This is a genomic window from Streptomyces sp. LS-MS-L19, from assembly GCF_058382285.1.
In genome coordinates, this window is sequence record NZ_JBYCLL010000001.1 from 6,079,612 (window position 1) to 6,137,282 (window position 57,671).

Here is a 57,671-nt window from a genome sequence, read left to right on the forward strand (position 1 = left end):
TGAGTAGAAGGCCGCCGCCGACTCCGTGCACGCGGGCGTGAGGCCGCCGATCACCTTGGGGGTGTTGGCGGGGGTGAAGTCGCGGTTGCCGGGATCCACGCGGGTGGGCGAGTAGGCGAGGTGGAAGTCGCGGCCCGCGCGCAGACGTGAGCCCTCTTCGAGGAGCGGGCGCAGGAATTCCTCCGTGGTGCCGGGGGGCACCGGGGACTCCAGGATCACCGTGGTGTGCGGGCGCAGGTGCGCGGCCAGGGTGCGGGCGGCCGTCTCGACCTGGCTCAGGTCCAGGCCGCCGTCCGGGCCCGCCGGGGTCGGGGCGCAGATGACCGCCGTACGGACACGGCCGAGTTCGGCCGGCCCCGCGGCCGTCCGGAAGCCCCCCGAGAGCATCCGGCGCAGTTCGGCGGGGCTGAGGGAGCCGGGTTCGGGGCCCGTGCGGTAGCCGACCGTGGCGATGCCGGCGGCGACGGCGGCCTGGGCCAGGGGCAGTCCGTAGGGACCGAGTCCGATCACGGCGAGATCTGCGGGCATGGCGTGGGCCGTCCTTCCCAGTAACCGAAGCGGGACAGGTGCGCAAGCCCTGTGGACTGGACGAGCGAGCGCAATGTCAGACTAGGAGTAAATATGACCGAAATACGGGATTGGTTCCGTGTGTCTTCGGGCGGCGCTGTGAGCTCACGTGGCCTACGGGGTACGCGCCAGTGAAAGTTGTCCACAGGCTGGGGGCGACTGGTGGCTGAAGTCGGGCAGGCCGGTCAGACTTTGGGCAGGGGTGGGACACGTGTGGGACCGGCGTGACCGACAGCGGGAGGCAGTGGTGAGGACAGCGACACTGGGACCGGCGCAGCGCGCCGAGTCACTCGCGGCGATGGCCGAGCGCGAACTGGATGTGCTGGTGGTGGGTGGCGGAGTGGTCGGAGCGGGCACCGCGCTCGACGCGGTGACCCGGGGCCTGTCCGTGGGCCTGGTCGAGGCGCGTGACTGGGCGTCGGGGACCTCCAGCCGCTCCAGCAAGCTGATCCACGGTGGCCTGCGCTATCTGGAGATGCTCGACTTCGCCCTCGTACGCGAGGCGTTGAAGGAGCGCGGGCTGCTGCTCGAACGGCTCGCCCCGCACCTCGTGAAGCCCGTGGCCTTCCTGTACCCCTTGCAGCACAAGGCCTGGGAGCGGTGGTACGCCGGATCGGGCGTCGCGCTCTACGACGCGATGTCGATGGCGCGCGGGCACGGCCGGGGGCTCCCCCGGCACCGGCATCTGAGCCACCGTCACGCCCTGCGTGTCGCACCCGCCTTGAGGAAGGACGCACTGGTCGGGGCGCTCCAGTACTACGACGCCCAGATGGACGACGCCCGCTTCGTGGCCACCCTCGTGCGCACCGCGACCGCCTACGGCGCCAAGACCGCCAACCGCGCGCGCGTGACCGGGTTCCTGCGCGAGGGCGAGCGGGTGGTCGGGGCCCGGGTGGAGGACGTCGAGGCGGGCGGGGAGTACGAGATCCGCGCCAAGCAGGTCGTCAACGCCACCGGGGTGTGGACCGACGACACCCAGGGGATGGTCGGCGAGCGGGGGCAGTTCCACGTCCGCGCCTCCAAGGGCATCCACCTCGTCGTGCCCAAGGACCGCATCCACTCCTCGACCGGGCTGATCCTGCGCACCGAGAAGTCGGTGCTGTTCGTCATCCCCTGGGGCCGGCACTGGATCATCGGCACCACCGACACCGACTGGGACCTCGACAAGGCCCATCCGGCGGCCTCCAGCGCGGACATCGACTACCTGCTGGAACACGTGAACTCCGTGCTCGCGGTCCCGCTGACCCGCGACGACGTCCAGGGCGTGTACGCGGGCCTGCGTCCGCTGCTCGCCGGGGAGTCGGACGCCACCAGCAAGCTCTCGCGCGAGCACACCGTGGCGCACCCGGTGCCGGGGCTCGTCGTCGTGGCGGGCGGCAAGTACACGACGTACCGGGTCATGGCCAAGGACGCCGTCGACGAAGCGGTGCACGGGCTCGACACCCGGGTCGCCGAGTGCGTCACGGAGGACGTGCCGCTGCTGGGCGCGGAGGGGTACCGGGCGCTGTGGAACGCGCGGGCGCGGATCGCCGCGCGCACCGGACTCCATGTCGTGCGGGTGGAGCACCTGCTGAACCGGTACGGCTCCCTCGCGGAGGAGGTCCTCGACCTCATCGCCGCGGACGCGTCGCTGGGCGAACCGCTGCACGCGGCCGACGACTACCTGCGCGCCGAGATCGTGTACGCGGCCTCGCACGAGGGGGCCCGGCACCTGGACGACGTGCTGACCCGGCGCACCCGCATCTCCATCGAGACCTTCGACCGGGGCGTGCGGTCCGCCCGCGAGGCCGCCGAGCTGATGGCGCCGGTGCTGGGCTGGAACAAGGACCAGATCGAGCGCGAGGTCGAGCACTACGAGAAGCGGGTGGAGGCGGAGCGGGAGTCGCAGCGGCAGCCGGACGACCTGACGGCGGACGCGGCGCGGTTGGGCGCCCCGGACATCGTGCCGCTCTAGTCCGGCGGGAGCGGGTTCGATCCGCATCACTCGAACGAGTGTCGTGGGGCGGGATCTTCGTTCGGAACCCGGTCGTTCTACGAGGTGCGGGGGCAGAACTCGGCGGCGAGCAGGGCCGGTTCGAGGTCGGGGTCTGCGACCGTCGTCGTGTTCACGCGGAAGGTGAGGACACGACGGCCGTCGACGGTGGCCGCGGTGCGCACGTAGCTGCCGGTGATACGGCCGTTGTGCCCCCACACCGTCGTGCCGCACGACAGCTTCACCGGGAACAGCCCCATGCCGTACCGGCCTTGTGCGGTGCGGGTGTCGGTCATCTCGTGCAGCCAGTACGGGGACAGCAGCCGGCCGCCGAACAGCGCCGCGTAGAAGCGGTCCAGGTCGGCGAGCGTGGTCACCAGCTCGCCCGCGGCCCCGGCCACCCGCGGGTCGAGCGCGGTGACGTCGGTTCCGTCGGTGGTGTAGGCGCGGCCGTGCGGGGAGGGGAGAGAGGTGCGTGAGCCGGGGAAGGAGGTGCCCGTCAGACGCAGCGGAGCGATGATGCGCCGCTCGGCCTCGGTGGCGTAGGAGGCGCCGGTGACCTGCTGGATCACCATGCCGAGCAGGACGTAGTCGGTGTTGGAGTAGGCGTAGCGGCCGAGGGCGGTCGGGGAGTGGGTGAGCGCGATCCGGACGGCTTGCACGGGAGTGACGGGGACCAGGCCCCCGGTGTCCGCGGCGAAGTCGCTCAGGCCGCTGGTGTGGGTGAGCAGGGAGCGCAGGGTCAGCGCGCGGCCGTCGTTGCCCGCGCCGCGCACCAGGCCGGGCAGATGCTGCTCCACGGTGTCGGACAGCTTCAGCCGTTGCTCCGCGGCGAGTTGGAGGACGACCGTGGCGATGAGGGTCTTGGTGACGCTGCCGGCGCGGAAGTGGTCGGCGCGGGCGATGCCGGTACCGGCGGACGCGTAGCGGGTACGGGTGCCGTCCTGGGCGAGCAGGGCCGCGGCCGGGGCGCCGCCCCGCGAGACCAGCAGCGGGAGCACGGTCTCCGCGGCCGTGCCCCGCTGCGCCGACAGCGCGGCCGGCGCGAGGGCGAGCAGCACCAGGCACACGAGGGCCGCCGCCGTCGCCCGCACCGATGCCATCGTGACTCCTCCCTTGTCGGGGTCCATCATGCAGGTCGGGGTCGGGGTCGGGGTCGGGGTCGGGGGCGGGGTCGGGGTGGGGGTGGGGTCGGGGTGGGGGTGGGGGCCACACCGGACGACGCACCTTGCGCAGTCACCCCGGACCACCGGGACAACACGCGTGCATCCGGCATATGCGTCGAGGTGAGGAAGGTGTCATCGGGGCGCCGGTTGACGGGGGGACCGGCCTGTGCGGCGCAGCTACCCCCTGGGCGTCGGGCACTTGTCGGGTGAGGGACAATGGAGGCTCTGTCAGGGCGGGTTCATGAGGGGACGCATGTCGGACGCGGAGCGGGCGGGAGCATCCCGGCAGAACGAGAGCGAGCGTCTCCTCGCCGGGCGGTACCGGCTGGGAGGAGTGCTCGGCCGCGGAGGCATGGGCACGGTGTGGCGCGCCGAGGACGAGACCCTGGGCAGGACGGTGGCCGTCAAGGAACTGCGGTTCCCGAACAGCATCGACGAGGACGAGAAGCGCCGGCTGATCACCCGCACGCTGCGGGAGGCCAAGGCGATCGCGCGGATCCGCAACACCAGCGCGGTGACCGTGTACGACGTGGTCGACGAGGACGACCGGCCGTGGATCGTGATGGAGCTCGTCGAGGGGAAGTCGCTCGCCGAGGTCATCCGGGAGGACGGCCTGCTGGAGCCCAAGCGCGCGGCGGAGGTGGGCCTCGCGATCCTCGACGTGCTCAGGTCCGCGCACCGTGAGGGCATCCTGCACCGGGACGTGAAGCCGTCCAACGTGCTGATCTCCGAGGACGGCCGGGTCGTGCTCACCGACTTCGGCATCGCCCAGGTCGAGGGCGACCCGTCCATCACCTCCACCGGCATGCTCGTCGGCGCCCCCTCCTACATCTCCCCGGAGCGGGCGCGCGGGCACAAGCCGGGCCCCGCGGCCGACCTGTGGTCGCTCGGCGGGCTGCTGTACGCGGCGGTCGAGGGCGCCCCGCCGTACGACAAGGGCTCCGCGATCGCGACGCTCACCGCGGTGATGACCGAGCCGCTGGAGGAGCCGAAGAACGCGGGACCCCTCAAGGACGTCATCTACGGCCTGCTCACCAAGGACCCCGCCCAGCGGCTCGACGACAGCCGCGCGCGGGCCATGCTCACCGCGGTGATCCACGCGCCCGAGCCGAAGCACACGGAGCCGGAGCCGCCGGCGGACGCGACCCGGGTGGTGCCGTTGCCGGCCCAGCCGGAGGAGCGGGCGGGCGCGGAGCGGTTGCGCGGGGCGCTGCGTTCCATGCGCAAGGCCGCCGGGGCGGCGGCGACGTCCGCGGCCGCGTCCCGGACCAAGTCCGGGGGCGGTACGGCGGGTTCGGGTACGGCGGGTTCTCGAACCGAGGGGTCCGGCACTCCGGGTTCGGGTGCGTCGACTCCGGGTGCGTCGACTTCGGGGGGCGGGAAGGTGCCCGCCCAGGCTTCCGAGGCCGCCGCTGCGGCTCCGGCGGCCGCCTCGGCGTCCGCGCCGGCCAAGCCCGCTCCGCCGTCTCAGCCGGCCCCGCCCAAGGCCGCTCCGGCGTCCTCGGCCCCGCCCGCGTCCTCGGTGTCGCAGGGCAAGGGCGCGGCGAGTGCGTCGTCCGCGGCCCCGGCATCCGCGGCGGGGGGCGCGGCCGGGGTGCGGGACGGGAAGACCCAGCAGGCCAACGCGGTGTCGGACGGGCGTAGTTCGGGGTGGCCCGTGATGACGCCGCCGCCGGACCTGGCGCCGAGGCCGGTGCCCCGGGCGCCGCTGACCGACGTGGTGCCGCGGCGCACCCTGGTGATCATCGCGGTGGTCGTGGCACTCGCGGTCATCGGCACCGTGCTGGCCCTCACGCTGGGCGGCGGGGACGACAGCAGCGACGGCGCCAAGGGCGGCGGCACCAAGGCGACGGCGAGCGCGGGCAGCAGTGCCGACACCAAGGAGGACGAGAGCGGGGGCACCAAGACCGACGGGGCCACCACCGGCTCCCCCTCCTCGGACACCGGTGCCGGCGCCGCGAACACCCCGAGCACCGAGGAGAGCTCCCGGAGTTCGGAAGGGTCCTCGGGCTCGGGCGGCTCCTCCGGCGGCAGTGCGGTCGCCTCGACGTACCGGGGGAGCCAGGGGTACTCGATAGGGCTGCCCGACGGGTGGAGCTTCCAGACCTCCAGCTCGGCGGGCGACCGGTTCACCGGGCCCGACGGGCAGAAGCTGCTCGTCGCCTGGACCAGCACGCCGAAGGGCGACCCGGTGGCGGACTGGGAGAACCAGGAGCGGGGCATGACCCGCTCGCAGTACACGAAGATCCGAATAGAGCAGGTGAGCTACCGCGGCTGGAACACGGCCGACTGGGAGTTCACCTATGTGGAGAGCGGGACGAAGTACCGGACGATCGACCGTGGATTCGTCGTCAACGGCCATCTCGGATATGCCTTGATGTACACGGCGAAAGCCGCGAACTGGGGCACTGAGCTGCGCAAGGACACATGGCAGACGCTCGCTCGCACCTTCGAACCGAAGTCGTGAGGGGCTGTGCGCCGAGCGGTCCCGTGTTTGGGCCGTGAGATGTTGAATCCCCTCTTTGCGGGTTGCCTCCGGCACGTATCGTGAGTGTTTGCGAACCGTCCGCATCCAGGTATGGGTACGGAACGGGCCGTATGGCGAACGGAATTGACCAACCGGGCGGCCGGGGGAGGCAACGTGGACGACTATGCGGGTCGGGTGCTCGCCGACCGCTACCGCCTGCCGCTGCCCCCCTCTGACGAGTACGAACTCACCGAGACGCGCGCCTTCGACACCTACAGCGGGCAGGAAGTCCTGGTCAGGCAGGTCCCGTTGCCCGAGGTCGTCGAGGCGGAGGTGCTCGACGCGGAGGGGCTGCCCGACGGGTTCACGGCCCGCGACCCGCAGGGTGGGCGACGGAGTCCGGGGCGGGGTGGTACGCGCCGGCCCACGGAACCCGCGGTGCGCAGGGCCGTCGAGGCGGCGCAGGCCGCCGCGCGGATACCCGACCATCCGCGGCTCGACCAGGTCTTCGACGTGTTCGCCGAGGGCGGTTCGCTGTGGATCGTGAGCGAGTGGGTGGCCGCGCGGCCGCTGGCGGCGCTGCTCGCCGAGAAGCCGCTGACGCCGTACCGGGCGGCCGAGGTCGCCTCCGACGTGCTGATGGCCCTGCGGGTGCTGCACGCGCACGGCTGGGTGCACCGCAACATCACCGCCCGCACGGTACTGGTCTGCGACGACGGCCGGGTGATGCTGACCGGCCTCGCCGTGGGCGCGGCCGAGGAGGCGCTGTGCGGGTATGACCCGGTGCCGGTCGAGGCGGGTGAATGGGGCTCCGGGGACGCGGAGTTCGGGGCCGGAACCGAGGACGGCGGGGCCGGTGGGCCAGGGGGCTTCCCTGGAACCGCGGGTGCGGGCGCGGGCGTTGCGCGGGCCGACGGCAGGGGGGTGACCGACGGGCGGGGTGTTCCGGTGGTCGCTCCGCCCGGTGGGCGTGGGGCAGCGGGGGTTTACCGGGTTCCCGGGCAGGGTGCGGGTGCCGCGGGCGAGGGTGCGGGCGGCGGGCGTACGGCGCTCGGCGGGGCCGGTGGGGCCGCGGCGGCCTTCGGGCTCGGTGCTGGTGCTGGTGCTGGTGCGCAGGGCGTGGGGCCGGGCGCGGGACTGGGGCCGGTCGGCGCGGGCGGTTTCGGCGGGGGTGACACCGACCCCGAGGCGGCTCGGCGGGCGGCGATCGAGGCGCGGGAGTCGCGGGGGCTGCCGAGCGCCGGGGTGGAGTCGTCCAACGGCGCCGGTTCCGCCGGGGCCTTGGTCCGACGGGATCCCGACGGTGGTACGGACATCAGGGCGGCGCGGGCGGGTGCGATCGCCGCGTATCGTGCGGGCGCGCGAGCAGCGGCCCGGGTCCAGGAGGCCCAGAACAGCCGAGCGGCCCTTCCGGGAGCCCGCCCGGCACCGGACACCGACCTTCCGGCGGCCGAGAGCAACGGGCCGGGACCGACTCAGCCTTCGTACCCGTCGGCGGGCGGTGCCGCCCAGGTGCCGTATCCCTATCCGAACGGTGGCGCGCAACCGCCCCAGGACACCGCGAACGGCATCGAGCACGTGCCCGGGAGTGTGTCGGCGGGGCAGATAGCCGACCCCTACGGTGTGCGGCCGGCCGCCTGGCACGGAGCCGCGCCGCGCGACGGCGTCGGTGGAATGACCAGGGGCGGCGCGGGCGGCGCCGTAGAGGGGCACGCGCCCGGTCTCGGTGCCGTACCCGCCGGTGGGCCCGGACCCGGGGATGTCGTGGATGCCGCTCCCACGCGGTGGGACGAGCTCACGCCCGCCGCCCCTGCCGCTCGCCGTGGCCCCGCCACCGCGCTCGCCGCGGAGCGGGCACGGCAGGCGCGGATGGCTGTGGTGGGGCCCGTCACCGAGCGGTGGGCGCCCGAGCAGGCCGGGCCGGTGCACGAGAACTGGCAGCTCGCCGCGCCCATCGGGCCCGCGACCGACCTGTGGGCCCTCGGAGCCCTGCTCTTCCGGGCCGTACAGGGGCACGCGCCCTATCCCGAGGAGTCGACGGCCGAGCTGGTGCAGCTGGTGTGCGCCGAGCCGCCCGCCTTCGCGGAGGAGTGCGGGCCGCTGCGGCCGGTCGTGGAGTCGTTGCTGCGGCAGGACCCCACCGAGCGCCTGGACTTCGAGGAACTGCGCGGCTGGCTGCGGTCGCTGGTGCGGTCCGCGCCCGAGCCGGAGGCCGGTGTCCATGTCGTGGCCGCGCCGCCCGTGGACACGAGTCGGTTGCCGATCGTGCGGCGCCGGGGCGAGTTGGTGCGCAGGCGGCGGGCCGGGCTGCCCGCGACCAGTGCGCACGGCCGGCACAAGCGGGCCCGGGAGGACGCCGGTGCCTCGCCGCGCCGCCTCGGCCGCAATCTGCTGCTGCTGATCCTGCTGGTGATGGCCGCGGCGATCGCGTACGCCATGTACTTCATGCCCAAGGCGGACCCCGACGACCAGGGCGCCGAGAAGACCGGTTCCACCAGCCAGGCCGGGCCCGCCCAGTCCCCGGACGCGAGCAGTGAGCCCCGGCCCGAGCAGACCACGCCCGAGCCGACCGCTCCCGAGCCGTCGCGGTCCAGCGCCGCCGCCGAGACGCAGACCGCCGGGCCCGAGGTCGCCGACGGCTTCACCGTGCGCACGGACCCCGAGGGCTTCAAGGTCGCCGTGGCCAACGGCTGGGACCGCACCCCGAGGAACGGCCGCGGTCAGGTGGTGTACTCCCAGGGCGACTTCGAGCTGATCGTCGTACCCGGGCGGGACACCGCGGCGGCGAACGGTGACGACCCGATGGCCTACCAGCGCGAGAAGGAACCCGAGCTCCAGCCGTACCGCGACTCCAGCTGGGCCACCGCCACCGGGCTGAAGTCGATCCAGGTGGGGACCAGGAGCATGGCCGAGGGGCAGTTCACCTGGACCGACGACGGGCGTGAACTGTACGTGCGCAACCTCGCGATCCTGAGCGGCGGCAAGTACCACGTGGTGCAGGTGCGCGGTCCGGAGGCGGAGCGGGACGAGGTGACCCGGCTGTACGAGCAGGCGTCGGCCACGTACCAGGTGACCGGCTGACGGACGCCCCACCGGCGCCCCGGGTTCACTGCGGCTTCGCGGAAGCGACAACCGTCACAGTGAGGTCTCCTTGACGCCCCCCTGGTTCCCCTCGGCTCGGGCCGGTCCTTAGTCTGACTGCGTCAAGAGCATTGCGGGGCAACGTGAATCAGATGCAGGGCCAGCTCCTCGCGGGGCGCTACCGGCTCGCCGACCCGATAGGCAAGGGCGGCATGGGCCGCGTCTGGCGTGCCCACGATGAGGTGCTGCACCGGGCCGTGGCGATCAAGGAGTTGACCGCCGCGCTCTACGTTTCCGAGAGCGACCAGGCCGTGCTGCTCGCCCGCACCCGCGCCGAGGCCCGCGCGGCCGCCCGGATCAACCACTCCGCCGTCGTCACCGTGCACGACGTGCTGGACCACGACGGCCGGCCCTGGATCGTGATGGAGCTGGTCGAGGGCCGCTCGCTGGCCGACGCCGTCAAGGAGGACGGCCGGGTGGAGCCGCGCGAGGCCGCCCGGATCGGGCTGTGGGTGCTGCGAGCCCTGCGCGCCGCGCACTCCGCCGGCGTCCTGCACAGGGATGTGAAACCCGGCAACGTCCTGCTCGCCCGGGACGGCCGCGTCCTGCTCACCGACTTCGGCATCGCCCAGATCGACGGCGACACCACCATCACCCGCACCGGAGAGGTCGTCGGCTCGGTCGACTACCTCGCCCCCGAGCGGGTCCGCGGCGCCGACCCCGGGCCCTCCGCCGACCTGTGGGCCCTGGGTGCGACGCTGTACACGGCGGTCGAGGGCCGCTCACCGTTCCGCCGCACGACCCCGCTGACGACCATGCAGGCCGTCGTCGAGGAGGATCCCGCCGCGCCGGTCAACGCCGGTGCGCTGGGGCCCGTGCTCGCCGCGCTGCTGCGCAAGGATCCGGCCGACCGGCCGAGCACGGCGCAGGCCGAGCAGCTGCTCGCCGAGGCGGCGGAGGGGCAGCGACCGGCGGCTGCGCAGGCGTATGTGCCGACGGGGGCGGTGCGGTACGAGCCGGAGAGCGCGACCCGCGGTGCCGGCACCGGCACCCACACCCGGGCGGTGCAGACGGCCGCTGCCACGCCCTACCCGCCGGTCACGGCCGCGCCCGTGCGGCGGAAGCGACACCGCCTGCGCACGTTCGCCCTGGTCGTCGCCCTCGCGGTGATCGTCGGGGCGGGTGCGGTGGTCGCGTTGCAGCAGTTCGGTACGGACAGCGCCACCGGGTCCGGCCCCTCGACGCAGACCCCGAGCGCCACCGCGACCGAGTCGGACGGACAGCCCGGGGTTCCCGCCGGCTGGCAGCGCCACAACGATCCGGCGGGTTTCACCATCTACCTGCCCCCGGGATGGCAGCGGTCCATCTCCATCGACGAGGACGGCCTCACGCAGGTCGACTACTCGCCCGACAAGGGCAAGCACCTCGTGCGGGTCGCCGTCGACACCGCCCCGGACTTCACCAGCTCGTACGAGCACATGAGCAACCTGGACGCGCAGATCTCGGACCTGAAGAACTACACGCGGCTGAGCCTCAAGAAGGTGCTCTTCCGCGACCTGCCGGGCGCGCGCTGGGAGTACACGTGGGATGCGCTGGCAAAGGACCCGCCGCATTACTTCGCGGCCCCCTACCGTGCCATCGACGTCGGGTTCATGGAACGCGACGGCACCGAATACGCCATCTACGCGTCGTCACCGACCGCCGACTGGGCCACCACCCGCAAGGACTTCGACTGGATCCTGCGGAGCTGGCAGGAGGCCGAAGCGAAGGGGTGAGAACATCACGCCTTCGACGGAGCGAACCGTCGGTGGCGTTCGTTTCACTTGGCCGGTCGCCGTCCCGGAGGGGGTTCGTCCGCTGGGGCATGATGGGGCGCATGGGGACCGAGGGGGACACCTTCCGTGTGATCGCGAGCCGTTATCGCCTGGAGGCGAGGATCGGGCGCGGCGGGATGGGCGTGGTGTGGCGGGCGACGGACCAACTGCTCGGCCGGCAGGTCGCCGTCAAGGAGATCCCCCTCGACGAGACCCTCTCCGCCGAGGACGCGAGGCTCCAGCGCGACCGCACGCTGCGTGAGGCCGGTGCGGTCGCCCGGCTGCGCCACCCGCACATCATCGTCGTGCACGACGTCGTCGAGCAGGACGAACGGCCCTACATCGTCATGGAGTTGATCGACGGCGGCTCCCTCGCCGAGCGGATCTCCGCCGACGGGCCCGTCGACGCCCGCGAGGCCGCCCGGATCGGCGCCGACCTGCTGAGCGCGCTGCGCGCCGCGCACCAGGCCGGGGTGCTGCACCGGGACATCAAGCCCGCCAACGTCCTCGTCGAGTCCGGCACCGGCCGGGTCGTCCTCACCGACTTCGGCATCGCCCAGGTCGCGGGCGCCACCACGCTCACCGAGACCGGCTCCTTCGTCGGCTCGCCCGAGTACACGGCGCCGGAGCGGATGTCCGGGACCAGGACCGGTCCGGAGGCCGACCTGTGGTCGCTGGGCGCGCTGCTCTGCACGGCCCTCAGCGGCGAATCCCCGTTCCGCCGCGACTCGTTGGGCGGCATCCTGCACGCCGTCGTCATCGACGAGATCCGGCCGCCCGCGCAGGCCGCGCCGCTCCTTCCCGTCATACGGGGGCTGCTGGAGCGCGATCCCGAGCGCCGCCTGGACGCGGTGGAGGCGGAGCGGATGCTGCGGGCGTTCCTGGAGACGGGCCGCACCCCGCCGCGCCGGACGCCCGAACGCCCGTACCCACCGACCGAACGCGACCTTCCGCTACGGCGGTCCCCGGCACAGCGCGCTGCTTCGGCACGGCGGTCCCAGGAACGGCGGGATTCCTCGTCACAGCGGTCCCAGGAGCAGCGGGATGCCTCGCCACGGCGGTCCCAGGAGCAGCAGGATGCCTCGCTACGGCGGTCCCCGGCGTCGTCGGCGAGCGGCGGGGCCGGAGTCCCGGCGCGGTCGAGGCGGGGCGTGCTCATGGCGGCGCTGCTGGTCGCCGCGCTGGCGGGGGCGGGGGTGTCGGCGGCGGTACTGCTGACGCACCGGGGCGGGGAGGGCCGTACGACGACGAGCAGTTCGGCGCCCGGGACACCGGTCGGCACCACCCCGCGCACGTCGGCGGGCACCTCGCCGACAGCGCCCACGAGCCCTTCCGCCAGGCCGCCCGCGGTGACGCTCCCCTCCGCCCCCTCCGGCTACCGGGTCGCCGAGGACCCCGCCGGGTTCGCGCTCGCCGTGCCGGACGGGTTCACCCGTGAGCCGCAGGGCGAGCGCGTCTTCTACCTGTCGCCGGGGGAGACCTTCCGGCTCGGCGTCAAGGTCACCGAGCCCCAACCCGGCGGCCCGCTGGGCGTGATGCGCCGCGCGGCCGCCAAGGGGCCGGACAGCAACCCCGGTTACCGGGCCGGCCGGGTCACCTCGGTCACGCACCGCGGACACCCCGCCGCTCTCTGGGAGTTCACCTGGGACGGCTTCAGCGCGACCGAGGGCGCCCGGCACACCTACGACGTGTGCTGGGAGGAGAACGGGCGGCTGTACGACGTGTGGGTCTCCGCGCCGGTCGGCAAGGTGCGGGAGGCGAAGGAGTACTTCGACGTGGCCGTCGACACCTTCACGGTGACGTAGGGATACGTCACGGGTGTGTGACCGGAATGCGTCCCCTCTGGATGCGCGCGTGCCTGGCGCGATATGGATGAACCCATGAGCAGCAGCGGGGGAGTCGGCCACGAGTCCGACGAGACGACGAGTTACGTTCTGCAACCGCCCAGACCTCCTCAGCCGGAGTCGGGTGCGGGGCGCCTCATAGCCGGCCGGTACCGGCTGCTCGCCAAGCTCGGGCACGGCGGGATGGGCACGGTGTGGCGGGCCCAGGACGAGACCGTGGACCGTGAGGTGGCCGTCAAGGAACCCCGCGTCCCGGACCATCTTCCCGAACGCGAACGAGGGAACGCCTTCGAGCGGATGCGGCGCGAGGCCCGCGCGGCGGCCCGGCTGGACCACCCCTCCGTCGTGAACGTGCACGACGTGGCGGTCGTGGACGGCCGGCCGTGGATCGTGATGGAGCTGGTGCGGGGGCGCTCGCTGGGCGACGCCTTGCAGGAAGGCACCCTCGGGGCCCGCGAAGCGGCGAGAATCGGCCTGGAGGTGCTCGGCGCCCTGGAGGCCGCGCATGCGGCGGGCATCCTGCACAGGGATGTGAAACCGGACAACATCCTGCTCGGCCGCCACGACCGGGTCGTCCTCACCGACTTCGGCATCGCCCAGATCGAGGGCGAGACCAACCTGACCGACACCGGCGGCTTCGTCGGCTCGCCCGAGTACATCGCCCCGGAGCGGGTGCTGGGCCAGCGCCCCGGACCCGCCTGCGACCTCTGGTCGCTCGGCGTGGTCCTGTACGCGGCGACCGAGGGCGTCTCGCCGTTCCGCCGCAGCAACACCCCGGCCACCCTCCAGTCCGTCCTCAACGCCATCCCCGCACCGCCCGCCGCCGCGCCCGGCCCGCTCGCCGACGCCATCAACGGCCTCCTCCAGAAGGACCCGGCGCGCCGCCCGACCGCCGCGCAGGTCAGGGCGCTCCTGGAGGCCACCGCCAACCCGCCGGCCCCGGAGCCCACGGAGATCGTGCGGACCGTGGAGGTCCCGGCGGGCGGCGGCCTGCGGCTGGGCCGCAAGACGCTGCTCGGCCTCGGGGCGGCGGTCGTCGCGGCCGCGGTGGCGGCGTATCTGGTGATCGCGGACCCCTTCGCGGGACCGCTCCCGGACGGCTGGACGAAGAAGCACACCAAGGACGTGGCCGCGACGCTGGCGGTACCGGCCGGCTACCAGCCCACCACGCCCGACCGGAAGACGGACAAGACCCACTGGATCACGTACTCCGACTACAGCGGCGCCATCTGGATCGGCCTGAGCCTGGACCGGAAGGCCGAGGACACCGCGCACGACATCGCGGGGTCCGCGGCGGCCGAGATGTACGACGACGACAGCCGGTTCAAGGAGAGCGGCGACTACGACCTCAGCATGCCGGACACCGCGAGGACCCGGCCCGAGGAGAAGACCTACCAGGGCGCCAAGGCCGCCGGGAACACCGTCACCTACACCACCACCGACAGCCAGAACCCCCGCCCTCGCGAACTCCAGATCTTCTACTACCGCACCACCGGCGGCGACATGTACAAACTCACCGTCAGCTACCCGGGCAAGGGCGACTTCACCGCCCGGGGGCGTGAGGTGGCGCGGACGGCCATCGCGAATCTGGGGGTGGACCGGCTCTGAGCGGATCCGGGCCGACGGCCGACGGCGACGGGGCCGGGCGCCCGGTCGGTGGCATGGGCGAGGCGGGCAGGGCGGCGCAGGCCGTCGTCGCGCAGTACGTGCGGGACGGGTTCCTCACGCCGGAGAGCGTGGCGCGTGCCGAGTTCGACGTGTGGGACCGGACGACGCCGGGCCGGGTGCTGCTCGTCGCCGTGCAGGTGGTCCTCGCACTGCGGCAGGAGGACGGCCGGACCGACCTCGGCCGTCCGGTGCCCGGACTGGACGCGGAGGACGCGGAGCTGATGATCAGGACCCTGCTGCGGGACCCGGCGGCGGCTCCGGAGACCTCTCGCCGCGACCTCATCACCCTTGACCGGCTGCTGGAGCTGCTGGCCTCCTTGATCGCCGAGGAATCGCTGTCCGAGGAAGAGGTCGAGGCCCTGCTGGAGGCCGCGGAGGAGGGCTGTCTTGCCGTCGGACCGTGGGACGAGAGCGACGACCGTCGGCCCCGTGATGTCGAACTGACCGATCTCGGTGGCCTGTTGGTGCCGACGGAGCCCGGTCTGAAGATCGAGCTGATGCGGTCGCGCGAAGACGGCTCCCTCGCCGGTGTCACCCTCGTCCGTGGCCGGACCGCGATCCAGCTCCAGGCGTTCCGTGCGCTCGGGGACACCTCCTGGGCGACCGTCCGTGCCGATCTGGCCCGTACGATGCGCGGCCGGGGCGGTTCCGCGGAGGAGCGCGTCGGCCCCGCGGGGCCCGAACTCCAGGCCGTCGTACGGATCCAGGGACCTCCCGGCAAGGACCGTCAGACCGTGCGGGTGCTGGGCGACGACGGCCCGGGGTGGATCCTGCGCGGCTTCGTGACAGGCCTCGGCGCGGAGCCCGACAGCACGGAGGAGTGGCCCTACGACACCTTTCAGGGGACCGTCGTCCGGATGCCCGCCGATCCTCTGTCCACCGACCCCCTGATCCGGCTGCGGTTGCCGGATGCGGGTCGCTGAGCCCGCCGCTTAGACAAGGGCATGACCCGCACGGTACTCATGTGCCATGAGTGAAGACGGCGAACTCCCGTCCGGCGGACGTCTGATCGGTGGGCGGTACCGGCTCGTCGAGCGGGTCGGGGCCGGGCCGAGCGGCACGGTGTGGCGGGCTCACGACGAGCAGGACGACCGGTACGTCGCCGTCAAGGAGCCGCGTCTGACCGGTGATCCGGAGGACGAGGAGCGGCGGCGGGCCGTGCAGCGGCTGCCGCACGAGGCGCGCGCCGCGGCGTGGGTCGACCATCCGTCGGCCGTCGCCATTCACGACGTACTCCTCGAGGACGAACTGCCCTGGATCGTCATGGAGTTGGTGGCGGGCGAGTCGCTGGACGCCGCTCTCGCGGCCCGCGGGCCGCTGTCCGACGCGGAGGCGGCCCGGGTCGGGCTCGCCGTCCTGGGGGCGCTCCACGCCGCCCACGGGGTCGGCATCGTCCACCGGGACCTCAAGCCGGCCAACGTCCTCCTCGAAGCGGGCAGTGGACGCGTCGTCGTCACCGACTTCGGGATCGGCGGCGCCGGGCACGCCGGTGCCCGGGAGACCTCCGCCGGGTTCGTCGCCCCGGAGTGCGCGTCCGGGCCCGGCGCCGGGCCCGCTTCCGACCTGTGGTCGTTGGGGGCCGTGCTCCGGGTGGCCGTGGCGGACGTCCGGCCCGGTCCGCTGGGGACCCTGCTGGAGCGCCTCCTCGTGCCCGAGCCGGAGCAGCGGCCCCTGGCGGAGGAGGTCGCCCGGACACTGGCCGAGGTCGCCGGGGCACGTGTGCCGGGGTGGGCCGTGGCAGCGCAGCGGGCGGGCTCCGAGGCGCCGGCCGCGGTGGCGGACGCCGTACCGGATGCCGGTGCGCACGCCGCGACGCCGGATCCCGCGCTCGTGGGCTCCGGCGCGCAAGCCGCCCCGGCGGATCCCGCGCTCCTCGGCTCCGGCGCGCACGCCGCGACGGCGGACTCCGCATCCGCCGCTCCGCCGACCGCCCCCCGTCCCGGACCCGACCCCCAGCCCGAGCCCCAGCCCCGCCGTCTCACCGCCCTCTCCGCCTTCGGCCTGCTCCTCCAGAAAAAACCGGAGCGCGGCTGAGCGGTGCTGATCGCCGCCCCCCAATGCCCTGATCAGCACATTCCCTGCCAGTCATCACTGGCGAAGTGTGCGTACTCCGTGAACGCCCGTTACTGACGGGTACCCAAAGCCCCCCGTCCCGAATACCCTGCGGCTCATGACGGACGCGCAGGCCCCGGCCAAGACCGGCACCAACCCCCTCGCCCCCGCCCCTGAGGGCGCCCGCACCGCGGCCGACGTGGTCACCCCGGAGCTGGTCGCCCAGCTCACCAAGGGTGTCGTCGGCTCCGGTCGTACCGCGAACCACACGCCGTTCACCGGCGAGAAGCTGGCCGACCTGCCCGAGTCCACCCCCGAGGACGTGGCGAAGGCCTACGAGGCGGCCCGCGCGGCGCAGGCGGTGTGGGAGCGCACGCCGGTGCGGCAGCGCGCGGCCGTCCTGCTGCGCTTCCACGACCTGGTCCTGGAGCGCCAGGCCGAGGTCCTCGACCTCATCCAACTGGAGACCGGCAAGGCCCGCCTGCACGCCCACGAGGAGGTGCAGGCCGTCGCGGTCGCGGCCCGGCACTACGGCCGCAAGGCCCCCGCCTACCTCAGGCCCAAGCGGCACACCGGTGCCGTGCCCACCCTCACCAAGGTCACCGAACTGCGCCACCCGCGCGGGGTCGTCGGCCAGATAGCCCCCTGGAACTACCCGCTCGAACTGTCCGTCGGCGACGCGCTCCCCGCCTTCGTCGCGGGCAACGCGGTCGTGATGAAGCCCGACACCGAGACCTGCCTGACCGCCCTGTGGGCCCGTGACCTGCTGATCGAGGCCGGACTCCCCGCCGAGGTCTTCCAGGTCGTCCTCGGCGACGGCCCGGTCGTCGGCCCCGAGGTCGTCAAGCACGCCGACTACGTCTCCTTCACCGGCTCCACCCGCACCGGCCGCGAGGTCGCCCAGGGCGCCGCCGCCCGCCTGGTCGGGGTCTCCCTCGAACTCGGCGGCAAGAACGCCATGCTGGTCCTCGAGGACGCCGACATCGAGAAGGCCGCCGCCGGAGCCGTCCGCGCCTGCTTCTCCTCCGCCGGCCAACTCTGCATCTCCATCGAGCGGTTGTACGTCCACGAGTCGATCGCCGACGCCTTCGTCGAGCGCTTCGCCGCCCGCACCAAGGCCATGCGCCTGGGCACCTCCCTCGCCTACGGCGCCGACATGGGCTCCCTGGTCGGCGAACGCCAGCTGGAGACGGTCACCCGGCACGTCGAGGAGGCCGTCGAGAAGGGCGCCGAGCTCGTCGTCGGCGGCGTCGCCCGCCCCGACATCGGCCCGTACTTCTTCGAGCCGACCATCCTCGACGGCGTCACCGAGCCGATGGCCGTGTGCGCCGAGGAGACCTTCGGCCCGGTCGTCTCCATCTACCGCTTCAAGACCGAGGACGAGGCGATCGAGCTCGCCAACTCCACGCCGTACGGCCTGAACTCCTCGGTGTGGACGAAGGACGGCAAGCGCGGCCGCGAGGTCGCCTCCCGGGTGCGCGCCGGCACCGTCAACGTCAACGAGGGCTACGCCTCCGCCTACGGCAGCGTCCAGTCCCCGATGGGCGGCATGAAGGACTCCGGCCTCGGCCGCCGCCACGGCTCCGAGGGCATCCTCAAGTACACCGAGGCCCAGACGATCGCCCAGCAGCGGCTCCTGCCGATGGCGCCCTCCCTGGGCATGGACGACGAGAAGTACGCCCAGTTCATGAGCCGAAGCCTGCGGCTGATGAAGGCATTCCGGTTCAAGTAAGCACACCCGGTTCTCAACGAGGAGAGCACGTGCCCCAGGACACCTACGACTACGACGTCATCGTCGTCGGCTCCGGCTTCGGCGGCAGCGTCACCGCCCTGCGCCTCACGGAGAAGGGCTACCGCGTAGGTGTCCTGGAAGCCGGCCGCCGCTTCACCCGCGAGACCCTCCCCAGGAACTCCTGGGACCTGAAGAACTACCTCTGGGCCCCCAAGCTGGGCATGTACGGCATCCAGCGCATCCACCTGCTCGGCAACGTCATGGTCCTCGCGGGCGCGGGCGTCGGCGGCGGTTCCCTCAACTACGCCAACACCCTCTACGTCCCCCCGAAGCCCTTCTTCGAGGACCCCCAGTGGCGTGACATCACCGACTGGCAGGAGGAGCTCAAGCCGTACTACGACCAGGCCCGCCGCATGCTCGGCGTCCGGCTCAACCCGACGATGACCCCCTCCGACGTCCACCTCAAGGCGGCCGCCGAGCGGATGGGCGTCGGCGACACCTTCCACATGGCCCCGGTCGGCGTCTTCTTCGGCGACGGCGAGGACGCGGACGGCACGCGCAAGGCAGCCCCCGGCCGGCAGGTCGAGGACCCCTACTTCGGCGGCGCGGGCCCCTCCCGCAAGGCGTGCGTGGAGTGCGGCGAGTGCATGACCGGCTGCCGGCACGGCGCGAAGAACACCCTCAACGAGAACTACCTCCACCTCGCCGAGAAGGCGGGCGCGGTCGTCCACCCCCTCACCACGGTTGTCTCGGTCACCGACGACTCCCAGGGCGGCTACGCGATCGCGACCCTCCCCACCGACGACCGCAAGGCCAAGGGCCGCACCTTCAAGGCCCGCCAGGTCGTCCTCGCCGCCGGCACCTACGGCACCCAGACCCTCCTGCACCGCATGAAGGCGGGCGGGCAGCTGCCGTACATCTCGGAGAAGCTGGGCGAGCTCACCCGCACCAACTCCGAGGCCCTGGTGGGCGCCCAGACCGACAACCGCCGCTACCGCAAGGCCACCGGCACACCCAAGGTCGACTTCACCCGGGGCGTCGCCATCACGTCCTCCATCCACCCGGACGAGAACACCCACATCGAGCCGGTCCGCTACGGCAAGGGCTCCAACTCGATGGGCGGCCTCTCGATCCTCCAGGTGCCGTACGCGGAAGGCTCGTCGAGGGTCATGGGCTGGCTCGCGAACGCCGCGAAGCACCCCCTGCTCGTCCTGCGCTCCCTCTCCAACCGCCGCTGGTCGGAGCGGACCATCATCGGCCTGGTCATGCAGTCGCTGGACAACTCCCTGACGACGTACCTGAAGCCGGACGGCGTCGGCAAGGGCCTGCTCACCGCCCGCCAGGGCCACGGCGCCCCCAACCCCAAGCAGATCAGGGCCGCTTCGGAGGCCGCGTCCGCCGTCGCCGCCGACATCAACGGCTTCGCCGGCTCCAACGTCGGCGAGCTCATGGGCACCCCCCTAACCGCCCACTTCCTCGGCGGCTGCGCCATCGGCTCCTCCCGCGAGACCGGCGTCATCGACCCGTACCACCGGCTCTACGGCCACCCCGGGATCTCGGTCGTGGACGGCGCCGCGGTCTCCGCGAACCTCGGCGTGAACCCCTCGCTGACCATCACCGCGCAGGCCGAGCGCGCGATGTCGTTCTGGCCCAACAAGGGCGAGCAGGACCCGCGTCCGGCCCAGGGCGAGGCGTACGAGCGCCTCAACCCCGTCGAGCCCAAGTCCCCGGCGGTCCCGGCGGAGGCCTTCGGCGCACTGAAGCTGCCGTTCCTGGGGATACCGGCGGTCCCGAAGAAGTCGTAGCGCCGGAAGAGACCCCAGAGCCGTACAGAACAAGAAGAAGGACCTGCACCCCCCTCCGAGCGCAGGTCCTTCTCTTTTTCTTGCGTCAAGCCGTGTTTACGGCTTGTGCGGTGCTACGACTCAGGCGTGGGCGCCGGTCGCGCCCTTGCGCCGCTTCATCGCGAAGACCACACCGGTACCGGCGACGACGGCGAAGCCGCCGACCAGGCCGATGACCGGCAGGGCCGAGTCGGCACCGGTGTCGGCGAGCTTGCCGTCCACGTCGACGTCGTTGACGTCCGAGATGGCGCTCTTGCCGCCGGTCTGCGGCTTGGCGTCGCCCGGCTTGCCCGCGTCGGAGCCGGCCGGCAGGACCTCGAAGTAGTAGATGCCGTAGTTCTCGTCCTCGGAGACCCAGCAGCCCTGCTCGTCGGAGTACTCGGCGAGGCCGATGGCGATGCCGATCGCGCTCGGCACCTCACGGTCGACCTTCACCCGCAGCTGGTAGCTGACGGAGTCGCCGCCGTCCAGGCTGAAGGAGTTGAACGCGCCGCCCTCGCCGAACTGGGTGGCCACGTCGACCCAGGAGCCGCCCTTCTTCACCTGCACGGTGACCAGGTCGCTGTAGTCCTTCTCGAAGTCCCAGTCGACCGCGCCGACACCGAGGTAGGGCTGGATGCCCTTGATGGTGTCGTCGCCGGAGTTGTTGACGTTGAACTTGAAGTTCGTCCAGCCGCTGCCGGCCACGATGGACTCGGGCAGACCGGTCAGCGAGCTGTGCAGCACGTCGCTGTCCTCGATGACCGGGTCGCCGTCCTCGTCGACCGTGCACTCGTCGCCGGGCTCGCCGCTCTCGCTCGCGGAGGGGCTGCTGGTGGCGGAGGCCGAGCCGGTGGGGCTCGTCGAGGGGCTGCTGCTGGTGGTGGCCGAGCTGGAGGCGCCGGTGGTCGGGCTGCCGGTGGCGGGCGTGGTCGCCGGGTCCGCCGGGGTCGAGTCCGGGGCCGCCGGGGTGCTCGCGGGGTCGGTCGGCGTGGCGTCGGCGGCGGGCGTGCTCTCGGTCGCGGTCGGCGTGGGGGTCTCGTCCGCGAACGCGCTGGGCGCGGCGAACAGGGCCAGCGGCGCTATCGCGGCGGTCGCGGCCGCGGCGGCCAGTGCACGACGAAGCTTCATGAAGACCTCGGAAGTCAGGTGTGCTGCGCTGTCCGCAACACGTGTAGGAGGCCTCCGCGTGTGGGGCGCGGGTGGGGCCCGTGGTTCGTGAGGTTTGATCCACGCCGAGTGGGAAAGGTTGTGCGGTCATTCACAGAAAACTTATGTGGTCTGAGTCACATACCAGTTCGCCTTGTGAACACGCTTTCTGAGGCCCTAGAACTGACCCACGTGTCAGAAGACCCCAAGATCCCGGATGACGTCTGGGAACAATTCGCCCGTGACACCGAACGGGACATCAAGGACTCCGCCCCCAAGGAGCCTTCCGCGCGCGCCCGTGAAGTGGCCGAGCGGCTGCGGCGCCAGGAAGCGCGCGGGGAGCTGCCGGAGGGCTGGCGCACCGGGCCCGCCTGGCAGCGGAAGAAGAGCCGACGGGGCTTGTGGGGCGTCCTCGGCGTCGCCCTCGCGGTCGTGGTGGCCGTCGTGGCGGTGAAGCCGTCGCTGGTGCCGGGCGACCCCTTCGGCAGCGGGACCGGCTCGGAGTCCGCCTCCTCCCCGCTGCCCGAGGAGACCGCGGCCCCGACCACGGCCCCGGGTGCCGTGGACCCCGAGATCCCCACCCTGGACGACCCCTTCGCCGGCTCGCCGGCCAAGCAGTGGGCCGACGGCGAGGCCGGGATCGTCGTACCGAAGGCGAAGGCCGTCGCAGGTCAGTCCGCGGCCAAGGTCGGCCAGGCCCTGGAGCTGACCAGGAAGCTCCTGGTCGAGTCCAACCTCGATACGGGCACCCTGCGCGGCGAACGTCCCACCGAGGCGCTGTCCCTCCTGGACCCCAAGCAGGACGACGTCCTCAAGCGGCTGAAGACCGGCCTGAGCAAGCCGGACAAGGACCACGACCCGCTGTCGATGTTCAGCCGCTTCGATCCCGCCGAGGTCCGGCTGGTCGGTGACGTGGTCAAGCTGCGGGGCCGTATGACGTTCAAGGCGGGCGAGCACGCCTCGGTGGCCGTGCACGCCGACTACACCTTCGTCTACCCGGTCGTGCGCACCGACGGCACCACCGAGGTGACCCGCACGATCGTCCGCCGGGTCCTCGACGTCGAACTGCCCGACCCGACGAAGTACCAGGTCACCCCGGGCAAGCTCACCGTCCTGCGCTACGACGAGAGCGCCGGCAACACGTCCTGCGACGTGTACGACGGCTTCCTGCACCCGGAGTTCTCCTCGACGGAGCCCACCGACCCGGCGCCCTCGGGGCCGACGCGGGACCCGTACGACCGCAGCGAGGACATCGGCCGGGCCAAGGACTGCGGGACGGTGTCCCGGGTCTGACCGTCCGCTGCCCGCACGCAGGCGAAGGGCCCCGCGGGACGGAGCCGCGGGGCCCTTCTTTCGTCAGCACCGACGTCAGGGCAGCGCCGGTGCCTGGGAGCGGCGCCGGGGGGTTGCGCCGCTTGCTCCTGGCGCCCTGGTCACCTGCCGTGCGCACGGTCGGCTCCCCGGCGCACAAGGGGCGCACGGATGGTCTGGACCTCTGGCAGTCAGGCGACGCAGAACGAATGCAGTTGTCTACGGCGGGACTTGGGGGCTTTCTAGGCATCGTGCTGGATGGACGCGGCCTCCGCAATGGTTTGGCCCAGCCTCGTGCCGGTACTTGTCCCGCCGGCCGGCCCCGGGCGTCCCCGGAGCCGACCGTTCTCTTGGGTGACCGGGCTGCTGTCCCCTGCCGTCCGGTCACTTCCTGGAGCGAGGTCCCACGACGCACGGCACGTTCCGTACGTCTCATCGCTCCAGCGAGCCACGCGTGGTTCTGTCGGGCCCGCCCCTGGCTGGCACGGACACCACGACCAACGAGGCGGTCCGGGCGGCGGTCACGCGCCGTACGGGTGAGGCGGGCCCCGAACTCAGATGCGACCCCTGCACAGTTCGAGGAGCGTCATGGCGAGGCTCGTGCCGGGCTTGCCGAGCGCGTCCCGGTAGCGGCCGAGGATCTCCATCTCGCGGGCGAGGTGCACGCGGCGGCCGCCGGAGGCGATCCGGGTCTGCTGGACGACGGCCGAGACGGCCATCCGTTCCTGGATCAGACCGAGGATCCGGTCGTCGAGGGCGTCGATGCGCTCACGGGCGTCGGCGATGGTGGTTTCCGGGGTGGTGGTCATACAGGGCTCCTCGGTGGGGTGGGTGCCCCGGAGCGGCAAGGTCCGGAAAACACCAGGCGCCCCGGACCTTGTCGGCCCGGGGCGCCTGGGAAGTCGCTTGTCAGTTGCTCAAGCAGCACGACCATGGCAGCCGGCGGGCCGGGTGCCATAGGTAAACAGGTAGGTCGTCTGCGGGAGCATGGCAGCAGTATGCCGGGCCCCACGACGGCGTCCAACCCGGTTCGCATCCTGAGACCGGGCCGGTGCCGGTCCGGCGGATCGGGCCGGCTGCCGGGTAGCGGCCCAGCCGTCGCCGAATGCAGTGGAGCCCGGCCGGGCGGCGCCCGGTGGGGGCGGCTTCGAGGTGGGACGGGGCCCGCGACGCCCGCACCGATCCGCCGGACCGGCACGCGCCCCCGAACCGGTCCTGTGGGTCCCGGTAGACTCGGCCCTACACACACCTCGCTCACCGCCGGAAGGCAACCCGTGTCATCAGCGACCCCAGCCGCCCCCGACACCGTCCTGGTCGTCGACTTCGGCGCGCAGTACGCCCAGCTCATCGCCCGCCGCGTCCGCGAGGCCCGGGTCTACAGCGAGATCGTGCCGAGCACCATGCCGGTCGCGGAGATGCTCGCCAAGAACCCGGCGGCGATCATCCTCTCCGGCGGCCCCTCCTCCGTGTACGCGGAGGGCGCCCCCCGCCTGGACCGCGAGCTCTTCGAGTCCGGCGTCCCGGTCTTCGGCATGTGCTACGGCTTCCAGCTGATGGCCACCACCCTCGGCGGCACCGTCGACAACACCGGCGCCCGCGAGTACGGCCGTACGCCGCTGCACGTCTCGAAGTCCGGCTCCACCCTCTTCGAGGGCACCCCCGACGAGCAGTCGGTGTGGATGTCCCACGGCGACGCCTGCTCCGCCGCCCCCGAGGGCTTCACCGTGACCGCGTCCACCGACGTCGTCCCGGTCGCCGCCTTCGAGAACGACGAGAAGAAGCTCTACGGCGTCCAGTACCACCCCGAGGTCATGCACTCCACGCACGGCCAGCAGGTCCTGGAGCACTTCCTGTACCGGGGCGCCGGCCTGAAGCCGGACTGGACCACCGGCAACGTGATCGAGGAGCAGGTCGCCGCCATCCGCGAGCAGGTCGGCGACAAGCGCGCCATCTGCGGTCTGTCCGGCGGCGTCGACTCCGCCGTGGCCGCCGCCCTCGTCGCGCGCGCCATCGGCGACCAGCTGACCTGCGTGTACGTCGACCACGGTCTGATGCGCAAGGGCGAGACCGAGCAGGTCGAGAAGGACTTCGTGGCCGCGACCGGCGTCAAGCTGGTCGTCGTCGACGCGGAGGAGCGCTTCCTGACCGCCCTCAAGGGCGTCTCGGACCCCGAGGAGAAGCGGAAGATCATCGGCCGCGAGTTCATCCGGGTCTTCGAGCAGGCGCAGGCCGAGATCATCGCGGACGAGGGCCCGGCGGTGGAGTTCCTCGTCCAGGGCACCCTCTACCCGGACGTGGTCGAGTCCGGTGGCGGCACCGGCACCGCCAACATCAAGTCGCACCACAACGTGGGCGGGCTCCCGGAGGACCTGGAGTTCCAGCTCATCGAGCCGCTGCGCAAGCTGTTCAAGGACGAGGTCAGGATGGTCGGCCAGGAGCTGGGGCTCCCGGACGAGATCGTCCAGCGGCAGCCCTTCCCGGGCCCCGGCCTCGGCATCCGGATCGTCGGCGAGGTCACCAAGGAGCGCCTGGACCTGCTGCGGGACGCCGACGCCATCGCCCGCGAGGAGCTCACCGCGGCCGGCCTGGACCGGGACATCTGGCAGTGCCCGGTGGTCCTGCTCGCCGACGTCCGCTCGGTCGGCGTCCAGGGTGACGGCCGCACCTACGGCCACCCGATCGTCCTGCGCCCGGTCTCCTCCGAGGACGCCATGACGGCCGACTGGTCGCGACTGCCGTACGACGTCCTCGCGAAGATCTCGACGCGGATCACCAACGAGGTGGCCGACGTCAACCGCGTGGTGCTCGACGTGACGTCGAAGCCGCCGGGCACCATCGAGTGGGAGTAGGCAGCCCTCTTGAAGGTCAGGTCCGCTTGAGAGTGCGCACCGGCTCTCCGGGCTTCCAGACCTGGACGACCAGGTACTTCTCGTCCTCGACGTAGGTCCGCACGACCTCCGTCAGCTCGGTGCGGAAGAGGTGGAACGGCTCCGGCGGTTCCACCCCTTCGCCGTACGCGGCCTTGGTCTCCGGGTCGGTGACCTCGCTCGCGCGACCGCTGATCCGGACGTCCCCGCCGCCCATCGTCTGCCCCTCGCCCGGGTTGGCCTGGAGGGCGAAGCGGGGGTCGCGCTGGAGGTCGAGGGCCTTGAGCGAGTCCGGCATCATGCCGAGCCACAGCTCGCCGTTCAGGAAACGCACCTCCAGGCCGGAGGTGCGGGGCGAACCGTCCTTGCGCAGGGTCGCGAGAACATGATGGCTGAAGGCGCCGAAGCGCTCCTCGACGGTCTTGGCCAGGTCGGGTTCCGCGGCGGAGAAAGCTGCCCAGTTCATAGCCGACAGTGTTCCGTCGATACCCGACATCTTCTGTCTGATATCCACCGGGTACGCCATCTTTACAAAACAGCCCTGTTCTCTTGCGCTGACCGAAGGTAACTTCCGCCCCGTAAGCCACCCAGTGCCGGAGGACCATATGCACGGGACACCCCTCGGGCCCACTCCGCCGATGCCGGTGCCCACCGAGAAGCTCCAGTTCGCGATGCCGCCGATGCACGACTCCGTCGAGGAGGAACGCCGGCACCGCAAGGAGCGGCTCGCCGGCGCGCTGCGGAACTTCGGACGGCTCGGCTTCGAGGACGGCGTCTCCGGACACATCACCGCCCGCGACCCGGAGTTCACCGACTGCTTCTGGGTCAACCCCTTCGGCATGCCCTTCAAGCACGTCACCGTGAGCGACCTGGTGCTCGCCAACTCCGACGGGCAGGTGCTCGACGGCCGCCACCACGTCAACCAGGCGGCGTTCACCGTGCACTCCCAGGTGCACGCCGCCCGCCCGGACGTCGTCGCCGTCGCCCACTGCCACTCCGTGCACGGCCGGGCGCTGGCCGCCCTAGGTGAACTCCTCGACCCCATCACCCAGGAGAGCTGCGCCTTCTACGAGGACCACGCGCTCTACGACACCTACACCGGAGTCGCCGTCGACGCCGAGGAGGGCCGCCGGATCGCCACCGCGCTCGGTTCCCGCAAGGCCCTGGTCCTGCGCAACCACGGGCTGCTCACCGTCGGGGACTCGGTGGACGCGGCGGCCTGGTGGTTCGTGTCGATGGAACGCTCCAGCCAGGTGCAGCTGACGGCCCGGGCGGCGGGCCGCCCCGTGCTCATCGACCACCGGGCGGCGGTCGCGACGCGGGAACAGCTGGGCGGAGACCTGGTGGCCTGGATCAACTACCAGCCGATGTGGCAGGACATCAGCCGCAGCGAGCCGGATCTGCTGTCGTGACGGATCTGCTGTCGTGACGCCCGGCGGTGCTGCTGTCATGACGCCCGGGTGCTCCGGGGGCTTCAGAAACCCCGGAGCACGGCCGCCTTCGTCAGGGCGAACTCCTCGTCCGTGAGCACCCCTTCACGGTGCAGCTCACCCAACTCCCGCAGCCTGCGCAGCAGTACGTCGTGATGGTCGGCCGGCGGCGGTACGGCGGACGCCGTCAGCCGGGGGCGATCGGCGCGCTCGTCGCCGTACTCGAGGCCGCCCCGGGTGGACGGATGCGGGAGTCTCGCCGTGACGGCCGTCGCGACAAGGGCCGTGAGCAGGTCGCGGCGGGTGCTGCCCCACAGGTCGAGGGCGTACGGGTCCTTCTCCGGCGGCAGCTTCGAGAACGACGTCTCACGGGTCACGAACCGCATGAACCCGTCCTCGTAACCGGAGTTGGGCAGCCACTCCACCTGGACCAGGTCGCCCACGTTGATGATCCGCGGACCGGTCGCGCGCTTGACGCGGTCGGAGGTGTCGGCCCAGTCGATACGGACCTGGATGCCGTCGAAGGACACCGTGCCGTCGGAGGAGCGCACCGAGACCGGGACCGGCGGGCCCGGGAGCAGATACGTCTTCGTCGGCTCCTTGGGGATCTGGTCGAGGAGGAGCGCGCGGCGGATCTCCTCGGCCACGTACTCGGCGACCCCCGCACGGTCGACGTCCACGGTCAGCCGGTACGGATCGGCCGGGTCCGGCAGGCGTCCGCCGGTCGCGTGCAGCAGCGGGTCCGCGCCCTCGCGCAGCCGCATCCTGAGCCGGCCGCGCTTGCGTTCCGGTTCGAACGCCACGCCCGCGATGGCCTCCAGGGGCACGGCGATCTCCCCGTACGTCTGCCGGAACAGCGGCACGGAGCGGTGGAGTCCCGGCGTGATCCTGACCGTTGTGCCGTCGAAGGCCCAGGTCCCGTCACGCTGGATGATCTCGGCCATACGGAAATTCTCGCAGCCGGGTCAACACGGCGGGCCCTGCTTCACCCGTCGCTTCACTTGCGCGGACCGGACCTGCCGGATGGGGGAGGTGTGCTGTAGGGCACAATTCGCTGTCATCACGGGGGAGTTGTTCGGGGTTCTTCAGCGGGTGGCGCGGCCGGTCGGCCGTGAGGTCATGTGGGGCCGAAAGGCCAGGAGTCGTGGGAAGGCGGGCGTCGGGCGTGGCGGTGCAGGAAGCGAGACAGAGCGCGGCCGGGGGCGTGCCCCAAGGTGCGCACGACGGTGGCTGCACCTGCGGGGACTGTCCGCACGGGGCGCGGGCCGGGCACCGGCGTGCGGTCGCCGAATTCCTCCTGAAGCGGGACGAGTTCGCCGCCGGACAGGGGCTGCCCGCCGCCGTGGCGCACTCCGCGTCGGCCTCCCGGCAGTGGGTCTCGGAGGAGCTGACCCAGTCCGCGGAGCTCGTGGCCGAACGCGGACGGGCCGAGGGCGCCGCCTGGCTCGCCCGGCTGTGGCGCCGCACCGCCTACGCCGTGTGGGTTGCGGTCGTGGTCCTGCTGCTCGTCCAGGCACTGACCGCAATCGGCGCGGGGTGGACCACGGCGCGTACGGCCGGCCTGCTCGCCGCGCTGCTCGTGGCCGGGGCGCTGACCGCCGCGTCCTGGTTCCACCGGGCCCGGGGCGGGGTGCTCGCGCCGGTGATCGGTGAGGACAACCGGCTGTCGACGTCACGGGCGGTCGCCGTGGCCTGGGTGCTGTTCGTCGCGTACGCCGTGCTGGTACTGGTGGGACGGCTGGCCGCGGCCTCCTCCGGTGCGGAGCGCGACGCGCTGATCTCCGGTCTCGAACTGGCCCGGGGCGCGGGTGTGGTGACCGTGCTCGCCGTGGTGTGCGGGATCGCCGTGCTGGTACGGCGCGTGGTCGGGCTGCGGGTGCTGGGGCAGCGGTTGCAGAAGGTGCGGGCGGACCGGCCGCGGGCCGCGGACCTGCTGACGGACGACTCCGGGCGGGGCAGCTTCGCCGACATCCAGTACGTCGTGATCGGCGCGGTCGCCCTGCTGTTCGCGTGCGTACGGCTGGCCCGGCGGCCGGACCAGCTGCCCGATCTGCCGTGGGGGCTCGCGGTGGTGGTGCTGGTCTCCGCGGCGACGTATGTGGCGGGCAAGTACGCGGAGGGCGGCCGACCGGTGATCCTCTCCGTGGTGCGCTCACGCGAGGCGGGCGACCTGGACGGTCCCATCCGCACCGGGGACGACATCGAGATCCGGGGTGCCGGGTTCGTGCCGCCGGGGGCGCAGCGGGCGGATCGGCTGGCGCGGATGGTGGTGCGGATCGGTCCGGTGAACGTGCATGTGCCCCTGGTGCCGGTGGCCGGGGGCTTCAGCAACCCCACGGACGAGGTACTGACCGTCCCGGTGCCGGCGGATGTGGAGCCGGGGCGGGTGGAGGTGCAGGTGGTGACCGCGGCGGGGGTGGAGACGAATCGGTATGCGATTGATGTGACGGACTGAGGGGTTGTTGGGTCTGTCTGGTGCGGCTTGGTGGGGGCGTGTGTAGCGCGCGCGGTCCGGTGGGTGAGCCGGTGCCGGGGTGGGGGGCAAGATGCGCCCACCGCCCCCACCCAGGGGCGCGGGGAACTGCGCGACCAGCCCCCACCTACCCGCAGCCGCCCGACAACCGAACGCGGCACCTTCCAAAAACTCGTCCGAACGGAATTGAGCACCGCGGCCCCTCCATGCGTATCGTCTTGTGAGGGGTCTCGGCACGCTGGTGAGAGGCGGCTCGGAGCGATGACTCACAGTTTTCGTACGGACACGCACGCCCCCTATTACGACGAGCAACGGTCCTGGCGGGACAGCATCAGCCAGTACGCCCTGCTTCCGCTGCGCATCTTCCTGGGCGTCACCTTCATCTACGCCGGCCTGGACAAACTGACCGACAGTGCCTTCATGAAGGACTCCGGCTCGGGCTCCATCGGCGACATGATGCGCAGCGTGCGGGACTCCTCGGCGATCCCCGCCCTGGTCGACCTGTCCCTGAAGAACCCCGTCGGCTTCGGCTACGCCATCGCCCTCGGTGAACTCGCCGTGGGCATCGGCACCCTGCTCGGCATCCTCGCCCGCCTGGCCGCGCTCGGCGGCGCGTTGATCTCGCTCAGCCTGTGGCTGACCGTGAGCTGGGCGTCCGACCCCTACTACTACGGCAACGACCTCGCCTACCTGATGGCCTGGCTGCCCCTCGTCCTCGCGGGTGCCTCCGTCTTCTCCGTGGACGCCGCCTTGCGGGCCCGACGACGGCAGCGGGCGGGAGGTTACCGGTAGCTCCGGTCGGCGGAGCTACCGGTGGCGAGACGGGCGGCCCCCGGCTCAGCGGTCAGTGCGGTGAGGACGGTTGGGCCGTCTCCTCCACCTCGAGCGGTGTGCTCGTACGGCGCCTGCCGCGTCGGCCGCGTATGGACCCGGTCAGCAATCCCACCGCGCCGGCGAGGAAGAGGCCGCCCACCACCATCGGGATCACCGCGAACCACGGCGTGTCCCACGCGTCGCCCGCGTCCCCGACATAGGTGATGCCCGCGAGGGTGAGGAAGACGCCGGCGATCAGTCTCCCTGGCTGGAACTCATGACGCAGCACGGCGCACCTCCGCCTGTCCGATGCCGACCCGCAGGTCCAGGTCGAGCGTGCCGGCGTTCTTCGGGTCCGAGGTCGGTGGCAGGGTGACCTCCTTGCGCTTGCCCGGTTCCACGTCCACGTCCGCCTGGTCGTCGCCCGGCAACTGGATGTCGCCCACGCCCACGTCGATGCTCGCCTTCACGGTCACGTCCGGCGGTACGACGACCACCAGCCGGCCCACGCCCACGTCGGCCTGGGTCGTCACGGTCCGGCCCTTGGACAGATCCAGCTTGGTCAGGTCCAAGGTCCCCACGCCCGTGCCGAGTTCGTACTCCGGGCGGACGTCGGTCACCGCCGCCGGTTTCCAGGTCGTGCGGACCCAGTGGGTGGTGATGTCCTTCGGCAGGGCCGCCGAGGTGGCCAGCAGGCCGGCCGTGACGACCGCGAGGAAGACCGAGCCCGCTCCGGTCCGGCCGAGGAAGGAGCTGAGGGCTATGCCCAGGCCGAAGACGATCAGCGCGCAGGCGAGGCCGGTCTGCAGACTGGTGCCGAGGGGATGCTCCTCCCAGGTCGCTCCGGTGCCGAGGCCGCCCGCCAGCAGGGCGAACAGGAAGATCCAGCCGCCGATCCAGCGCGGGCCGCGCGGCTTGGGCTGTCGGGTCTGGGCCGCGCGCAGGTCCTCGCGTCGGTTCCAGGGGGTGCCGAGGCCGATGTTGACGGCCGCCGCGATGTCACGCTCGCGGGAGTCCACGGGCCCCCACAGATAGCCCGTGCCGCCGACGTGGGTGCCGTCCTTGACGATGGGGTCGCGCCACCAGGAGGGGGAGCCGGCGGGCACCGGCGGGGCCTGGGCCTCCGGCGGGGCGTCGGCGACGGCCTGGGCGGCGAGCGGGTCCGGGTCGGGGGTGCCGCGGTTGCGCGACCAGTAGCCGGCCCCCGCGAGGAGCAGGGAGAGGACCACGGCGAAGGTCAGCACGCCGGTGTTGCTCAGCATGGTGAGGAAGACTCCGCAGCCGACCAGCGCGAACAGCACGCCGATGAGTGCCTGGCCGTCCACCCGGCCGGTGAGGAGCTTGCGCACCTCGTTCTCGTCCTCGTCGTCGTACGGGACGAGGAGCCAGGCGAAGCCGTAGAAGATGAGACCGATGCCGCCGGTCGCCGACAGCACGGCGAGCGTGATCCGGAAGATCACCGGGTCCATGTCGCACTGCCGCCCGAGCCCGGCACACACCCCGGCGAGCTGCTTGTGCCGACGGTCGCGCCGGAAGACGAGGGGGGTGGCGGCGGGACCGGATTCCGGGGCGGGGTCGTCGGCTGCGTGCGCGGCCGTGACCGTGGTCGGTGTCATGCCTCCTTCTTTTTCTTTTCGCGCGCCCGCCTGCCCGTGCGTGCGCGCGTGCCCGCCGGGGTCGGCGGGGGCGCCCGCGCCGGGGCCGGTGCTCGGGTCCGGGCCTCCGCCGGATCCGGCGCCCGGGGCGTGCTGGTGTTCTGTCATGTGTCCATGGTGACGGGCGCGAGGGCCCGGCGGGAGTCGGAACGACCCTGGCCGGACCCTGATATCGGCCCTGAGAGGGGGGAGGGAAGCGTTCGGAAGGCGCGCCGTTCGGAGATCAGGGGAGTCTCGGGGGCCAACCCTGATGCCCCCGCACCCCGGCCGTGTGACCATCGATGGCATGCCGGAAGCCGCAGCAGTGCCCCTCGTCGAACCGCGGCCGCCGCGCAAGCTCTACCGCAGCAGTGACGGACGCTGGCTGGGTGGTGTGGCGCGGGGGCTCGCCGGGCATCTCGGGCTGCCCGTCATCTGGGTGCGGCTCGTCTTCGTCGGCCTGTTCATGGCGGACGGCCTCGGCGCCCTGCTGTATGCCGCCTTCTGGTTCTTCGTGCCGCTCGGCGTCGGCGGGGTCGGAGGGCAGCGGCCACCCGCGCTGGTCACGACCGAGACCTCGCCGGACGGCCGCCGCAGACTGGTCGCCCGCCGCCCCGACCGGGGTCAGATTGTGGCCCTGCTGCTCATGGTCGTCGCGGCCATGGTCTTCGTCGGCAATGTCAATGTGGGCAACGGGGCCAAGGCCTACCTCTGGCCGGCCGTCCTCGTCGGCGCGGGCGTCGCCCTCGTCTGGCGCCAGGCGGACAATGCCCGCAGGGCCCGCTGGATGGAGGTCGGCCGCCGTCGGCGCACCCTGACCCTGCTGCGTGCCGCCGGTGGTGTCCTCCTGGTCACCGCGGGCGTCTCCGGGGTCTTCGTGCTCCAGGGTTCCGCCGCCCACCTCGGCTCCGTCCTCCAGGCGGCCCTCGCGGTCCTCGTCGGGATAACGCTGCTGGCGGGGCCGTATCTCGTCCGGATGACCCAGGACCTCTCCGAGGAGCGACTGATGCGCATCCGCGCCCAGGAGCGCGCGGAGGTCGCCGCGCATGTCCACGACTCGGTGCTGCACACCCTGACCCTGATCCAGCGCAACGCGGAGAACGCGAGCGAGGTCCGCCGCCTCGCCCGCGCCCAGGAGCGCGACCTGCGCACCTGGCTCTACAAGCCCGAGGGCACCGGCAAGGACGAGGCCGACGAACCCACCGACCTCGCCGACGCGGTGCGGCGCAATGCCGCCGAGGTCGAGGACAAGCACGGCGTCCCCATCGAGGTCGTGGTCGTCGGCGACTGCCCGCTCGACGAGAGAACCAGTGCCCAGATGCAGGCCGCGCGCGAGGCGATGGTCAACGCCGCCAAGTACGGTGGCGAGGGCGGCGCCGTACAGGTCTATGCCGAAGTCGAGGGCCGGACGGTCTTCGTGTCCGTCCGGGACCGTGGTCCCGGCTTCGACCTCGACTCGATACCCGCCGACCGGATGGGTGTCAGACAATCGATCATCGGCCGCATGGAGCGCCATGGCGGCACGGCCCGGCTGCGCGCGGTGCCGGACGGCGGCACGGAGGTCGAGCTGGAGATGGAGAGGGCGGAGAAGACGTCATGAGCGACGAGGCGAACGGCACGGCGGAGGTCACCGGGGGCGCGGACGGGCGCCGGGTGCGCGTGGTCCTCGTCGACGACCACCGCATGTTCCGTACGGGCGTCCAGGCCGAGATCGGCCGGACCGAGGAGACCGGTGTCGAGGTGGTCGGGGAGGCCGCGGACGTCGAGCAGGCCGTCACCGTGATCACCGCGACCCGACCCGAGGTCGTCCTCCTCGACGTGCATCTGCCGGGCGGCGGCGGAGTCGAAGTGCTGCGCCGCTGCGCCCCGTTGATGGCCGACGCCGAACAGCCCGTCCGCTTCCTCGCCCTGTCCGTCTCGGACGCGGCGGAGGACGTGATCGGGGTGATCCGGGGCGGTGCGCGCGGCTATGTGACGAAGACGATCACGGGCACGGACCTGGTCAACTCGGTCTTCCGCGTCCAGGAGGGCGACGCCGTCTTCTCGCCGCGACTGGCCGGGTTCGTCCTGGACGCCTTCGCCTCGACCGACGCCCCGCCGGTCGACGAGGACCTCGACCGTCTCACCCAGCGGGAGCGCGAGGTGCTGAGGCTCATCGCGCGTGGCTACGCCTACAAGGAGATCGCCAAGCAGCTGTTCATCTCGGTGAAGACGGTCGAGTCCCATGTCTCGGCGGTGCTGCGGAAGTTGCAGCTGTCCAACCGTCATGAGCTGACGCGGTGGGCGACGGCACGCCGACTGGTCTGACGCACCTTCACCGGACGCGCGCTCACCTTCGGCGCGCTCACGCCACCCGTGTGGCCCCGGCGAACGGCATCTCGTCGATCGGTGCCTCGCGTACCGGTGCCGACGGGTTCGGGGCGTGGATCATGCGGCCGTTGCCGATGTAGAGGCCGACGTGGCTGATGCCGGAGTAGAAGAACACCAGGTCACCGGGGAGGAGTTCGGAGCGGGAGACGCGTCGGCCGGCGTCGATCTGGGCGTAGGTCGTGCGGGGCAGGGAGATGCCCGCGGAGCGGTACGCGGCCTGGACCAGGCCCGAGCAGTCGAAGGCGTCCGGGCCGGTGGCGCCCCAGACGTAGGGGCTGCCCAGCTTGGAGTAGGCGTAGGAGACGGCCGCCGCGGCCCGGGAGTTGGGGGCCTGAGCGGTGGCCGTGGCGGGTGTCGTCAGCCCTCCGCGGGCGCCCGTCGCGTCGCGTGAGGCGCGAGGTCCGGCCGCACCTGCCCCCGCCCGTTCCCCGGCCGGGAGCTGGGTCAGCAGGCGGCGGGCCGCGTCCAGCTTGCCGGTGATCGTCTTCTTGTGGCGCTTCAGCTCCGCCTGCCGGGACTTCAGCGAGGCCAGCTCGATGTGTGCGGCGCCGCGCAACTGCTCGATCTCCCGCAGTTGGCGGCGGACGTTCGCCACCGAGGTCGCCTGTCGGCTGCCGGCCCGTTCGACGAACTCGGCGCCGTCCAGGTAGTGGTCGGGGTCGTCGGAGAGGGCGAGCTGCATCGCGGGGTCGAGTCCGCCGCCGCGGTACTGTGCGGCGGCGATCGCACCCAGCCCGTCCCGGGCCTCGTTGAGCCGCTCGGTCCGGCGTGCCGCCTGGTCCCGCAGGGTGTCCAGCCGGGCCTCGGCCGCCTCGGCCTTCTCCTTCGCGCCGTTGTACTTCTCGGTGGCGGCCTCCGCCTCCTGGTACAGCCGGTCCACCTGCGCCTTGACCTGCGCCGGCGTGAGCTGCGGCTCGGCGTGTCCGGTCCCCTCGAAGCCCGTCGCGGTCGCCGCGCCGGCGAGGGCGATCGTGGCCGCCGTACGGACCGTATGGCCGCCGGCCGAGCGTTGACGGGGCTTGCGGTGCACTGCCACGTGGACTGCACGTCCTTTCCTCGACCGCCCGCCCCGGGGCTCGTCCGGCGTACGGCGCCAGGGGGAGCGGCCGTACGACCGCCCGGGGGCGGTGTGCGCGTCCGGCGACGGGCCGCACAGGGGGAGCGGACCGCCGCCGGACCTTCTCGGCGGTGGTGGCCGACTGCCGCCCCTGGCCCGGGCGGCGGTGGGGAGCCGGTCACCTGGTGGAGGACGCTAAACCTGAGTGTGTCCGGGAGGTAACGCGTTGTGCGGAAGTGCCGCCAGGGGACCGCCGGGTGACCGAAGGTGACCGTGATCCCGGGGTGGCGTCGTCGACTTCGCGCGGTGCGCTGACCGAAGTCGGGCTTTTCGGCCGCCCGCGAGGCGGGGAGTGCTATGGGGCGCATATATGCAAGTTCTGCTGAAGGGGCCGGTGCGGGCGTCCTCAGGGGCCCGGCATAGGCTCCGGCCTCATGGACGTACTCATCCATCTCTTCGTCGGCCTGCACATCATCGGCATCGCCTCGCTGCTCGGCGGCTTCCTCACCCAGATGAAGGCGATGGGCCAGGGCACCGCCCGGTTCGTCCCCGCGATGCTGCACGGCGCCGCGACCATGCTGGTCACCGGGATCATCCTGGTCGGCCTCAACCAGGCCGACGACCAGCACGTCAACAACATCAAGATCGGCATCAAGCTGGCGCTGCTGATCGTGATCCTCGGACTCGTCTACGTGAAGCGCGACGACGAGAAGGTGGACAAGAGCCTGTTCGGCCTGGTCGGCGCGCTGACCACGGCCAACATCTTCATCGCGGTGCTCTGGACCTGAGAGCGGCACGCGCCTCGGCGACCGCCCCCGCGCCGACGGCCAGCCAGGCCGCCACCGACACCCACAGCAGCACCTCACCCGGTGTCCGCAGCCAGGAGACGTCCAGGGCGGCCGAGACCGACAGGGTCGCCGCCGCGGCCATGCCCATGGGGAAGACGGTGGCCCAGCGCCGCACGTCGTAGCCCGGCCGCGGCCGGAGGCACTCGGCCGCGAGCAGCACGGCGTACCCGGCCAGGCCGAGCACCAGCAGGGCGACGGTCACCGCGCGCAGCACGCCGAGGTCGTCGTCGTTCCACAGGTACAGGCGCGCGCTGTCGGCGGCGATCAGCCTCGCGCCGGCCAGCGCCGAGATGGCGAGCGCCCCGCCCGCGATCCACTGGTCACCGTGCCCCTCCAGCACCTGGCGCGGGTCGAAGCGGTAGAACGCGACGCCGTAGAGGACCAGGCCGAGCCAGAACAGCACGAGCGCGGTGTGCGCGAGCCAGGCCGCCGACTCGGCCGCCGCGAGGGTGGCGCCGAGGACCGCGAGGCCCTGGGTCGCCACACAGGCCAGGAACACCCCGCCGGGCATCCGCCGCGTCCAGTGGCCCACGGCGAACACGATCAGCACCGGCCACAGCAGCGCGGCCAGGGCCAGCAGGGCCTCGGCGAGGGGCTGCCGGTCGAGCGCGGAGAAGCGGGTACCGAGCACGGTGGTCGCCGCCACGGCCGTCAGCGCGCCCGGGGTCCCGGCCTCGGCGACCCAGCGCGCGCGCTCCCGGAGCAGTCGTACGGCGAACTCGGCGGCCAGTCCCAGCCAGGCCGCGCAGCCGAGCACCAGGGCGATCCGGGACAGCGTCTCGTAGCCGGCCAGGTGCAGCCCGACCGACAGGATGCCGGTCGCCATCGCGGCGGCCCCGGCGGCGGACGGGCGCCGCGTCCACCAGAGGCGCAGGGGGGAGTGCGGGGAGGTACCGGCCATGCACCGATGCTAGGAAGCTCCGCGCCCCTCGGGAGCGGGGCGCGCACGCGCGCGTGGGGGAAAACGCGCGGGCGCAGGAGCCCCGCCCGCGCTGAACGGCTCAGGCCGGCCGCACCACGCTGTGGATCGCCGATTCGCCGTCGTAGTAGATCGACTCCTCGCGGACGTACGCGCCCGGCTTGGGGGCGTGGATCATCATGCCGTTGCCGATGTAGAGGCCGACATGGCTGATGTCGTCGTAGAAGAAGACCAGGTCGCCGGGCTGGGCGTCGGCCAGGGAGACCGTGGTGCCGGCGTTGACCTGGTCGTAGGTGACGCGCGGGAGGTCCACGCCGGCGGCCTTCCAGGCGGCCTGGGTGAGACCCGAGCAGTCGTAGGAGCCGGGGCCCGTGGCGCCCCAGACGTACGGCTTGCCGATCTGCGCGCGGGCGAAGGCGAGGGCCTTGGCGGCCTTGGTGGCGTACGAGGAGTCGGGCGCCGTCGACGTACTCGAACCGGTGGGACTCTGCGAGCTCTCCTGCTGGGCCGCCTGCTCCGCGGCTGCCTTCTCCGCGGCCGCCTGCTGCCGCGCCAGCTCCGCGGCCTTGCGGGCCGCCGCCTCCTGCTTCTCCTTCTCGATCGCCGCGAGACGGGCCTTCTCCTGCGCCGTCAGCTCCGACAGCAGCTCGCGCGCGTCGGCGAGCTTCTTCTGGACGGTCGCCTTCGCGGTTTTCAGGTCGCTCTGCGTCTCGGTGAGCGACTGGAGGCTCCGGGAGGCCTCCTGACGCTTCTTCATCGTCACCGACTGCTCGGTGACGTAGTCGTCGACCGCGCCCTTCTGACGGCTCGTGAGGCGGCCCATCAGCTGCGTCTGGTCGAAGTAGTCCTGCGGGGTGTCGGCGAGCAGGAACGTCGCGGTGTCGGGCGCGGCGGCGCCGGTGCGGTACTGCGCGGCGGCGAAGGAACCGAGTTCCTCGCGCGCCGCGTTGAGCTTCTCGGTGCGCTGCGCGACGTCGTCGAGGAGCGTGTCGACCTGCTTGCGCTGCTTGGTCGTCTTCTCCTTGGCGGCGTTGTAGCTGTCGGTCGCCGACTCGGCCTGGCGGTAGAGGTCGTCGACCTTCTTCTCGACCTCTTCGAGACTCGGTCTGTCATCGGCCGGCGCGGCGTTCGCCGACTGGGACAGCAGGGCCACGGAGGTGAGGGCGGCCGTCGCGAGGGCCGGGGTCCGTATGCCTGCTACGCGCGTACCAGCGGGACGCGACTTGCGGTGCGACGCCAAGGGAGGCGACTCCTTCCGTGCTCCGCCTACCGGGTTAGCTGTCGGGTTCGGGCGGGAAGGGTTGCCCTACGGCGCTCCCGCGGGCGGGAGTCGGCCGATTCACCCCGGGTTCGGTGGGTCCCCGGCTCCGGGCGCGCGGCGGCGCTGCGGACTCGGCGGAGGCCGCGCGGCCCGGCGACGTTCGCCGGTGGGGGTCGTACGGCCTACCGGGAACGGTAGCCAACTGGTGTGGCGCCTGTGAAGGTTGATGTTCGATATGCCCGATACATTTTCGTGACCTTGTTCCCGGGCGTCGCTTCACGTGATCAATCGGCAGTGGTCTGCCATGACTTGGGCGTATTTTCGCCGGAATTGCGGCGTCCGCCCGGTTTTCAGGTCTAGTTTCCAGCCAGCCGCGGTGGGGTGCCGCGGCAGGTTGGAGGGGTACGGCCATGAGAATGCGCTCAGGACTCGTCGTCGCCACGTCGGTCGCGCTCGCCGCCACCGCGGGCATCGCCCCGGCCGCGGCGACGGCCGGGCACGGCAAGGGCAAGCCGGTGATCCGCGTGATCGCCAAGGGCCTCGACAACCCGCGCCAGCTCTCCTACGACGACGGTCACGTGTACGTCGCCGAGGCGGGCCGGGGCGGCCGGAAGTGCGTCGGAGCGGGCCCCGAGGGCGAGACCTGCGTCGGGCTCAGCTCCGCCGTCACCAAGATCTACTGGGACGGGGGCGCGTGGAAGCACCGCAGGGTGGTGCAGGGGCTCCCGTCGGGCGCCGCCCCCGACGGCGGCTTCGCGACCGGCGTGGACGGCGTCTCGGCCCGCCACGGCGAGGTCTGGGGCGTGGAGACCTACGCCCCGCCCGAGGCCGGGATACCGACCAAACCGCCCTGGAACACGCTCGGCAAGCTGCTGCGGGTGCGCCACGGCAAGGCGCGGATCGCCGCCGACATCACCGCCGTGGAGCTGAAGCACAACCCGCACAAGGCGTCGGTGGAGTCCAACCCGTACGCCGTCCTCGCCCTCCCCGACGGCCGCAAGATCGTCGCGGACGCGGCCGGGAACGACCTGGTCGTCGTCTCGCGGCATGGCAAGGCGCGGCCCCTCACGGTCTTCCCGGACCACGACGGGAACCAGTCCGTGCCCACCTCCCTCGCCCTCGGGCCCGACGGCAAGCTCTACGTCGGCGACCTCAACGGCGAGGCGGCGAAGCCCGCCGCGCGCGTGTGGAGGGTCGACCCCTGGAGCGGGAAGATCCTCGGCTGGAAGTCCGGCTTCGGGTCCATCAGCGGAATCGCCTTCAACGACGACGGCGACCTGTACGTCAGCCAGCTCTTCGCCGGTGTCGTGACCAAGGTCTCGCACGGCAAGCGCACGAGTGTGAAGGTGCCGTTCCCGGCGGGCGTCGCCGTCGACCCGTACGACGGCAAGGTCTACGTCTCGGCCTGGTCGGTCGCGGACCGTGACGGCACCGTCCTGGAGGGCAGGAAGACACCGGGAGGCCAGGTCTGGAAGATCCTCGGGTTCTGATCCGACCGGATTCTCAGGGCGGCGGCGGGCTGTCAGTGGGGCACCCTAGACTCGGAGAGCGATGAGCAGCCTCTTTGACGACAGCTTCCTGGCGGACCTCCAGGCCCCTCGCGGGCACGCGGAGGAACCCCCGCCGCCGCCCGAGGACGAGCACGTACCGGAACCCGTTCCGGACGACCTGTTCGGCGGGAAGTTCGACGCGCCGCCGGACCGGGACGCCTACTACCGCGACGGCGCCCCGCGCCCGGTGGTGGACCCGGCCGCGCTCCTGGACGGGCTGAACGAGAACCAGCGCGCCGCCGTCGTGCACTCCGGCACCCCGCTGCTCATCGTGGCCGGCGCCGGCTCGGGCAAGACCCGCGTCCTCACCCACCGCATCGCCCACCTCCTTGGCGAGCGCCATGTCCACCCGGGCCAGATCCTCGCGATCACCTTCACCAACAAGGCCGCGGGCGAGATGAAGGAGCGCGTCGAGCAGCTCGTCGGCCCGCGCGCGAACGCGATGTGGGTGATGACCTTCCACAGCGCCTGCGTGCGGATCCTGCGGAGGGAGTCGAAGAAACTCGGCTTCACCTCGTCGTTCTCGATCTACGACGCCGCCGACTCCAAGCGTCTGATGGCCCTGGTCTGCCGCGACCTGGACCTCGACCCCAAGCGGTACCCGCCCAAGTCCTTCAGCGCCAAGATCAGCAACCTGAAGAACGAGCTGATCGACGAGGAGGACTTCGCCGCCCAGGCCGGCGACGGCTTCGAGAAGACCCTCGCCCAGGCCTACGCCATGTACCAGTCGCGGCTGCGCGAGGCCAACGCCCTCGACTTCGACGACCTGATCATGACCACGGTCAACCTGCTGCGGGCGTTCCCCGACGTCGCCGAGCACTACCGCCGGCGCTTCCGGCATGTCCTGGTCGACGAGTACCAAGACACCAACCACGCGCAGTACGCGCTGGTCAGGGAGCTGGTCGGGACGTCCGAGCACCCGGTGGACGTACCGCCGAGCGAGCACGACCTGCCGCCCGCCGAGCTCTGCGTGGTCGGTGACGCCGACCAGTCGATCTACGCCTTCCGCGGCGCGACCATCCGCAACATCCTCCAGTTCGAGGAGGACTACCCGGACGCGACGACGATCCTCCTGGAGCAGAACTACCGCTCCACCCAGACGATCCTCACCGCCGCCAACGCCGTCATCGAGCGCAACGAGTCCCGGCGCCCCAAGAACCTGTGGACCAACGCGGGCGCGGGCGCGCGCATCACCGGCTATGTCGCCGACACCGAGCACGACGAGGCGCAGTTCGTCGCCGACGAGATAGACCGCCTCACCGACGCGGGCGACGCGAAGGCCGGCGATGTCGCCGTCTTCTACCGCACCAACGCGCAGTCCCGTGTCTTCGAAGAGGTCTTCATCCGCGTCGGCCTGCCCTACAAGGTCGTCGGCGGCGTCCGCTTCTACGAGCGCAAGGAGGTCCGGGACGTCCTGGCCTACCTGCGCGTCCTCGCCAACCCGGAGGACTCCGTGCCGCTGCGCCGGATCCTCAACGTCCCCAAGCGGGGCATCGGCGACCGCGCGGAGGCGATGATCGACGCGCTCTCCCAGCGCGAGAAGATCAGCTTCCCGCAGGCCCTCAAGCGCGTGGACGAGGCGTACGGCATGGCCGCGCGCTCCACCAACGCCGTCAAGCGGTTCAACGTGCTGATGGAGGAGCTCCGCACGATCGTCGAGTCCGGCGCGGGCCCGGCGACCGTCCTGGAAGCCGTCCTCGAACGCACCGGCTACCTCGCCGAGTTGCAGGCCTCCACCGACCCGCAGGACGAGACCCGCATCGAGAACCTCCAGGAACTCGCCGCCGTGGCCCTGGAGTTCGAGCAGGAGTCCGGCGAAGGGGAGGAGACCGGTTCGCTCTCCGACTTCCTGGAACGGGTCGCGCTGGTCGCCGACTCCGACCAGATCCCCGACGAGGACGAGGACGGCTCCGGCGTCATCACCCTGATGACCCTGCACACCGCCAAGGGCCTGGAGTTCCCGGTCGTCTTCCTCACCGGCATGGAGGACGGCGTCTTCCCGCACATGCGCGCCCTCGGCCAGACCAAGGAGCTGGAGGAGGAGCGGCGGCTCGCCTACGTCGGCATCACACGCGCGCGTGAGCGGCTGTATCTGACCCGGTCCTCGCTGCGCAGCGCGTGGGGGCAGCCGTCGTACAACCCGCCCTCCCGCTTCCTGGAGGAGATCCCGGCGCAGCACGTGGACTGGAAGCGCACGGGTCCGACCGCCGCCCCCGCGGGGCCGGTCTCGGCGGTCGCCGCCTCGCTGTCCTCGTCCCGTTCCCGTTCCTCGGCGTCGGGCGCGTCCGGTTTCGCGACGCGCAGGACCGCGGAGAAGCCGGTGGTGGCGCTGGCCGTCGGCGACCGTGTCACCCATGACCAGTTCGGACTCGGCACGGTGGTCGGGGTCAAGGGCACGGGCGCGAACGCCGAGGCGACGATCGACTTCGGGGAAGCGAAGCCGAAGCGGCTGCTGTTGCGGTACGCGCCGGTGGAGAAGCTGTAGCCCCGACCGGAGCCGGGAAGCCGTAGCTCCGGAGAGGGGGAGGCTGGGCCCGAGGGTTACGTCGGGTCCAGCCCGTGGCTGCGCAGCCACGGCAGCGGGTCTATGGCCGAGCCGCCCGCCGGGTGCACCTCGAAGTGCAGGTGGGGGCCGGTCGAGTTGCCGGAGTTGCCGGAGTACGCGATCGGGTCGCCGGCCTTGACCGTCGTACCGGTGGAGACGCGGTAGCTGGAGAGGTGGCAGTACCACGTCTCCGTGCCGTCCTTCGCCGTCACGACCATCATGTTGCCGTAGGCGCTGTTCCACTGCGTCCGCACGGTGCCGTCGGTCGCGGCCATCACCGTGGTGCCGTACGACACCGGGAAGTCGATGCCGGTGTGGACGGACATCCAGTTGACGCCGGCCTGGCCGAAGTAGGCGCTCAGGCCCCGCTGGGCGACCGGAAGCGCGAACTTCGGGCGCAGCCGCTCCTTGCGGGCCGCCTCCTCCGCCGCCTTCTTCTTCTCGGCCACCTGCTGGGCCTTGAGGTCGATGCGCTCCTGGGTACGGCTGGCCCGGTCGGCGAAGTCGTCGGCGCCGGCCGAGAGGCTCTCGAGCTGGGTGTCCAGCTTGTTGTTCGCGGCGGCCGGCTTGACGGCGGTCGGGTCCGCCAGGGTCTTCGCGGTGTTCTGGTCGCCTCCGGTCAGCGTGCCGACCGAGGCGGCGGCGATCCCGGCGACACCCATGACGCACGCCGAGGGAACGGCGATCGTCAGCAGCGCGGAGCGCTTCGCGGGCGTACGGCGGCGGGAGCGGCCGGCGTTACGTGCGGCGACACGGGAGCCGGGGGCGGGTGCCGCCGCGGCCGGGGAAGCCTCCTCCTGGTCGTCCAGGAGCCGGCTGTCGGTGTCGTCGTGGACGGCGGGCATCTCGCCGGTGCCGGTGAGGGCGGTGTCGGTCGACTCGCCGTCGTGCGAGGTGTGTTCGGCGTAGCCGTCGCCGTAAGGATTCGCCTCGTCGTACGCGTGGCTTTCCGCGTAGGTGCGGCTCTCGTCGTACGCGTGGCCCTCGTCGTACCCGGTCTGCTCGAAGGCGCTCGTCGCCTGCGGGTCGGCCGTCGTGCCGTCGGAGTTCCACTGCGTGGCGTCGTACGCGCCGGTGTCGAAGGTCTGCGTGCCCCATTCCCATTGCTGGGTCGGGTCGGCCGGGGCGGCGGAGTGGTCGGGCTGCTGCCAGGTACTCGCGTCCCACTGACCGCTGTGGTCGGGGCTGCCCGACTGCGGGGGGATCGCGGCGAGGTGCTGGTGGTCGCCGCCCCACTGCGTGGCGTCGTACGCGCCGGTGTCGTAGGCGGCGTGGTGCTGGGCCGCGTACATGTCGTAGTTCAGGGTCTGGTGACCGCCGGTGTTCCACGTCGAGGCGTCGTACGTACCGGTGCCGTCGCCCGGCATGTTGCCGAAGAGCGGGTCGGTCTCGAAGGTGCCGGTCTCGAAGGCGCCCGTGGCGTGCGCGCCGGCGCTTTCGAAACCAGTGGCGTCGTAGCCGCCGTACGTGGTGAAGTCGCCGTACTGGGCCTCCTGGGTGCCGTACGACGCATGGGGCGACGAGTCGGCGTCGGAAGCCGGAGCCGGGGTGGTCATTGTCCCCGACGGGTGACGGTCGTTCACCAACTTCTCTTTCGCCTCGACAACAGGGGCTGCCAGAGCAGTGCGGCGACTGTACCCGGCGGTACGCGGGCGCGACAATCTTCAACTGGTTTTGGGCGCGCAGGAAACGGGCAATCGGACGTGTTTCGGGGGAGTGCGGGCGGGACTTTGGCTCTGTGTTCGATGGTTGTTCGATGTCGATGCGCGGTCCGACGGCTGTCGAAGAGCTGTCGGACCGCTGTGCCCGCCGGTCGATAAGACCGTTACGCCACGGTCAGTCCCCCTGTGCGGCTCGCCGTCTCCTCTCCGGGCCGCGCGGTGTCGAGCACCTGCCGTATGCCGGTCGCCACGGCGGGGTGCACGGGCAGGGCGAGATGTCCGATCCCGCTCACCCGGACGTTCTCCGCCCGCAGGTCGGCGTGATCGATGCAGGCGGTCTCCAGCGGGTCCATCAGGTGGTCGAGGTCGCTCCAGAAACTGACGAAGTGCGTACGGCAGCCGGGGGCCGGCCGGTCGAGTTCCTCCAGCAGCTCCGAGCCGGGGCGCATCTGGCGCACGATCGGGTGTGCGTTCGCCAGCGGCACCACCCTGGTGCCGGCGTGCGGGGTGCCGAGCGTCACCAGCGTGCGGACCCTGGCGTCGCCGCCGAGGCGCTGCACGTAGTACCGGGCGATCAGGCCGCCGAGGCTGTGCCCGACGACGTCGACCTGCCGGCTGCCCGTGCGCTCGCAGATGCCCTCTATGTGCCGGCCCAGCAGCTCCGCCGCGACGCGGATGTCGCAGGTCAGCGGGGAGTAGTTCAGCGACTCGATCTGCTGCCTGCCGTGCTGGGCGAGGCTGCGGCGCAGGAGGACGAAGACCGAGCGGTTGTCGATGAAGCCGTGCAGCAGCACGACCGGCGGCTTGGCCTCGGTCGGCAGCTGCGCGGCGCCGTCCTCCGGGGAGGGGAGCGGGGGCAGCGGGGAGCGGCGCTCCTGGGTGATGCCGGACGGGTAGAGGAGGAGATGGCCCGCGAGGATCGCGATCTCCAGGGCGGTCGCCTTCAGGAGGGCTACGGAGAGCCCCGCCAGCCTGCTGGGGAGCAGGCGCTGGCAGAGGGGGAGAAAAGGCAGCGCCGCCTTGGTGACCTTCATGGCCGACCTCCTGTCGGCACACGGGAGGACGGCTCCGTCCCCCGTGTGCGCTCGTGGGCAGTCGCGGCGAAGGTCGTCGTCGACGTCGACGGTGCACGAGTGGGGCGCGTGGGGTGGGTGGGGCGTGCGGCGCGGGGTTCCTGGGTCGCCGGAGGTGGTGCCGGCGGTGCCGAGGGGGTTTGCGGTGTGGGTGGTGCCTGTCGTGTGGGTGGTGATTTTCGTGCAGGTGATGTGTGTCGTGCGGGTGGTGCCGGTGGTGCGCCGGTGACGTCAGGGGTGCTCCTGTCGGTGTGGCGACGAGGCTCCCCGTTGTCGTGCCTTACCTGTCCTGCGTGCCCTTCGTGCCGTCGCCGGTGCGTCGCACCGCCGTGGCGCGCGGCCTGCGGCGCGGCGGTGCGACGACCTCGTTGCGGCTCCCGAACGTGTCCCACCATGTGATTTCCCCCTCGGTGACCATCGCGAAACTGCCGGTGGCGGTATGGCGGCGATAACGTTCGTTCACATTCCCGGTCTGTGCGGTACTAGTCGGTAGGAATGGATCAGGAATGGACGCAGTCGCTTCATGGAGGCAGTGATGGGTGTGGCAGCCGGTCCGATCCGCGTGGTGGTGGCCAAGCCGGGGCTCGACGGCCATGATCGCGGAGCCAAGGTGATCGCGAGGGCGCTGCGCGACGCGGGCATGGAGGTCATCTACACGGGCCTCCACCAGACCCCCGAGCAGATCGTCGGCACCGCGATCCAGGAGGACGCCGACGCGATCGGCCTCTCCATCCTCTCCGGCGCCCACAACACGCTCTTCGCGGCGGTGATCGACCTGCTGAAGGAACGGGACGCGGCGGACATCCTCGTCTTCGGCGGCGGCATCATCCCCGAGGCGGACATCCCGGCGCTGAAGGAGAAGGGCGTCGCGGAGATCTTCACGCCGGGGGCGACGACACAGGCGATCGTGGACTGGGTGCGGGAGAATGTTGGGCAGTCTGCGGGGGCGTAGGCCGTAGGTGTAGGTCGCGAGGCTGTAGGAAGCCTTGCGGTGGGATGTCGGGTGCGGGCCGGTGGGGGTTGGTCGCGCAGTTCCCCGCGCCCCTGGGTGGGTGGCGTCACGCGGGAGTCACGTCTTGGGTGGGTGCCGTCACGCGGGCCCAGCGGCGGGCGTGAGCGTTGCGTACTCGCCGGGCCGCATGACGTGACTCCACGCTAGGCGGCGCCCAGCTCTTCCGTCATCGCGCCCCGCAGTCGCAACGTCGTCACCAGTCGCTGGAACGCCTCCGCCCAGTAGCCCCCCGCTCCCGGGCTCGCGTCCTCGCCCTCGTCCGGCACCGCCATCAGGCCCTCCAGTCGCCCTGCCTCGCCGGGATCGAGACAGCGTTCCGCCAGCCCCATCACCCCGCTGAAGCTCCACGGGTAACTCCCCGCGTCCCGGGCGATGTTGAGCGCGTCGACCACCGCCCGCCCCAGCGGCGCGGCCCACGGCACCGCGCACACCCCGAGCAGCTGGAACGCCTCGGACAGTCCGTGCGTCGCGATGAAACCCGCCACCCACTCGGCCCGCTCCTCCGCCCCCAGCGTGCCCAGCAGCTTCGCCCGTTCGGCCAGCGACACCGCCCCCGGCCCCCCGGCCTCCGGCGCGGCCGGTACTCCGAGCAGTGCGCGGGCCCAGCGGGCGTCCCGCTGCCGTACGGCGGCCCGGCACCACGCCGCGTGCAGGTCGTTCCGCCAGTCGTCCGCCACCGGCAGCGCCACGATCTTTTCGGGTGTGCGCCCGCCCAGCCGGTCCGGCCACACCCCCAGTGGCGCCGCCTCCACCAACTGCCCGAACCACCAGGACCGTTCACCCCGCCCCGAGGGTGCCTTCACCACGACGCCGTCGCGCTCCATACCCGGGTCGCACTCGTGCGGCGCCTCGACGACGATCGTCGGCGTGGCCTCGGTGCGGTCGACGGCCAGGCACGCCCCGGCTCTGACCGCCATCCGGGCCGCCAGCGCCGAACCCGGCAGTGCCGACAGCAACTCCGCAGCCGTAGCTCGCACATTGCGGCTCCGGTCGGCGAGCGCCTGCTCCAGGAAAGGCTCGTCGTCCGCGCTCAGGCCCGTGCGCAGCGAGTCGAGGAACATCAGCCGGTCCTCGGCGCGCTCGGTCGCCCATGTCGTCGCGAGCAACTCGCGCGCGCCGGCGGCGTCCCGGGCCCGTATCGCCGAGAGGAGCGCGACCCGCTCCGCGAACAACCCCTCCTCCCAGAGCCGTCGCACCCCCGCGGTGTCCTCCGGAGGGGGCAGTGCCGTCCCGCCGCCCGGTGCCGCGCGCAGGGCGAACCGCCAGTCCGGGTTCAGCCGGGCCAGCCAGGTGGCCCGCGGCCCCGCGAAGGTCAGGGCCGCCGGGCGCAGGTCCGTACGGCCCCGGGCCGCGTCCAGCAGGGCGGGCAGCAGGTGCGGGGGTGCCGCGTAACCACGGGCGTTCGCCGTCGAGAGCCACTGCGGCAGCAGCTCCATCAGATCCGGTGCCGTACCCCTGCGACCCCCGCCGCCCGTGCCGGGCCGGTCGGCCAGCAGCATCGAGAGCCGGCGGTCCGCAGCGGCGGGGAGCGGTGGGCGCGGGTCCTCGGGCGCGGGCTGCGGGCGCTCCGCCGCGCGCGTGGGCCGCAGACCGGCGCGTCGCCGTACGGTCTCCACGGCCGCCGCGTCCAGCAACGCCGCCGGTGCGTCGGCACCGGGTGCGACGCCGGGCGGGGTACGGCGCGCGGTGCCGAGCAGCGCCGAGGTGACGAGCTCCTCCCAGACGTCCGGGGCGGGCGCGGAGGTCTTGTTCATACGGTTCCTTTCCGTCCGGTCGGGGCGGGGGCGAAGGTGGTCGTGCGGGTCCCTTCCGTCCGGTCGCGGGCGGGGCTGCTGTGCCGCACTGGGACGTCAGGCGGGGGCTGCTGTGCCGTACAGGCACGTCGGTTGCGGTGGGGCCGCGTCATGTCGGTCAGCACAGCTGCACCGCCTCGCCCGTCCCCTCCGGCCAGGCCGTCAGGGGGGTGAAGCCTCGGTGGCCGCACTCGCCGAAGACCTTGACCGGGGTGCCGCCCGAGAGGGCGACCAGGCGCCACAGGCCGGGGCGGGAACGGGCGGAGGGCGTGAGCGGCAGTGCCGAGTCGCCGTCGGCGTCCGCCAGTTGCCAGGAGTCCCCGTCCGGTGCCGGTATCACCCGGTCCAGGGTCACGGGGACGGAGTCCAGCCACGGATCGTCCCGCAGCGCCTCGCCGTAACGAGCGGCCGCCTGTTCGGTCGACACGCCCGGTGGCCGGGTCGCCGAGGGCGCGGGCGGCGCGAACTGCTCGCCGAGAGCCGCGCGCAGCTGCCCCGTGCCAGGGTAGGCGGACACCTCCGCCTCCAGCTCCAGCCCCACCGGCAGCGCCAACTCGGGGGCGCGGCCCGCAGCGCCGTAGGAGAGGAGCAGCGCGGTGCGGCCCGAGTCCGTGCCGTGCAGCCAGATCCGGCGGGTCGTCAGGCGGCTGTCCGCCGTGTCGTACTGGGCGAGGACCAGCCAGCGGTCCCGGAGCGGTGGACCGTCGGGCGAGGCGGGCAGGCCGATCCGGGAACGCACCGTCGACGCCAGTCCGTCCGGCAGCCGCTCGCGGCGCAGCCAGCCCTGGTCGAGGAGGTGGATGAGGGCGCACTCCTCCAGCAGCCGCACCGGCCAGCCGGGACCGGACGACGGGATCGCCCCCAACTCCCGCACCCGGGCGGCGAGTCCCGGGGCCTGGGCGTCGACCATGCGGGCCGCCGTCTCCTCCCACAGGCCGTAACCCGCCTGCTCCGCCCCCGCCAGACCGCCGCGCAGCAGGTCGGCCAGCCGCTGCTCCAGCTCCGTGGCACCCGCGGTGATCCGCACCGCCCGGCGCTCCGCCCTGCGCCGCGCCCCCTCCGGATCACCGGAACCGGCGGCGGCACCGGCCGCACCCGCCGCCCGCTTCTCCTGCGCCCGCTGCCTTCTCCCCTCTATCCACTGCTCCGCCCAGTCCGGCGCCGGCCCCGGCGGTACGGCGCCCTCTCCGCCCGCCCAGAGCAGCAGCAGCCCGAGCGCGTGCTTGCACGGGAACTTGCGGCTCGGGCAACTGCACTTGTACGCGGGCCCCGCCGCGTCCGCGATGTCGATGACCGTCTGATACGGCTTGCTGCCACTGCCCTTGCACAGCCCCCACACCGTCCCCTCCTCGGAACTGCCCGCCTCGGACCACGGCCCGGCCGCCCCGAGTTTGCTGCCCGCTTTGCGTGAGGCGGCGTCAGGAGCCAGTGCCAGCACCTGATCCGCCGTCCAGCGCACCCCCTGCTGAGTCATGCCATCGAAGGTAGATCCCCCCACTGACAATCGACCCCCGACCGACCGCCGCCCGGACCCCCGTGAGCGCGTTTCCGCAGGTCGGATCGCATTGTCAGTGGCGTGGTGCACGGTTGGTGGCAGATCCGAACCGGCCGAGCTGGAGGGGGCCTCAGCCATGACTGTGTCTGTTGAACCGACGTCCGTGGAACCGAAGCGCGGGGAGCCGGCCGAGGCGTTGCGGCCGCATGCCGAGGAAGCCTTCGCCGCCGAACTCGCCGCGCTGGCCGCGCAGGACGACCGTCCGCGCCCGGCCCGCTGGAAGCTGTCGCCGTGGGCGGTGGCGACGTACCTGCTCGGCGGCACCCTGCCCGACGGCACGGTGATCACCCCGAAGTACGTGGGCCCGCGCCGTCTCGTCGAGGTCGCCGTCACCACCCTCGCCACTGACCGCGCCCTGCTCCTGCTCGGGGTGCCCGGCACCGCGAAGACCTGGGTCTCCGAGCACCTGGCGGCGGCGGTCAGCGGCGACTCCACCCTGCTCGTGCAGGGCACGGCGGGCACCCCGGAGGAGGCGATCCGGTACGGCTGGAACTACGCGCAGCTGCTCGCCAACGGCCCGAGCCGCGACGCCCTCGTGCCCAGCCCGGTGATGCGGGCCATGGCCGAGGGGATGACGGCCCGGGTGGAGGAGCTGACCCGTATCCCGGCCGACGTCCAGGACACGCTGATCACCATCCTGTCCGAGAAGACGCTGCCGATACCGGAGCTGGGCCAGGAGGTGCAGGCGGTCCGCGGCTTCAACCTCATCGCCACGGCCAACGACCGCGACCGCGGGGTCAACGACCTCTCCAGCGCCCTGCGCCGCCGTTTCAACACGGTCGTGCTGCCGCTGCCGGAGAGTGTCGAGGCCGAGGTCGACATCGTCTCGCGCCGCGTCGACCAGATCGGACGCTCCCTCGACCTGCCGGCCGCGCCCGACGGCATCGCCGAGATCCGCCGGGTCGTGACGGTCTTCCGCGAACTGCGCGACGGCGTGACGTCCGACGGCCGCACCAAGCTCAAGTCGCCCAGCGGCACACTGTCGACCGCCGAGGCCATCTCGGTCGTCACCAACGGACTCGCCCTCGCCGCCCACTTCGGCGACGGCGTCCTGCGGGCCGGCGACGTCGCCGCGGGCATCCTCGGGGCGGTCGTCCGCGACCCAGCGGCCGACCGGGTCATCTGGCAGGAGTACCTGGAGGCGGTCGTCCGCGAACGGGACGGCTGGAAGGACTTCTACCGCGCCTGCCGCGAGGTGAGCGCATGACCGATGACGAGCTGTACGGCGGCGGGGGTGGGATCCGGATGGTCGGCGTGGGCCGGGACGGGGGCTGGATGGTCGGTGAGGACGACTCCAAGTGGCCTCGGAGGAAAGGGGGGGCGGCGTGACGGGGGTCGGTGAGGTCGGGAGTGGAGAGACGAGCGGAGGCCAGGGGGTGCGGGGGAGTCGGGGGGCTGGTTCCGGGGTGTTGTTGCTCGGGGTGCGGCATCACGGGCCGGGGTCGGCCCGGTCCGTGCGGGCGGCGTTGGACGCGGCGCTGCCCCGGGTGGTGCTGATCGAGGGACCGCCCGAGGCCGACGCGCTGATCCCGCTGGCCGCCGAGGAGGACATGCGGCCGCCGGTCGCCCTGCTCGCCCATGCCGTGGACGAGCCCGGGCGTTCGGCGTTCTGGCCGCTCGCCGAGTTCTCCCCGGAGTGGGTGGCGATCCGCTGGGCGCTGGAGCACGACGTCCCGGCCCGCTTCATCGACCTGCCCGCCACGCACACGCTGGCCTGGGGGAGGAGCGAGGAGGACCAGGGTCCGGCCGACGGGGGACCGGACGGACCCGCCGACGGGGTGCCGGAGACGCCGGGCGCCGAGGCACCGGGATCCGGGGCGCCAGGGTCCGAGATGCCGGGGTCCAGGGCGCCGGGTACGGGCGGTATGGATGCCGATCCGCCCGGTACCGACGCCGACACTGCCGGGGAGGGGGCCGCTCCAGGCGGCGAGGCCGCCCCTCACGACGCCGTTCGGGTCGATCCGCTCGCCGTGCTCGCCGAGGCCGCCGGTTACGACGATCCCGAGCGGTGGTGGGAGGACGTCGTCGAGCATCGGGGCGCGGGGCGGGGGGACGTGTTCGAGCCGTTCACCGTGCTGGAAGAGGCGATGGGGGTGCTGCGGGAGGCGTACGGGACCGGGGGACACGACCGGGACCTCGTGCGGGAGGCGTACATGCGGCTCCAGCTGCGTGCGGCGCAGCGGGAGTTCGGGGACGACGTGGCCGTGGTGTGCGGGGCCTGGCATGTGCCCGCACTGCGGAGCAGGAGCACCGTCGCCGCCGACAAGGCGCTGCTGAAGGGACTCCCGAAGGTCAAGGCGGACCTGACGTGGGTGCCGTGGACGCATCGCAGGCTGTCGCGGCACAGCGGCTACGGCGCGGGGATCGACTCGCCGGGCTGGTACGGGCACCTGTTCGCCGCGCCGGACCGACCCGTCGAGCGATGGCTGACCAAGGTGGCGGGACTGCTGCGGGACGAGGACCGGATCGTGTCGTCGGCGCACGTGATCGAGGCCGTACGGCTGGCCGAGACGCTCGCGGCGATGCGCGGCCGCCCGCTGCCCGGCCTGAGCGAGACGACCGACGCGGTGCGGGCGGTGATGTGCGACGGCTCGGACGTACCGCTGGCGCTCGTGCACGACCGGCTGGTGGTCGGGGATGTGCTGGGGGAGGTGCCGCACGCGGCGCCCGCGGTGCCCTTGCAGCGTGACCTGGACCGGATCCAGCGGCGGCTGCGGCTCAGGCCGGAGGCGTTGGAGCGGGAGCTGGAGCTCGACCTGCGCAAGGAGAACGACGCCGAGCGCAGCAGGCTGTTGCACCGGCTGCGGCTGCTGGGCGTGGCCTGGGGTGAGCCGGCGGTCTCGCGGGGGAGCACCGGCACGTTCCGGGAGACGTGGCGACTGCGGTGGGAGCCGGAGTTGGCCGTGCGGGTCGCCGAGGCCGGGGTGTGGGGCACGACCGTGCTCGCCGCGGCGACGGCCAAGGCGGAGGCGGACGCCGTCTCCGCGTCCGGGCTCGCCGACGTCACCGCGCTCGCCGAGCGTTGTCTGTTGGCCGAACTCCCGGACGCCCTGCCCACGGTGATGCAGATCCTCGCCGACCGCGCCGCGCTGGACGCGGACGTCGGTCACCTCGCCCAGGCTCTGCCGGCCCTGGTCCGCTCCCTCCGCTACGGCGATGTGCGCGGCACCGGCACCGGGGCCCTGGCGGAGGTGGCCGCGGGTCTCGCCGAGCGCGTCTTCGTCGGCCTGCCGCCGGCCTGCGCCGCGCTGGACGCGGAGGCGGCCGAGGAGATGCGGCGCCATGTGGACGCGGTGCACGGAGCGGTGGGACTGCTGGGCGAGGTGACGGACCCCGAGACGACGGACCCGGAGGCGACGGACCCGGGGCAGGGCGTCGAGGCGAGTGCGTCTTCGGTGGGCGTATCGGGACGAGGGGAGGGCCCGTCGGCGCCGGGTCAGCGGGGGTTGCGGGGGCGTTGGCTGGGCGTGCTCAAGGTGCTCGGTCGGCGCGACACGGTGCCGGGTGTCATCCGGGGGCGGGCCGTGCGGCTGCTGCTGGATGACGGGGAGTTGGCGCAGGACGAGGTGGCGCGGCTCATGGGGCTCGTCCTGTCGCCGGGGACGCCGCCGGGGGACGCGGCCGCGTGGATCGAGGGTTTCGTCGGGGGCGGGTCGGGCGGCGGGATGCTCCTGGTGCACGACGAGCGGCTGCTCGGGCTGGTCGACGCCTGGTTGACCGGGGTGTCGGCGGAGGCGTTCACCGATGTGCTGCCTCTGCTGCGGCGCACGTTCTCGGCGTATGAGCCCGGAGTGCGCAGGACGCTGGGCGAGTTGGTGCGGCGGGGGCCGGGGCAGCGGGGGAGTGCGGCGGGAGCCGGTTCCGGGATACCGGGGTTCGGACCGGAGCTCGACGGAGAGCGGGCGGAGGCGGTGCTGCCGGTGGTGCGGCTGCTGCTCGGCCTGGACGGCGACGACGGCGATGCGGACAGCGACGGCGGCTTGACGAACATCGACGACAACGACCTTGCGAGGGTGGCGGGATGCTGACCGAGGTGACGCAGACGGCAAGGAGGAGGGGCGACGTCACGGGCGCCGCCGCAGAAGGACGCGGAGGCGTACCCGCACACAGGACCGCGCCCCGGACGAGGCACGGTTCGACGACGACCGTGACTGTGGTCCCGCTCTGGGACCGTTTCCGGACGGGGGTCCAGGGATGACGATTGAGCCGAACGGACAGCCGAGCGCAACGGACAGCTCTTCCACGCCCACCACCTCCGACACCGCAGCCACCTTGAGCCTCGGCCACGCCCCGGATCCCGTCCCGGTCGACGAGCGGCTGCGCCGGTGGCGGTTGGTGCTCGGTGGGGACGCGGCTGACGGGACCGGGTGCGTGCTCGGGGGGCGGGACGCGGCCATGGACGGGGCTCTGGCTGCGCTCTACGGCAGGGGAGACGGGAAGGGGCAGGCGGGGAGGGAGCGTTCGGCGGGGCTCGGGGCGTCGGCGCCGTCCGTGGCGCGCTGGCTGGGGGACATCCGGACGTACTTCCCCTCTTCCGTCGTGCAGGTCATGCAGCGGGACGCGATCGACCGGCTGGGGCTGTCCACCTTGCTGCTCGAGCCGGAGATGCTGGAGGCGGTGGAGGCCGACGTGCACCTCGTCGGCACGCTGCTGTCGCTCAACAAGGCGATGCCGGAGACGACGAAGGAGACGGCACGGGCCGTGGTGCGCAAGGTCGTCGAGGACCTGGAGAAGCGGCTCGCCACCCGTACCCGTGCCACGCTCACCGGCGCCCTGGACCGCAGCGCGCGGATCAACCGGCCGCGCCACCACGACATCGACTGGAACCGCACGATCTCGGCCAACCTCAAGCACTACCTGCCGGAGTACCGGACGATCGTGCCGGAGCGGCTCGTCGGGTACGGCCGGGCCTCTCGGTCGGTGAAGAAGGAGGTCGTCCTCTGCATCGACCAGTCGGGGTCGATGGCGGCGTCCGTCGTCTACGCGTCGGTGTTCGGGGCGGTGCTGGCGTCGATGCGGTCGATCGACACACGGCTCGTCGTGTTCGACACGGCGGTCGTCGACCTCACCGACCAGCTCGACGACCCGGTGGACGTGCTGTTCGGTACGCAGCTGGGCGGCGGTACGGACATCAACCGGGCGCTGGCGTACTGCCAGTCGCAGATCACCCGGCCCGCGGAGACGGTGGTGGTGCTGATCAGCGACCTCTACGAGGGCGGCATCCGCGACGAGATGCTCAAGCGGGTCGCGGCGATGAAGGCGTCGGGGGTGCAGTTCGTGACGCTGCTCGCCCTGTCCGACGAGGGGGCGCCGGCCTACGACCGGGAGCACGCGGCCGCGCTCGCCGCGCTGGGCGCACCGGCCTTCGCCTGCACGCCCGACCTGTTCCCGGAGGTGATGGCGGCGGCCATCGAGAAGCGGCCCCTTCCGATACCGGACACGGCCTGAACCGGTGCGTGAACCCGGGGCGCGGGTTGGTGATTTGTCGACCCGGTGACCTGCGGCTTCGGCCAGCAAAACGGACATGACTACGCATCGGTAACAGGGGGCTTGCGCAACCTCGGGCGCCCCGTGCAAGGATCGGTCTCTCCACAGTCTTCACCCTTCCCGTCCGTTTCCGTCTCCGCTTCCATGCCGTTTCGCCTTGTTCCGTCGCACGGAAGGTCTCGCTCCCCCTTGACCTGGTCAGCAGCGTTTCCCGGTGTCGCCGTGCGCGGGCTGCGCGGGGCGTTGGGGCGACGTGTGCTGCAAGTGGGGCTGCTGGTGGGCGGGTTGTTCGTGCTGGGGTTCCTCTGCGGCGAGCAGGCCCACGCGGCGGAGGGTGCCGGGTTGTTGCCGGTCAAGGCACCCGTGCAGCTGGTGAAACCGCCGATCGAGCCGAGAGCTCTGGGCACGGGCACGGAAACGGCCAGGGAACAGCGCCCGGAAACGACCACGGTTACGGGCTCCGGAACGCCAAAGGGCGGGCCGCTCAAGCCGGTTGCCCCCGTCGACCACGACAAGGTTCTCCTTCCGGTGACCCAGGATGTCGTGGCGACCGTGAGTGACGGGATCGTGCGGCCGGTCGGTGATCTGGTCGAGACGGTGACGACGGGACTGACCGAGACGGTCGGGATACCTCCGGTGCAGGACCTGCCGGAGTTGCCGACGCTGCCGTCGTTCCCGGAGTCCCCTTCGTGGCCGACGCTCCCCCAGGCACCGGATCTTCCGTCGGTGCCGGGCCTGCCCGAGGTGCCGGTGCAGACCCTGCCCGCGCCCGCGCCGGTCACCTCGGCGCCGCAGCCCGGACCCGGCGACCACGCGGTGGCCAAGCCGGCCGATGACGAGGGCTCCGTGCGCGGCGGGGTCGCGTACGGGCCGCGGTTCACCGGTAGCGGCACCGTGACCGAGACCGCCGTCCTCGGCTCCGCCCACCGCGCCTCCGCGCACCGTACCGCCTCCACCATGCACACGCCCGCGCACCCGGCGCCCGCCGACGGCCAGGGCGGTGCCCTGGGCGGCAAGCCGGCGATGGACAACGGTTCGCCGCGACACGGCGACGCACATGCCATCACCCTCGACCACCGGGCGCCGCTGTGGCTCGTGCCCGGTGCCGCCGCGGACGTCGACGCGGCCGGGACCCGGGACAGGCACCGGGACATCCCCGTCTTCCCCGGCTAGGTCCGGACCTCCTCCTCCCCGGCGCTGATCTGGCGCGCGGGGCGGAACAGGTCTGCCCCAGCCGTTCGGACGACGCCTCTCCGACTCCGGACGGATCCCCAGGAGCCCAGCGGCTCCGGATGTCCCCCTGCCTCTCGAGGCCCCCAAGATCCAGGGATCCGACGCACTCATGAACAAGAACACCCGCCGTGCCCACGTCACAGCCGCCGGAGTCACCGACGCGGAGGAGCTCCGCGCGGGCGCGCTGCCGCGGGTGGCCGCGGGGACGGGGCCGGCCGAGATGGGGGCTCCGGAGCCGGTGGTCAGAACGCCCAGGGCGAAGGCTGACTCCCCTCCCACCACCGCGACCCGCTCGCGGTGATTCGAACGACTCCGTGCGGTGACGGACCCCGGACGGCCGAAAGCCATCGGTTTGTTCGTCCGGAGCCGTTCGGAGGGTGCGGACCGGTCCCCGTTGGGGTGGGGATCAGCCGCTCCCGGCCCCCTTCGGGGCCGTACAAGGGGCCTCACCGGGGCAACCCCACCCCGGTGAGGCCCCGCCTCCCGTCCTCACGTGCGGCACGCCGTGCCAGTGAGCGCGGCATCATGTGACAGGTATCACCGCTCAGGTGTGACCCTCGATTTAGAGCCGCTCCGCAAGCGGCGATAACCTGCGAGACGGACATGCCGCGCGCTCGGACACCGTGTGCGCCTCCCTTGTGACACAGACAGCGGTCGGACGTCACGTTGCCCTCGCGGCACGCCCACGCAGACAACGAACCGCGAGATCACTGATAGGGACGGAAGCGCGTGGACCTGTTCGAGTACCAGGCGAGGGACCTCTTCGCCAAGCACGATGTACCGGTGCTGGCCGGTGAAGTCATCGACACGCCTGAGGCGGCCCGCGCAGCCACCGAGCGCCTCGGTGGCAAGTCCGTCGTCAAGGCCCAGGTGAAGGTCGGCGGCCGTGGCAAGGCGGGTGGCGTCAAGCTCGCCGCCTCCGCCGACGAGGCCGTGGAGCACGCCACCAACATCCTCGGCATGGACATCAAGGGCCACACGGTCCACAAGGTGATGATCGCCGAGACGGCCCCGGAGATCGTGGAGGAGTACTACGTCTCCTTCCTCCTGGACCGTGCCAACCGCACCTTCCTCTCCATCGCCTCCGTCGAGGGCGGCATGGAGATCGAGGAGGTGGCGGAGACCCGCCCCGAGGCCGTCGCCAAGACGCCGATCGACGCCAACGTCGGTGTGACCCCCGAGGTCGCCCGCCAGATCGTCGAGGCCGCGAACTTCCCGGCCGAGGTCGCCGACAAGGTCGAGAACGTCCTGGTCACCCTGTGGAAGACCTTCATCGAGGAGGACGCCCTCCTCGTCGAGGTCAACCCGCTGGCCAAGGTCGCCTCCGGTGACGTCATCGCCCTGGACGGCAAGGTCTCCCTCGACGAGAACGCCGAGTTCCGTCAGCCGGGACACGAGGCCCTCCAGGACAAGGACGCGGCCAACCCGCTCGAGGCCGCCGCCA

43 protein-coding genes and 1 riboswitch (2 of these 44 only partly in view) are annotated in these 57,671 nt (G+C 72.3%); of the genes, 28 read left to right on the top strand and 15 right to left on the bottom strand.

What is annotated here, in order from left to right:
* Nucleotides 1–528, bottom strand: partial view of a nucleotide sugar dehydrogenase gene (locus tag AC2XR2_RS27275; protein ID WP_381301514.1) — the 5' portion only. It extends 690 nt beyond the left edge of the window; the window shows 528 of its 1,218 coding nt (coding positions 1–528); it begins with the start codon at nucleotides 526–528; its stop codon lies beyond the left edge, outside the window.
* Nucleotides 529–814: 286 nt separating this feature from the next.
* Here AC2XR2_RS27275 and AC2XR2_RS27280 point away from each other — a divergent pair, with 286 nt between their 5' ends.
* Nucleotides 815–2,521, top strand: coding sequence for a glycerol-3-phosphate dehydrogenase/oxidase (locus tag AC2XR2_RS27280; protein WP_381301515.1), 1,707 nt, complete (start codon nucleotides 815–817; stop codon nucleotides 2,519–2,521).
* Between the two features lie 77 nt (nucleotides 2,522–2,598).
* On the opposite strand, the gene AC2XR2_RS27285 is transcribed toward AC2XR2_RS27280, so the two are convergent.
* Nucleotides 2,599–3,642 (bottom strand): serine hydrolase domain-containing protein, encoded by a 1,044-nt coding sequence (locus AC2XR2_RS27285; protein WP_491516537.1) that lies wholly within the window; start codon nucleotides 3,640–3,642, stop codon nucleotides 2,599–2,601.
* A 316-nt stretch (nucleotides 3,643–3,958) separates the two neighbouring features.
* Between AC2XR2_RS27285 and AC2XR2_RS27290 the strand changes: the two genes are divergently transcribed.
* The 9 genes from AC2XR2_RS27290 to AC2XR2_RS27330 all read left to right on the top strand — a co-directional run bounded on the left by AC2XR2_RS27290 (nucleotide 3,959) and on the right by AC2XR2_RS27330 (nucleotide 20,168).
* Nucleotides 3,959–6,172: a serine/threonine-protein kinase gene (locus tag AC2XR2_RS27290; protein ID WP_491516538.1), complete on the top strand. Its 2,214-nt coding sequence runs from the start codon at nucleotides 3,959–3,961 to the stop codon at nucleotides 6,170–6,172.
* Nucleotides 6,173–6,346: 174 nt separating this feature from the next.
* A complete protein-coding gene (locus AC2XR2_RS27295; RefSeq protein WP_491516539.1) occupies nucleotides 6,347–9,253 on the top strand; it encodes a serine/threonine kinase C-terminal domain-containing protein in 2,907 nt (968 codons plus the stop codon).
* 152 nt (nucleotides 9,254–9,405) lie between these two features.
* Complete coding sequence (locus AC2XR2_RS27300) at nucleotides 9,406–11,028, top strand: serine/threonine-protein kinase (RefSeq protein WP_449350233.1); 1,623 nt, start codon at nucleotides 9,406–9,408, stop codon at nucleotides 11,026–11,028.
* Nucleotides 11,029–11,129: 101 nt separating this feature from the next.
* Complete coding sequence (locus AC2XR2_RS27305) at nucleotides 11,130–12,872, top strand: serine/threonine-protein kinase (RefSeq protein WP_491516540.1); 1,743 nt, start codon at nucleotides 11,130–11,132, stop codon at nucleotides 12,870–12,872.
* Between the two features lie 75 nt (nucleotides 12,873–12,947).
* Nucleotides 12,948–14,519 carry a serine/threonine-protein kinase gene (locus AC2XR2_RS27310; protein WP_491516541.1) on the top strand — a complete coding sequence of 524 codons (1,572 nt, stop codon included), beginning with the start codon at nucleotides 12,948–12,950 and terminating at the stop codon, nucleotides 14,517–14,519.
* A gap of 53 nt (nucleotides 14,520–14,572) precedes the next feature.
* On the top strand, nucleotides 14,573–15,502 hold the full coding sequence (locus tag AC2XR2_RS27315; protein ID WP_491516542.1) for a DUF3710 domain-containing protein: 930 nt from the start codon (nucleotides 14,573–14,575) through the stop codon (nucleotides 15,500–15,502).
* 46 nt (nucleotides 15,503–15,548) lie between these two features.
* Nucleotides 15,549–16,613 (top strand): serine/threonine-protein kinase, encoded by a 1,065-nt coding sequence (locus tag AC2XR2_RS27320; RefSeq protein WP_491516543.1) that lies wholly within the window; start codon nucleotides 15,549–15,551, stop codon nucleotides 16,611–16,613.
* A 136-nt stretch (nucleotides 16,614–16,749) separates the two neighbouring features.
* Complete coding sequence (locus tag AC2XR2_RS27325) at nucleotides 16,750–18,363, top strand: succinic semialdehyde dehydrogenase (protein ID WP_491516544.1); 1,614 nt, start codon at nucleotides 16,750–16,752, stop codon at nucleotides 18,361–18,363.
* 29 nt (nucleotides 18,364–18,392) lie between these two features.
* The gene (locus AC2XR2_RS27330; RefSeq protein WP_491516545.1) at nucleotides 18,393–20,168 is read left to right on the top strand and encodes a GMC family oxidoreductase N-terminal domain-containing protein; all 1,776 of its coding nucleotides are present in this window, start codon (nucleotides 18,393–18,395) and stop codon (nucleotides 20,166–20,168) included.
* A gap of 120 nt (nucleotides 20,169–20,288) precedes the next feature.
* Here the strand turns inward: AC2XR2_RS27330 and AC2XR2_RS27335 are convergent, their stop codons facing one another.
* Nucleotides 20,289–21,317: an LPXTG cell wall anchor domain-containing protein gene (locus tag AC2XR2_RS27335; protein WP_491516546.1), complete on the bottom strand. Its 1,029-nt coding sequence runs from the start codon at nucleotides 21,315–21,317 to the stop codon at nucleotides 20,289–20,291.
* Nucleotides 21,318–21,527: 210 nt separating this feature from the next.
* On the opposite strand from AC2XR2_RS27335, the gene AC2XR2_RS27340 reads away from it, so the two are divergent.
* Nucleotides 21,528–22,628, top strand: a complete 1,101-nt coding sequence (locus AC2XR2_RS27340; RefSeq protein ID WP_381301540.1) for a hypothetical protein — start codon at nucleotides 21,528–21,530, stop codon at nucleotides 22,626–22,628.
* 572 nt (nucleotides 22,629–23,200) lie between these two features.
* Here the strand turns inward: AC2XR2_RS27340 and AC2XR2_RS27345 are convergent.
* Nucleotides 23,201–23,455 (bottom strand): chorismate mutase, encoded by a 255-nt coding sequence (locus tag AC2XR2_RS27345; RefSeq protein ID WP_330264941.1) that lies wholly within the window; start codon nucleotides 23,453–23,455, stop codon nucleotides 23,201–23,203.
* Between the two features lie 465 nt (nucleotides 23,456–23,920).
* On the opposite strand from AC2XR2_RS27345, the gene guaA reads away from it, so the two are divergent.
* On the top strand, nucleotides 23,921–25,495 hold the full coding sequence (guaA, locus tag AC2XR2_RS27350; RefSeq protein WP_330264940.1) for a glutamine-hydrolyzing GMP synthase: 1,575 nt from the start codon (nucleotides 23,921–23,923) through the stop codon (nucleotides 25,493–25,495).
* Nucleotides 25,496–25,511: 16 nt separating this feature from the next.
* Here the strand turns inward: guaA and AC2XR2_RS27355 are convergent, their stop codons facing one another.
* A complete protein-coding gene (locus AC2XR2_RS27355) occupies nucleotides 25,512–25,979 on the bottom strand; it encodes a pyridoxamine 5'-phosphate oxidase family protein (protein WP_491516547.1) in 468 nt (155 codons plus the stop codon).
* A 139-nt stretch (nucleotides 25,980–26,118) separates the two neighbouring features.
* Here AC2XR2_RS27355 and AC2XR2_RS27360 point away from each other — a divergent pair, with 139 nt between their 5' ends.
* Complete coding sequence (locus AC2XR2_RS27360) at nucleotides 26,119–26,925, top strand: class II aldolase/adducin family protein (RefSeq protein WP_330264938.1); 807 nt, start codon at nucleotides 26,119–26,121, stop codon at nucleotides 26,923–26,925.
* Nucleotides 26,926–26,987: 62 nt separating this feature from the next.
* Here the strand turns inward: AC2XR2_RS27360 and AC2XR2_RS27365 are convergent, their stop codons facing one another.
* Nucleotides 26,988–27,887: a DUF4429 domain-containing protein gene (locus AC2XR2_RS27365; RefSeq protein ID WP_449348546.1), complete on the bottom strand. Its 900-nt coding sequence runs from the start codon at nucleotides 27,885–27,887 to the stop codon at nucleotides 26,988–26,990.
* Between the two features lie 221 nt (nucleotides 27,888–28,108).
* Here AC2XR2_RS27365 and AC2XR2_RS27370 point away from each other — a divergent pair, with 221 nt between their 5' ends.
* A complete protein-coding gene (locus AC2XR2_RS27370) occupies nucleotides 28,109–29,398 on the top strand; it encodes a hypothetical protein (RefSeq protein WP_491516548.1) in 1,290 nt (429 codons plus the stop codon).
* Between the two features lie 279 nt (nucleotides 29,399–29,677).
* Nucleotides 29,678–30,208, top strand: a complete 531-nt coding sequence (locus tag AC2XR2_RS27375; protein WP_330264935.1) for a DoxX family protein — start codon at nucleotides 29,678–29,680, stop codon at nucleotides 30,206–30,208.
* A gap of 52 nt (nucleotides 30,209–30,260) precedes the next feature.
* On the opposite strand, the gene AC2XR2_RS27380 is transcribed toward AC2XR2_RS27375, so the two are convergent.
* On the bottom strand, nucleotides 30,261–30,518 hold the full coding sequence (locus AC2XR2_RS27380) for a hypothetical protein (RefSeq protein ID WP_491516549.1): 258 nt from the start codon (nucleotides 30,516–30,518) through the stop codon (nucleotides 30,261–30,263).
* The gene (locus AC2XR2_RS27385; RefSeq protein ID WP_491516550.1) at nucleotides 30,505–31,992 is read right to left on the bottom strand and encodes a PspC domain-containing protein; all 1,488 of its coding nucleotides are present in this window, start codon (nucleotides 31,990–31,992) and stop codon (nucleotides 30,505–30,507) included. Before AC2XR2_RS27385 ends, AC2XR2_RS27380 begins: the two co-directional genes overlap by 14 nt.
* 178 nt (nucleotides 31,993–32,170) lie before the next feature.
* Between AC2XR2_RS27385 and AC2XR2_RS27390 the strand changes: the two genes are divergently transcribed.
* Nucleotides 32,171–33,463, top strand: coding sequence for an ATP-binding protein (locus AC2XR2_RS27390; protein ID WP_491516551.1), 1,293 nt, complete (start codon nucleotides 32,171–32,173; stop codon nucleotides 33,461–33,463).
* A complete protein-coding gene (locus AC2XR2_RS27395; RefSeq protein WP_330264932.1) occupies nucleotides 33,460–34,170 on the top strand; it encodes a response regulator transcription factor in 711 nt (236 codons plus the stop codon). Before AC2XR2_RS27390 ends, AC2XR2_RS27395 begins: the two co-directional genes overlap by 4 nt.
* A gap of 37 nt (nucleotides 34,171–34,207) precedes the next feature.
* Here AC2XR2_RS27395 and AC2XR2_RS27400 read toward each other — a convergent pair whose 3' ends face one another.
* Nucleotides 34,208–35,269 carry a C40 family peptidase gene (locus AC2XR2_RS27400; RefSeq protein ID WP_491516552.1) on the bottom strand — a complete coding sequence of 354 codons (1,062 nt, stop codon included), beginning with the start codon at nucleotides 35,267–35,269 and terminating at the stop codon, nucleotides 34,208–34,210.
* Between the two features lie 455 nt (nucleotides 35,270–35,724).
* Here AC2XR2_RS27400 and AC2XR2_RS27405 point away from each other — a divergent pair, with 455 nt between their 5' ends.
* Nucleotides 35,725–36,078, top strand: a complete 354-nt coding sequence (locus tag AC2XR2_RS27405; RefSeq protein WP_330264930.1) for a hypothetical protein — start codon at nucleotides 35,725–35,727, stop codon at nucleotides 36,076–36,078.
* Here the strand turns inward: AC2XR2_RS27405 and AC2XR2_RS27410 are convergent.
* Complete coding sequence (locus tag AC2XR2_RS27410) at nucleotides 36,056–37,039, bottom strand: tellurite resistance/C4-dicarboxylate transporter family protein (RefSeq protein ID WP_491516553.1); 984 nt, start codon at nucleotides 37,037–37,039, stop codon at nucleotides 36,056–36,058. The two genes, AC2XR2_RS27405 and AC2XR2_RS27410, sit on opposite strands and share 23 nt — an antisense overlap.
* A gap of 100 nt (nucleotides 37,040–37,139) precedes the next feature.
* Nucleotides 37,140–38,297, bottom strand: a complete 1,158-nt coding sequence (locus tag AC2XR2_RS27415; protein ID WP_381301572.1) for a C40 family peptidase — start codon at nucleotides 38,295–38,297, stop codon at nucleotides 37,140–37,142.
* Between the two features lie 8 nt (nucleotides 38,298–38,305).
* Nucleotides 38,306–38,451: riboswitch (cyclic di-AMP (ydaO/yuaA leader) on the bottom strand.
* A 277-nt stretch (nucleotides 38,452–38,728) separates the two neighbouring features.
* Between AC2XR2_RS27415 and AC2XR2_RS27420 the strand changes: the two genes are divergently transcribed.
* Nucleotides 38,729–39,808 carry a ScyD/ScyE family protein gene (locus AC2XR2_RS27420; RefSeq protein WP_381301574.1) on the top strand — a complete coding sequence of 360 codons (1,080 nt, stop codon included), beginning with the start codon at nucleotides 38,729–38,731 and terminating at the stop codon, nucleotides 39,806–39,808.
* Between the two features lie 61 nt (nucleotides 39,809–39,869).
* The gene (gene pcrA, locus AC2XR2_RS27425) at nucleotides 39,870–42,353 is read left to right on the top strand and encodes a DNA helicase PcrA (protein WP_491516554.1); all 2,484 of its coding nucleotides are present in this window, start codon (nucleotides 39,870–39,872) and stop codon (nucleotides 42,351–42,353) included.
* 56 nt (nucleotides 42,354–42,409) lie between these two features.
* On the opposite strand, the gene AC2XR2_RS27430 is transcribed toward pcrA, so the two are convergent.
* Together AC2XR2_RS27430 and AC2XR2_RS27435 are read right to left on the bottom strand one after the other, a co-directional pair.
* Nucleotides 42,410–43,969, bottom strand: coding sequence for a M23 family metallopeptidase (locus tag AC2XR2_RS27430; protein WP_491518508.1), 1,560 nt, complete (start codon nucleotides 43,967–43,969; stop codon nucleotides 42,410–42,412).
* 269 nt (nucleotides 43,970–44,238) lie between these two features.
* Entirely contained in the window at nucleotides 44,239–45,108 is an 870-nt protein-coding gene (locus tag AC2XR2_RS27435) for a lipase family alpha/beta hydrolase (RefSeq protein ID WP_491516555.1), read from the bottom strand.
* A 574-nt stretch (nucleotides 45,109–45,682) separates the two neighbouring features.
* On the opposite strand from AC2XR2_RS27435, the gene icmB reads away from it, so the two are divergent.
* Nucleotides 45,683–46,099 (top strand): coenzyme B12-dependent isobutyryl CoA mutase small subunit, encoded by a 417-nt coding sequence (gene icmB, locus AC2XR2_RS27440; RefSeq protein ID WP_381301581.1) that lies wholly within the window; start codon nucleotides 45,683–45,685, stop codon nucleotides 46,097–46,099.
* 203 nt (nucleotides 46,100–46,302) lie between these two features.
* Here icmB and AC2XR2_RS27445 read toward each other — a convergent pair whose 3' ends face one another.
* Together AC2XR2_RS27445 and AC2XR2_RS27450 are read right to left on the bottom strand one after the other, a co-directional pair.
* The gene (locus AC2XR2_RS27445) at nucleotides 46,303–47,913 is read right to left on the bottom strand and encodes a DUF5691 domain-containing protein (protein WP_491516556.1); all 1,611 of its coding nucleotides are present in this window, start codon (nucleotides 47,911–47,913) and stop codon (nucleotides 46,303–46,305) included.
* Nucleotides 47,914–48,070: 157 nt separating this feature from the next.
* Nucleotides 48,071–49,426 (bottom strand): SWIM zinc finger family protein, encoded by a 1,356-nt coding sequence (locus AC2XR2_RS27450; protein ID WP_491516557.1) that lies wholly within the window; start codon nucleotides 49,424–49,426, stop codon nucleotides 48,071–48,073.
* 157 nt (nucleotides 49,427–49,583) lie between these two features.
* On the opposite strand from AC2XR2_RS27450, the gene AC2XR2_RS27455 reads away from it, so the two are divergent.
* The 7 genes from AC2XR2_RS27455 to sucC all read left to right on the top strand — a co-directional run.
* Nucleotides 49,584–50,714, top strand: a complete 1,131-nt coding sequence (locus tag AC2XR2_RS27455; RefSeq protein WP_381301588.1) for an ATP-binding protein — start codon at nucleotides 49,584–49,586, stop codon at nucleotides 50,712–50,714.
* Entirely contained in the window at nucleotides 50,711–50,836 is a 126-nt protein-coding gene (locus AC2XR2_RS27460; protein ID WP_491516558.1) for a hypothetical protein, read from the top strand. The genes AC2XR2_RS27455 and AC2XR2_RS27460 overlap by 4 nt, the downstream gene beginning before the upstream one ends.
* Nucleotides 50,837–50,883: 47 nt before the next feature.
* Nucleotides 50,884–53,535 (top strand): DUF5682 family protein, encoded by a 2,652-nt coding sequence (locus AC2XR2_RS27465; RefSeq protein WP_491518509.1) that lies wholly within the window; start codon nucleotides 50,884–50,886, stop codon nucleotides 53,533–53,535.
* Nucleotides 53,536–53,701: 166 nt separating this feature from the next.
* Nucleotides 53,702–54,955: a VWA domain-containing protein gene (locus AC2XR2_RS27470; protein WP_491516559.1), complete on the top strand. Its 1,254-nt coding sequence runs from the start codon at nucleotides 53,702–53,704 to the stop codon at nucleotides 54,953–54,955.
* 228 nt (nucleotides 54,956–55,183) lie between these two features.
* Entirely contained in the window at nucleotides 55,184–56,167 is a 984-nt protein-coding gene (locus tag AC2XR2_RS27475; protein ID WP_491516560.1) for a hypothetical protein, read from the top strand.
* A 169-nt stretch (nucleotides 56,168–56,336) separates the two neighbouring features.
* Nucleotides 56,337–56,528: a hypothetical protein gene (locus AC2XR2_RS27480; protein ID WP_381301599.1), complete on the top strand. Its 192-nt coding sequence runs from the start codon at nucleotides 56,337–56,339 to the stop codon at nucleotides 56,526–56,528.
* A gap of 428 nt (nucleotides 56,529–56,956) precedes the next feature.
* On the top strand, nucleotides 56,957–57,671 hold the 5' portion of the coding sequence (sucC, locus tag AC2XR2_RS27485; RefSeq protein ID WP_491516561.1) for an ADP-forming succinate--CoA ligase subunit beta. 464 nt of this gene lie beyond the right edge of the window; the window shows 715 of its 1,179 coding nt (coding positions 1–715); it begins with the start codon at nucleotides 56,957–56,959; its stop codon lies off the right edge, out of view.

Excerpts from the sequence above, each read along its gene's own strand:
- AC2XR2_RS27405 (WP_330264930.1), top strand. The coding sequence starts at position 35,725 with ATGGACGTACTCATCCATCTCTTCGTCGGCCTGCACATCATCGGCATC.
- AC2XR2_RS27410 (WP_491516553.1), bottom strand. The coding sequence starts at position 37,039 with ATGGCCGGTACCTCCCCGCACTCCCCCCTGCGCCTCTGGTGGACGCGG.
- AC2XR2_RS27445 (WP_491516556.1), bottom strand. The coding sequence starts at position 47,913 with ATGAACAAGACCTCCGCGCCCGCCCCGGACGTCTGGGAGGAGCTCGTC.
- AC2XR2_RS27355 (WP_491516547.1), bottom strand. The coding sequence starts at position 25,979 with ATGAACTGGGCAGCTTTCTCCGCCGCGGAACCCGACCTGGCCAAGACC.
- AC2XR2_RS27390 (WP_491516551.1), top strand. The coding sequence starts at position 32,171 with ATGCCGGAAGCCGCAGCAGTGCCCCTCGTCGAACCGCGGCCGCCGCGC.
- AC2XR2_RS27435 (WP_491516555.1), bottom strand. The coding sequence starts at position 45,108 with ATGAAGGTCACCAAGGCGGCGCTGCCTTTTCTCCCCCTCTGCCAGCGC.
- AC2XR2_RS27420 (WP_381301574.1), top strand. The coding sequence starts at position 38,729 with ATGAGAATGCGCTCAGGACTCGTCGTCGCCACGTCGGTCGCGCTCGCC.
- AC2XR2_RS27460 (WP_491516558.1), top strand. The coding sequence starts at position 50,711 with ATGACCGATGACGAGCTGTACGGCGGCGGGGGTGGGATCCGGATGGTC.
- AC2XR2_RS27300 (WP_449350233.1), top strand. The coding sequence starts at position 9,406 with ATGCAGGGCCAGCTCCTCGCGGGGCGCTACCGGCTCGCCGACCCGATA.
- AC2XR2_RS27360 (WP_330264938.1), top strand. The coding sequence starts at position 26,119 with ATGCACGGGACACCCCTCGGGCCCACTCCGCCGATGCCGGTGCCCACC.
- AC2XR2_RS27335 (WP_491516546.1), bottom strand. The coding sequence starts at position 21,317 with ATGAAGCTTCGTCGTGCACTGGCCGCCGCGGCCGCGACCGCCGCGATA.
- AC2XR2_RS27365 (WP_449348546.1), bottom strand. The coding sequence starts at position 27,887 with ATGGCCGAGATCATCCAGCGTGACGGGACCTGGGCCTTCGACGGCACA.
- AC2XR2_RS27290 (WP_491516538.1), top strand. The coding sequence starts at position 3,959 with ATGTCGGACGCGGAGCGGGCGGGAGCATCCCGGCAGAACGAGAGCGAG.
- AC2XR2_RS27305 (WP_491516540.1), top strand. The coding sequence starts at position 11,130 with ATGGGGACCGAGGGGGACACCTTCCGTGTGATCGCGAGCCGTTATCGC.
- AC2XR2_RS27320 (WP_491516543.1), top strand. The coding sequence starts at position 15,549 with ATGAGTGAAGACGGCGAACTCCCGTCCGGCGGACGTCTGATCGGTGGG.
- AC2XR2_RS27325 (WP_491516544.1), top strand. The coding sequence starts at position 16,750 with ATGACGGACGCGCAGGCCCCGGCCAAGACCGGCACCAACCCCCTCGCC.
- AC2XR2_RS27385 (WP_491516550.1), bottom strand. The coding sequence starts at position 31,992 with ATGACAGAACACCAGCACGCCCCGGGCGCCGGATCCGGCGGAGGCCCG.
- AC2XR2_RS27480 (WP_381301599.1), top strand. The coding sequence starts at position 56,337 with ATGAACAAGAACACCCGCCGTGCCCACGTCACAGCCGCCGGAGTCACC.
- AC2XR2_RS27375 (WP_330264935.1), top strand. The coding sequence starts at position 29,678 with ATGACTCACAGTTTTCGTACGGACACGCACGCCCCCTATTACGACGAG.
- AC2XR2_RS27395 (WP_330264932.1), top strand. The coding sequence starts at position 33,460 with ATGAGCGACGAGGCGAACGGCACGGCGGAGGTCACCGGGGGCGCGGAC.
- AC2XR2_RS27450 (WP_491516557.1), bottom strand. The coding sequence starts at position 49,426 with ATGACTCAGCAGGGGGTGCGCTGGACGGCGGATCAGGTGCTGGCACTG.
- pcrA (WP_491516554.1), top strand. The coding sequence starts at position 39,870 with ATGAGCAGCCTCTTTGACGACAGCTTCCTGGCGGACCTCCAGGCCCCT.
- AC2XR2_RS27430 (WP_491518508.1), bottom strand. The coding sequence starts at position 43,969 with ATGACCACCCCGGCTCCGGCTTCCGACGCCGACTCGTCGCCCCATGCG.
- icmB (WP_381301581.1), top strand. The coding sequence starts at position 45,683 with ATGGGTGTGGCAGCCGGTCCGATCCGCGTGGTGGTGGCCAAGCCGGGG.
- AC2XR2_RS27310 (WP_491516541.1), top strand. The coding sequence starts at position 12,948 with ATGAGCAGCAGCGGGGGAGTCGGCCACGAGTCCGACGAGACGACGAGT.
- AC2XR2_RS27470 (WP_491516559.1), top strand. The coding sequence starts at position 53,702 with ATGACGATTGAGCCGAACGGACAGCCGAGCGCAACGGACAGCTCTTCC.
- AC2XR2_RS27285 (WP_491516537.1), bottom strand. The coding sequence starts at position 3,642 with ATGGCATCGGTGCGGGCGACGGCGGCGGCCCTCGTGTGCCTGGTGCTG.
- AC2XR2_RS27455 (WP_381301588.1), top strand. The coding sequence starts at position 49,584 with ATGACTGTGTCTGTTGAACCGACGTCCGTGGAACCGAAGCGCGGGGAG.
- AC2XR2_RS27315 (WP_491516542.1), top strand. The coding sequence starts at position 14,573 with ATGGGCGAGGCGGGCAGGGCGGCGCAGGCCGTCGTCGCGCAGTACGTG.
- AC2XR2_RS27345 (WP_330264941.1), bottom strand. The coding sequence starts at position 23,455 with ATGACCACCACCCCGGAAACCACCATCGCCGACGCCCGTGAGCGCATC.